This is a genomic window from Bradyrhizobium sp. CCBAU 51765 (assembly GCF_015291725.1).
Lineage (GTDB): Bacteria > Pseudomonadota > Alphaproteobacteria > Rhizobiales > Xanthobacteraceae > Bradyrhizobium > Bradyrhizobium liaoningense.
On sequence record NZ_CP030038.1, the window covers coordinates 7,176,792 to 7,234,462 of the forward strand.

41 protein-coding genes and 3 pseudogenes (1 of these 44 only partly in view) are annotated in these 57,671 nt (G+C 58.1%); 13 read left to right on the forward strand and 31 right to left on the reverse strand.

Annotated elements, in window-relative coordinates:
• Positions 1-1,039 precede the first annotated feature (1,039 nt).
• The 4 genes from XH96_RS33335 to XH96_RS33350 form a co-directional block, all read right to left on the reverse strand.
• Positions 1,040-1,750 (reverse strand): SIR2 family protein, encoded by a 711-nt coding sequence (locus XH96_RS33335; protein ID WP_194389657.1) that lies wholly within the window; start codon positions 1,748-1,750, stop codon positions 1,040-1,042.
• Between the two features lie 226 nt (positions 1,751-1,976).
• Positions 1,977-2,180, reverse strand: a complete 204-nt coding sequence (locus XH96_RS33340) for a hypothetical protein (RefSeq protein ID WP_210337808.1) — start codon at positions 2,178-2,180, stop codon at positions 1,977-1,979.
• Complete coding sequence (locus tag XH96_RS33345; protein ID WP_194389659.1) at positions 2,177-4,645, reverse strand: AAA family ATPase; 2,469 nt, start codon at positions 4,643-4,645, stop codon at positions 2,177-2,179. The genes XH96_RS33340 and XH96_RS33345 overlap by 4 nt, the downstream gene beginning before the upstream one ends.
• Positions 4,632-4,835 carry a hypothetical protein gene (locus XH96_RS33350; RefSeq protein WP_194389660.1) on the reverse strand — a complete coding sequence of 68 codons (204 nt, stop codon included), beginning with the start codon at positions 4,833-4,835 and terminating at the stop codon, positions 4,632-4,634. Before XH96_RS33350 ends, XH96_RS33345 begins: the two co-directional genes overlap by 14 nt.
• 1,018 nt (positions 4,836-5,853) lie before the next feature.
• Between XH96_RS33350 and XH96_RS33355 the strand changes: the two genes are divergently transcribed.
• Positions 5,854-6,405, forward strand: coding sequence for a hypothetical protein (locus tag XH96_RS33355; protein WP_244553972.1), 552 nt, complete (start codon positions 5,854-5,856; stop codon positions 6,403-6,405).
• Between the two features lie 4 nt (positions 6,406-6,409).
• On the opposite strand, the gene XH96_RS33360 is transcribed toward XH96_RS33355, so the two are convergent.
• The 8 genes from XH96_RS33360 to XH96_RS33395 form a co-directional block, all read right to left on the reverse strand.
• Entirely contained in the window at positions 6,410-8,185 is a 1,776-nt protein-coding gene (locus tag XH96_RS33360; RefSeq protein WP_194389661.1) for a phosphoenolpyruvate hydrolase family protein, read from the reverse strand.
• A gap of 36 nt (positions 8,186-8,221) precedes the next feature.
• The gene (locus tag XH96_RS33365; RefSeq protein ID WP_194389662.1) at positions 8,222-9,334 is read right to left on the reverse strand and encodes an ABC transporter ATP-binding protein; all 1,113 of its coding nucleotides are present in this window, start codon (positions 9,332-9,334) and stop codon (positions 8,222-8,224) included.
• Positions 9,334-10,161: an HAD-IIA family hydrolase gene (locus XH96_RS33370; protein WP_092219776.1), complete on the reverse strand. Its 828-nt coding sequence runs from the start codon at positions 10,159-10,161 to the stop codon at positions 9,334-9,336. Before XH96_RS33370 ends, XH96_RS33365 begins: the two co-directional genes overlap by 1 nt.
• Positions 10,154-10,924: an SDR family NAD(P)-dependent oxidoreductase gene (locus XH96_RS33375; protein WP_194389663.1), complete on the reverse strand. Its 771-nt coding sequence runs from the start codon at positions 10,922-10,924 to the stop codon at positions 10,154-10,156. The genes XH96_RS33370 and XH96_RS33375 overlap by 8 nt, the downstream gene beginning before the upstream one ends.
• Complete coding sequence (locus tag XH96_RS33380) at positions 10,921-11,862, reverse strand: ribokinase (protein ID WP_194389664.1); 942 nt, start codon at positions 11,860-11,862, stop codon at positions 10,921-10,923. The genes XH96_RS33375 and XH96_RS33380 overlap by 4 nt, the downstream gene beginning before the upstream one ends.
• On the reverse strand, positions 11,859-12,719 hold the full coding sequence (locus XH96_RS33385; protein ID WP_194389665.1) for a carbohydrate ABC transporter permease: 861 nt from the start codon (positions 12,717-12,719) through the stop codon (positions 11,859-11,861). The genes XH96_RS33380 and XH96_RS33385 overlap by 4 nt, the downstream gene beginning before the upstream one ends.
• Positions 12,720-12,730: 11 nt before the next feature.
• Positions 12,731-13,693 carry a carbohydrate ABC transporter permease gene (locus XH96_RS33390; RefSeq protein ID WP_194389666.1) on the reverse strand — a complete coding sequence of 321 codons (963 nt, stop codon included), beginning with the start codon at positions 13,691-13,693 and terminating at the stop codon, positions 12,731-12,733.
• A 69-nt stretch (positions 13,694-13,762) separates the two neighbouring features.
• Positions 13,763-15,148, reverse strand: coding sequence for an extracellular solute-binding protein (locus XH96_RS33395; protein WP_246789861.1), 1,386 nt, complete (start codon positions 15,146-15,148; stop codon positions 13,763-13,765).
• Positions 15,149-15,574: 426 nt separating this feature from the next.
• Here XH96_RS33395 and XH96_RS33400 point away from each other — a divergent pair, with 426 nt between their 5' ends.
• Complete coding sequence (locus XH96_RS33400) at positions 15,575-15,895, forward strand: hypothetical protein (RefSeq protein ID WP_194389667.1); 321 nt, start codon at positions 15,575-15,577, stop codon at positions 15,893-15,895.
• 99 nt (positions 15,896-15,994) lie between these two features.
• Here the strand turns inward: XH96_RS33400 and XH96_RS33405 are convergent, their stop codons facing one another.
• From XH96_RS33405 to XH96_RS33415, 3 genes are all read right to left on the reverse strand, one after another.
• On the reverse strand, positions 15,995-16,381 hold the full coding sequence (locus XH96_RS33405) for a hypothetical protein (RefSeq protein WP_194389668.1): 387 nt from the start codon (positions 16,379-16,381) through the stop codon (positions 15,995-15,997).
• A gap of 202 nt (positions 16,382-16,583) precedes the next feature.
• Positions 16,584-16,820, reverse strand: coding sequence for a hypothetical protein (locus tag XH96_RS33410; RefSeq protein WP_194389669.1), 237 nt, complete (start codon positions 16,818-16,820; stop codon positions 16,584-16,586).
• Positions 16,821-17,088: 268 nt separating this feature from the next.
• Complete coding sequence (locus XH96_RS33415) at positions 17,089-17,649, reverse strand: hypothetical protein (RefSeq protein WP_194389670.1); 561 nt, start codon at positions 17,647-17,649, stop codon at positions 17,089-17,091.
• A 114-nt stretch (positions 17,650-17,763) separates the two neighbouring features.
• Here XH96_RS33415 and XH96_RS33420 point away from each other — a divergent pair.
• From XH96_RS33420 to XH96_RS33435, 4 genes are all read left to right on the forward strand, one after another.
• A protein-coding gene (locus tag XH96_RS33420) for an IS3 family transposase (RefSeq protein ID WP_194389433.1) occupies positions 17,764-18,866 on the forward strand; the annotation gives its coding sequence in 2 pieces (ribosomal slippage) (positions 17,764-18,025 and positions 18,025-18,866; 1,104 coding nt in all).
• A 294-nt stretch (positions 18,867-19,160) separates the two neighbouring features.
• Positions 19,161-19,604: an SET domain-containing protein gene (locus XH96_RS33425; protein WP_092220985.1), complete on the forward strand. Its 444-nt coding sequence runs from the start codon at positions 19,161-19,163 to the stop codon at positions 19,602-19,604.
• A gap of 403 nt (positions 19,605-20,007) precedes the next feature.
• Positions 20,008-20,559: a MarR family transcriptional regulator gene (locus tag XH96_RS33430; RefSeq protein WP_092220988.1), complete on the forward strand. Its 552-nt coding sequence runs from the start codon at positions 20,008-20,010 to the stop codon at positions 20,557-20,559.
• Positions 20,560-21,335: 776 nt separating this feature from the next.
• Positions 21,336-21,827: a hypothetical protein gene (locus tag XH96_RS33435; RefSeq protein ID WP_194389671.1), complete on the forward strand. Its 492-nt coding sequence runs from the start codon at positions 21,336-21,338 to the stop codon at positions 21,825-21,827.
• 632 nt (positions 21,828-22,459) lie between these two features.
• Here the strand turns inward: XH96_RS33435 and XH96_RS33440 are convergent.
• A complete protein-coding gene (locus XH96_RS33440) occupies positions 22,460-22,726 on the reverse strand; it encodes a DUF3551 domain-containing protein (protein ID WP_084334829.1) in 267 nt (88 codons plus the stop codon).
• Between the two features lie 464 nt (positions 22,727-23,190).
• On the opposite strand from XH96_RS33440, the pseudogene istA reads away from it, so the two are divergent.
• From istA to XH96_RS33455, 3 genes and pseudogenes are all read left to right on the forward strand, one after another.
• Positions 23,191-24,490, forward strand: a pseudogene (istA, locus tag XH96_RS39980) (IS21 family transposase).
• Positions 24,490-25,338: pseudogene (gene istB, locus XH96_RS33450) on the forward strand (IS21-like element helper ATPase IstB). Before istA ends, istB begins: the two co-directional pseudogenes overlap by 1 nt.
• A gap of 546 nt (positions 25,339-25,884) precedes the next feature.
• Positions 25,885-26,562: a helix-turn-helix domain-containing protein gene (locus XH96_RS33455; protein WP_194389672.1), complete on the forward strand. Its 678-nt coding sequence runs from the start codon at positions 25,885-25,887 to the stop codon at positions 26,560-26,562.
• Positions 26,563-26,790: 228 nt separating this feature from the next.
• Here XH96_RS33455 and XH96_RS33460 read toward each other — a convergent pair whose 3' ends face one another.
• The 4 genes from XH96_RS33460 to XH96_RS33475 form a co-directional block, all read right to left on the reverse strand.
• The gene (locus XH96_RS33460) at positions 26,791-27,612 is read right to left on the reverse strand and encodes a HipA N-terminal domain-containing protein (protein ID WP_246789862.1); all 822 of its coding nucleotides are present in this window, start codon (positions 27,610-27,612) and stop codon (positions 26,791-26,793) included.
• Between the two features lie 755 nt (positions 27,613-28,367).
• Positions 28,368-28,640: a zincin-like metallopeptidase domain-containing protein gene (locus tag XH96_RS33465; protein WP_333930796.1), complete on the reverse strand. Its 273-nt coding sequence runs from the start codon at positions 28,638-28,640 to the stop codon at positions 28,368-28,370.
• An 866-nt stretch (positions 28,641-29,506) separates the two neighbouring features.
• Positions 29,507-31,630 carry a prolyl oligopeptidase family protein gene (locus XH96_RS33470; protein ID WP_194389673.1) on the reverse strand — a complete coding sequence of 708 codons (2,124 nt, stop codon included), beginning with the start codon at positions 31,628-31,630 and terminating at the stop codon, positions 29,507-29,509.
• A gap of 424 nt (positions 31,631-32,054) precedes the next feature.
• Entirely contained in the window at positions 32,055-32,249 is a 195-nt protein-coding gene (locus tag XH96_RS33475) for a hypothetical protein (RefSeq protein WP_194389674.1), read from the reverse strand.
• A gap of 419 nt (positions 32,250-32,668) precedes the next feature.
• Here XH96_RS33475 and XH96_RS33480 point away from each other — a divergent pair, with 419 nt between their 5' ends.
• Positions 32,669-34,033, forward strand: a complete 1,365-nt coding sequence (locus XH96_RS33480) for an MFS transporter (RefSeq protein WP_194389675.1) — start codon at positions 32,669-32,671, stop codon at positions 34,031-34,033.
• 1,892 nt (positions 34,034-35,925) lie between these two features.
• Here the strand turns inward: XH96_RS33480 and XH96_RS33485 are convergent.
• The 10 genes and pseudogenes from XH96_RS33485 to XH96_RS33530 all read right to left on the reverse strand — a co-directional run.
• Positions 35,926-37,595 (reverse strand): annotated as a pseudogene (locus tag XH96_RS33485) (hypothetical protein); the annotation flags it as partial.
• A gap of 708 nt (positions 37,596-38,303) precedes the next feature.
• Positions 38,304-38,657, reverse strand: a complete 354-nt coding sequence (locus XH96_RS33490; RefSeq protein ID WP_194389676.1) for a hypothetical protein — start codon at positions 38,655-38,657, stop codon at positions 38,304-38,306.
• Between the two features lie 272 nt (positions 38,658-38,929).
• Positions 38,930-40,171: a cytochrome P450 gene (locus XH96_RS33495; protein WP_194389677.1), complete on the reverse strand. Its 1,242-nt coding sequence runs from the start codon at positions 40,169-40,171 to the stop codon at positions 38,930-38,932.
• Between the two features lie 330 nt (positions 40,172-40,501).
• Complete coding sequence (locus XH96_RS33500; protein ID WP_194389678.1) at positions 40,502-41,383, reverse strand: pantoate--beta-alanine ligase; 882 nt, start codon at positions 41,381-41,383, stop codon at positions 40,502-40,504.
• Positions 41,384-41,574: 191 nt separating this feature from the next.
• Positions 41,575-43,056, reverse strand: a complete 1,482-nt coding sequence (locus XH96_RS33505; protein WP_194389680.1) for a pentapeptide repeat-containing protein — start codon at positions 43,054-43,056, stop codon at positions 41,575-41,577.
• 890 nt (positions 43,057-43,946) lie between these two features.
• A complete protein-coding gene (locus XH96_RS33510; protein WP_194389681.1) occupies positions 43,947-45,671 on the reverse strand; it encodes an ABC transporter ATP-binding protein in 1,725 nt (574 codons plus the stop codon).
• A complete protein-coding gene (locus XH96_RS33515) occupies positions 45,672-46,529 on the reverse strand; it encodes an ABC transporter permease (RefSeq protein ID WP_244553890.1) in 858 nt (285 codons plus the stop codon).
• A 2-nt stretch (positions 46,530-46,531) separates the two neighbouring features.
• Positions 46,532-47,521 (reverse strand): ABC transporter permease, encoded by a 990-nt coding sequence (locus tag XH96_RS33520; RefSeq protein WP_092218263.1) that lies wholly within the window; start codon positions 47,519-47,521, stop codon positions 46,532-46,534.
• Positions 47,493-49,181 carry an ABC transporter substrate-binding protein gene (locus tag XH96_RS33525; RefSeq protein WP_246789863.1) on the reverse strand — a complete coding sequence of 563 codons (1,689 nt, stop codon included), beginning with the start codon at positions 49,179-49,181 and terminating at the stop codon, positions 47,493-47,495. The genes XH96_RS33520 and XH96_RS33525 overlap by 29 nt, the downstream gene beginning before the upstream one ends.
• Before the next feature lie 35 nt (positions 49,182-49,216).
• The gene (locus tag XH96_RS33530; RefSeq protein ID WP_246789864.1) at positions 49,217-50,539 is read right to left on the reverse strand and encodes an NtaA/DmoA family FMN-dependent monooxygenase; all 1,323 of its coding nucleotides are present in this window, start codon (positions 50,537-50,539) and stop codon (positions 49,217-49,219) included.
• A 1,780-nt stretch (positions 50,540-52,319) separates the two neighbouring features.
• Here XH96_RS33530 and XH96_RS33535 point away from each other — a divergent pair.
• Together XH96_RS33535 and XH96_RS33540 are read left to right on the forward strand one after the other, a co-directional pair.
• Positions 52,320-53,231: a hypothetical protein gene (locus XH96_RS33535; protein WP_194389683.1), complete on the forward strand. Its 912-nt coding sequence runs from the start codon at positions 52,320-52,322 to the stop codon at positions 53,229-53,231.
• 299 nt (positions 53,232-53,530) lie between these two features.
• Positions 53,531-55,786 carry a hypothetical protein gene (locus tag XH96_RS33540; RefSeq protein ID WP_194389684.1) on the forward strand — a complete coding sequence of 752 codons (2,256 nt, stop codon included), beginning with the start codon at positions 53,531-53,533 and terminating at the stop codon, positions 55,784-55,786.
• Between the two features lie 554 nt (positions 55,787-56,340).
• Here the strand turns inward: XH96_RS33540 and XH96_RS33545 are convergent.
• Positions 56,341-56,781, reverse strand: coding sequence for a VirK family protein (locus tag XH96_RS33545; protein WP_194389686.1), 441 nt, complete (start codon positions 56,779-56,781; stop codon positions 56,341-56,343).
• Positions 56,782-57,223: 442 nt separating this feature from the next.
• On the opposite strand from XH96_RS33545, the gene XH96_RS33550 reads away from it, so the two are divergent.
• Positions 57,224-57,671 carry the 5' end (the start) of a hypothetical protein gene (locus XH96_RS33550; RefSeq protein ID WP_246789865.1) on the forward strand. The gene runs 596 nt beyond the window's last position, so 448 of the gene's 1,044 nt are visible here — the first part of the coding sequence; the start codon lies at positions 57,224-57,226; its stop codon lies off the right edge, out of view.

A 57,671-nucleotide genomic window follows, 5' to 3' on the forward strand; every position in this document is an offset into this window, starting at 1 on the left:
GCATCGACTGACCATCGACATCGGGCTGACGCGAGTGCGCCGGAAGAGCAGGATTTATCGCATACTGCCTGGTTTCACCGTTCGGCCCAGCCATCCAGGCGCCGTAGTAGAACATGCCCCCAGAAATTTCTGCCTTGCCGAAGGCCGCGCCTTCGCCTGCCGCCAACCATACTGCTGGCGGCACACTCGAACGAAGCTTGCTTATCGCTGGTGGCGGGCTTTGACCGGAATTCGGAAGCTCGGAATGCCGCTCTGAAGGAGATACGTTCTGCGACCTGCCCCTCAAAGTGAGATAGAGGAGCCAAACAACCCCGGCTGCCAGAACACACGATCCTATCGCGGCTGCGTGTTCCACAACGAATCGATAGATGGCCATAATAGCCACCACCAATCCGCCAATCAGGACCAGAAAGATGGTCCCGGCGTCAGATGATTTACCCCGTCGTCGCCCCATGGATGGTAGTCTCTAGCCCGCGCTCTGTAGCCTTCCTTCGGGCGACTCTTGCACGACGCACAACTCGCGGCAACGGCGTGGCTACAGTCAGTCACAATGAGGGAAAAGCACTATACAACAAGGCTCTGTAGCCCCTTATTCGACCACCGACCTGGTTCCGTGCCGCTATAGGAAATCGGCGCGGCCGCATCAGCGCCCGTACACAGTAAGGATTTGCCTTGGTGCGGGCAGCCCACCATGGGATCGCAAAAGCCCTACCGGGCACCTAAGGCGATCTCACATCACCGGGCGAGAATCGGATAGATTGACCGAGCCGTCACCGGCGACTCCTTTGTCACAGTCGACAGGCTGGCTCCAAGGTGCGGGCTTGCGAGTTAGCAAGCCGAGCGGCGGGCTCTATCCCGCCTGACAGCGGAGGCCTTCGCCATGGCAACTCGTGGCAAAGGACCCAAAGACGTGTTTGTGAAGCGATACTCGCGATGGAAGGCGGGCAAGCGCGAGCAGGTGCGCGATGCGCACCGTGCTGCGGCTTACCGTCTAAGCTTGCGAAGATCGAAAGATCAGCTGGTGTTTGGGTTCTACCAATCAGGCCCGGCCTGAGAGGGAGCCGGTGACGGTAGCTTTGGGCGGGACCAGGGGCAGGCGAACGACCTTCTTCGCTCCCGTGATGGCCTCTTCCGCCACGCGCCATCCAATGGACCCGTGCAGCTTCCACAGCCGCGCCCACGTGCGAGGCAATTGACTGAGATTGTCGGAATCATCCGCTGCCGCGTCGGAAAAATCCGGATTCACCGCGCCGAGGTACCCATCGAAATAGGGCACCAACGCTATTTCGAGCCCCCGCTCGATCAGGAGATCATAGTTGGTTGAGAAGATTTCGACTGGTTTTGCCCGCTGGACGGAGCTCAACCAAGCCGCGAACTCAGCATGAAGCTGAAACCCCTTGGTCGGATCAACACTTACTCTCTGATAGATTGCCTTGCAGATCGCTCGGTCCAACTCTGTCGCAGCAACGCCAGTGAAGCCGCCGGCCGCCGCAGTTTTGCTGTCGCCGATCATCTCGCGACAGAGCCTTACGCGGTTTAGTACGTGCTCAATGTGCGCCCCTGCCCCGACTTCGGACAAGACGCGATCATACTCAGGTTGCATCTTGGCGTCGAGTTGACTCCGAACGTTTGAGGTCAGCTGGACTACACCATTCAAACCAACTGCTTGCGATGTGCCCGCACCAAAGAAAACAATTAGCCTCCGGCGGTCAGACGCCAGCTGTTCTCGGAGCTCCTCGCCCTCGCGCATGGATCGAACGTCGTCACGCCGGCGCCTCCACCTATCAATCTTTAACTGTGTTTCGTATCGGGCCAGACTGACACATTGATGCAAGTCAGATACCGAATTTCCCGATCGCGATGGTCCAATCGCCAAGGCGCTCTCGCCGTCGGTCCCGGCTTGGCTCGCCGGTCGGCATGGGAGGTCCGAGAATTTGAGCTAATCATTAGATCAACATCACAATCTGAATAGACATTCAATTGGGGAATTCCCTAGGGCGCGCGCGCCGCGGGTCAAATGAATCGTCACACGCCGACATGCCGCCGCCGATCCAGCGCGTCTGGTACTTCACGGCCATCTCTGCTTCACCATGCTCACCATCCTTGTCATAAACCTTCGAGACCATGACAATGGTCTCATCGTTGCCGTGGCTGGTCACAGGATCACCTACGCGCGTCATTTCTTTTTCGGCACCAGGTTGAGACTGACCGTGCCGCAGCTGCAGCGGAGCACCTCCTTGTCGCCCTTGATAGGTGAAACGCAGAGGAACTCACCGCAATCGGTGTTGGGGCATTGCATCAGTCGAAGCAATTCCTGAAACGAACTCGCGACCGCAACGAATTCCTTCGGTTGCAGATCCGCCCAGGCGTTGTAATGGACGGCCTTGTTGATCATCCATTCTTCCGACTTCGTTGCGGCGACACGTTTCTTGGATTCGACCTGGAGCGTTTCGGCCTCCTGGATATTCTTGCCCCATGAGGCCGCCGAATCGCGCGCCTCCTGGAGGCGGGCTTTCCAGGCGGCCAACACGTTGGGCCAGAGATCACCGAGATCGTATTGTCCGTTACCGTGATATTCGATGCGAGCACGCAGGTTGTCAGCCAGGATCGTCGAGGTGAATTCGAGGTAGCGGCGCAACGTTCCCGCCGCCTGCGGGACATTGCCCTTAGCCAGGTATTCGTCGATCTGCGTCCAGACGTCGCTTTCGGTCCAGACCTGTGGGCCGCCGTCAACCGTCCAGCCGCCAAAGCTGAGCGTGCTCTGGACCAGCTTTTCGCTCTGCATGAACTTGAGCCACACCCCGTCGTGGGTGGTCAGGATAAACTGCGTGTTGGGAAACTTCTGCTTCAGGAGCGCACAGACCTCACGCCGATGGCCGGCATCGACAGACATCAGCACATCGTCCAAGACGGCGAGCGTGAACCCGTCGCCGAGCGTATGCTTCACCAGTGCAAGATAGAGGCACAGACCCATACCATCTTGATGGCCCTCGCTATGGTAGGCGCCAGGCGGAAACTTGCCCCGGCCGTAGAAGTCAACATCGAAAGCGAGCCTGCCGAACGACGGCGAGAGCTTACCCTCGAACTTGTCTTCATCGTCACGGTTGATGAAGCTGTAATATTCGGTGAAATCCTTTTGCACCTTGTCGTAGATGCCCTCCAGGATGGCGGTGCTGACCGCGCCGTAGTGGCTCAGCACGGCCGACGCTGTCTCGGCCTGCTGCGCCGACACGCTCAGCGCGCGCCGGGTCACGCGGCATTGATCGTATTTTTCCTGCGCCACGATCAAGAATTCCTTCGCCACTTCCTCCGTTGAAGGATCTGGCAACGTGTCGATATGAGCCGCAAGACCGTCTGTGGCTTGAAGCAGCTCGGCCGCGATGGGCGAGCCCAATCGGCCGAGTGCTTGCAGGGCTTCAGCAATGACCGCCGGGTCGCCAACGACCTTATCGAGGATGACGCGGTCGCCGTCGAGCGCCTTGGCCTGAGCGCCGAGCGCCGAAGCATCTATCGGAGGGTTGGCCTTCTCGCACCATTGGGCCACCTTGCCGGCGTCCCGGACCACCGCCTGCAGGTGCGCCGTAAGAGGAGCAATTGCCGCTGCAAGCTGCTCCAGAACAGCAGACGCGGCATCGGCTTTTGCAATCTTCTCCTGAAGATGGGCAGCCAGCGCTGCCATTTCCCAGGCGTTGTCACAGAGCGGGCAAGCATCTTCCTCAAGAAGGTCGAGCCCCCGCTCGAGCAGCGCGCGTTGCTTGACCACCTTCAACAATGCCGGGTCATCGGTGAGCTTGGTGAGCGCGGCAACAGCCGCAGCCCTATCACCGGTTATTCCCGCCTGCTGCGAGGCAGCGAGACGATCCAGATAGGCTGCAAGGTCGCTCTTGGCACCAAGCTTGGAAAAGGGTTGCAGCGTCTTCTCTTTGACCTCTGTATTGACGCCTTCCTTCAGGGCATTTGCCGGCGCGAGGTCCGTGACCGGGTCGAGCTTCAGAACGGCACGCCGGGCATTTACCGCAGTAAGCAGCTCATTCTTTTTGGGAGCCGCGATGCCGAGGTGCCGGAAGAAATCGGATTTGGTACGCTGATCTTCCGCCTGAGCCCGGGTGTGGTCGCGCTTTGCCTCATTGGCAACGCGCTGGAACGAGGTCCGCAGCTTTTCGAGTTGATCGAGGCGCAGAAGCTCCTGGACGTATTGCGACCGCTTCCCCGCCGGGACGAGGATGTATTTGATGATCTCGCGACGAGACAGTGCAAACTCAGGATGGGTTTCGAGCTGTGCGAGAATGGACTTGGCCTCGGTGTCGTTCGGCTCCAGCGTCGCGGTCGTTGCGTTCTTGACGCTCCGTTCGATCGTGAAGCTTTTCTTCAGGGCAGGCGCATAAACCTTGAGGCGAACCAGCGCGTTCTGGGGCTTCTTGCTCGAATCTACGTGCGGGGCGTGCGCCTTGACGCTCAGTTCAGCCGTACCCGTGCCACCGAGCCGGGTGATGTTTCCGGTGAGGGCGAACTCGATGGCATCCACGATGCCGCTCTTGCCGGTACCGTTCGGTCCCGCGACGCCGAGGCTCCTGCGCCCGAGCGAACGCTTCAGATGACGGATGCCGCGGAATTCGACGATCTCGATTTCCTCAATCTGGATCATCGTTCTGCTCCGCAGGGGTGAAGATCGCCTCCCGCAGGCTGTCTGCGTCAAGCTTGTGTTCCGTGAGCGCCTGTCGCAACGCGGTGAGCGATGCCGACGGCAAAGTCTTATGGTCCTCAAGCCTTTTCATGAAAGCGTCGATCACGGACGAGACCGTCGACGAAAAGGGCGGGTCACTCTGAGCAGCCATCTATGTCCTTCCCGTCCGCCGTACCGTCGCGGCCGCTGCCGCGCGTCGCTCGCTGATTCGTGCTATCTAAGGGTGCGCCACGGAAAATCGAGCGCGGAGCTTGTAGCAGATTAGTATATGTGCCGTATAAATGATTGCGCTTGCGCAAGCTAGATGCGATGCGACGAATCCTATGGCGATGGTTTTTTGTCGGGTGCGCAAGGATTCGATTGCACGGCGAAGGTCGGTTAACCCATTGAACTAACACACATGGAAGGCTCATTGGGGGATATTAGCGTCCGAGGTCCTTAGCCAGCCAAGAGCGTGCCGGGGCCTGCCGCATCATCGAAAGGATCCCTCGCGATGGAGCGACCTGACGGGCCCCTCTGCGTTTCGATGAAGGCGCCCGATGAGGTACAGCAGTTCCGAAACGAGGTGATTGAGCGCCACCGTGTGGATTGGAAGCCGCCTCCCATGAACCGACCGGGGCAAGCGTAACTGGCGGATCTTTGATGGATTAAGCCGCCCGCATGATCGCAAGGACGTCCAATTCCGCGACACCAGTTCCCGAGCGCGCGGCGAGGCGCGCTCCGAGTCAAAAAGATGCCGCTGCCGGAGTTTCCAGCAGCGGCGCCAGTCAGGGAGGAAGCAGACGAGCCGGTCTGCTAGCGGATCCGTAGGGCGCAGATAGTTCGCCCGAAATTTCTTTACCCGAGACGCGCTTTACGGGCCCTCTTTCACCGCGAGCGGAGCTCGCTCAGTACCCTGCAGCAAATCGCATCCGGCACTCAGGACGGGCGCGGAGAGCCCCGTCATGCAGCCAGGAGGAAACGGCGCCGACGACCACCCCTTCCCAGCCGAACCTGGCTCCTACGCCAAAGAAGGACAGGACGTTGCTCCGGTAACGATCGACGTCGTGGTCTAGACCTGGATGAAGCGGCGTGTAAGATCGGCGGAAGCATCAATTGGGTAGGGTTGGGTAGAAACCGTGAGAGTAGGTCGCCTTGCCGCAAGTCTCTCCTCGTCTCGCGGTGATCAGATGACGATCTATGCGCCATCACTGCGGACCCTTCCACAGAACGCCATGCTGGTCATGGCCACGCTTCCCGTCATCGACTGGAACGACTGTCTCCTGCGGAACTTGCAAGCGGGGCCCAAGGTGCCCCCTTCCTGCTATGCGGCGATCGTCATGATCGACCCGTTTGCATGCTGGGAAGATCTTGGTGATTTGTTGGAAGGTGCAAGGATGACCGGAGTGACGAACTTTCCGCCTGCCTTCATGATTGAACGGACACCGGCAGGAGTGCCGCTCGATCGCGGTCAGGAGCTCGAGCTTCGCCGTATGGAGTGGTTTGCAAGCCGAGGGTTCAAAGTCCTGTTTGTCGCGGCGGACGAGGCAAAGATAACAGCCGCGGAGCAACGGCTAGGTTCGCAACTGGATGGGTCCGTCTATCTGCGACCCGAGGCGCTTGCGCTGCCGATTGGATCGGACATCAGGCTCATAAGCCTTGGCTCTCATGGATCGTCGTCGGTACCGAAGTTCTCTCTGGAGCAGGCCTCCACGGCCAAGCAGCCGCTTCGACGGGCATGAGGCCTTATTCGAGGATCCGTAGTTTCTTGATTTTGTTGTAGAGGGTTTTGCGCGAAAGCCCGAGAGAGCGAGCAGTCTTGCCGCGGTGAAGCCGGTTTCTCTTCAGGCCCTCGATAATCCAGTCCCGCTCGGACAGCGAGGCCGCGGGCCGTGCGCCTGAAGGGGGCTGCAACAACGGCTTTAGCACCTCACCGGTGATGTGACTTGATGGCAGGGTCACGAGCTGGTTCACGATCTGCCGCAACTCGCGCAAATTGCCTGGCCAGTCGTGCCCGGCGAGCGCAAGGAATGCAGAGTTTTCGATCGTGAGCGTCTGGGCGCTGGAATCTCCTTTGGCTTCGACGGTGAAGTGTTGAACGAGTTGCGGCAGATCTTCAAGCCTGTCGGGTAGCGAAGGTAACTGGACATCCAACCCGGTAAAAAGGTCGAGAAGCCGCGCGCACAGAACCGTTTCAAGGCCAGCGCCTCGGGCCACCGTCGCGGTCGCAATGATCCGGGCGTGGGAGCGCATGACAGTTACCCCGTTCAGAGGGGTAAACCCGCCTGTCTCCAGGTAATCGGCAAGGCGCTCCTGGCCTTCGCGCGAAAGCTGGTCAACATGCAGCAGCAAGACGGCGCCGTCGCTCGATGCCTCCAGCAGCGACAATTGGCGTCTGCCACTCTCAAGCCGCTCGGCGCCGAAAAACGGGCCGAGTGTATCCATCGCCGGACCGGGTCGGCAATGAAACAGCGTCGCCTTGGCGTGCCTGCGCTCGCTGAATGCGTGAACCAGGCTTGCTATTCTACGCTTGCCGGAGCCGGTCTCGCCCCAGATGAGGACTGGGCTGGGGGTTGCCGCAACGCGTTTGGCCATCTCGAGGACGCGCTTCATTGCCGAGGACTGCGCGATGACGCCGTGCCTAAAGCCACTCAACTGCAGCTTCCTTTCGAGCAGATCCACCTTCTCGCGCAACAGGTGGATGGTCTTGAAGCCCGACGTCACCTCGAGGACCGACATCTCCAGAGGCACGCGGTCCAGCGAAGAGCCTCCGATGAACCCTTGGATTCCGGTTTCGCGGCAGATGTCCAGGAGCTCGTCCGGCTTTGTGATCGGGCCGCCCCCAAGCAAGCAGATAGTGCTCTTATTGACGGATTGAGCAACGCGCGCAACGGCATTCGTACGCGCTGCAAGTTCAGACAGGCTGATCGATGGATCGGACCCGCTTTCGACCGCGCGGTTTAGATTGAAGTTGATGCAAATGGCCTCGGCGCCGGCTTCGACCATTCGACGCGCTTCAGATTGAGTGCGAGTATAGGCAATCGTCATCAGGCCGCGTTTTGCAGCCTTCACAAGGAGCTCGATCTCCCGGGAATAGCCAAGGCCGGACTTCTCGAGCAACGACCTGCGGTCATCATCGATGTGTATGACCGAAGGGAAGTTGGTCACGCCAGCAAATCCCCATTTGATGATCCGGTCGAGCCATCGATCCAGATCAAGCTCGGGGTCGAATGTACAGGTGCCGAAGAAGACCGGCAGTTTCGTATTTGGCAGGATCTCGGTCCGTCCGAACCCCGCTACGAACTCGTTACTATTGCGAATTGGAAGAATCGAGGCGGGCGAGGCCCCGCCCATGGCACGAAAACGGCCAGCATTGAGTGCGAGCACGAAATCGGCGCCCGCCCGCTCCGCGGCCCTGGCCGTCATGCCCGATCCGATCCCCGCACCAAGGACAAACGAACGGGAATTCCGGAAGAACTGCCTGATGCCGGCTGCCTTCACCTCAGTGGTCCGCGTGTCCATCCGGAGCCGGCATCATCGCACGGCTCGACGTCGAGACTAGCTCCAAGTCGCAGGCGCTTGCAACCGCCGAACCGCCTTTCCATTGCTCATGAACAAGTGGCAATCGGCTGGAGCGGCGGTGAGGGTAAGCTTTCCGGCGCCTTTGCGCGAGCCGGATTTTGGTGCCCTGGCGACGACCGTTTCGTCTCCAACGTTACCGTAGATGTACGTGACACTTCCGAGATGCTCAACGAAATCGACCTCAAGTCCAATGGAGATCTCCTGCTGCTCGGGTGCCGGCGAGCAGAAGTCATCCGGGCGGATTCCGACAGTGACCGGCTTGCCAACTAGCATTTGGTCCGGCTGGACCGGAACGGAGATTGTAGAACCAGCCTCCAGTCGGACGTGCAGGCCTTGCTCGTGAGCTGCCACGACCTTGCCGCCCAGGAAGTTCATCTTCGGCGAGCCGATGAATCCTGCCACAAAGCGAGAGGCCGGATTGTGATATAGATCGTGGGGGCTGCCAACCTGTTCGATGTTGCCGTCCTTGAGGACGACGATCTTGTCGGCCATGGTCATCGCCTCGACCTGGTCATGTGTCACATAGATCATGGTATTTCCGAGCTGCTTGTGGAGCTTGGCAATCTGAACCCGCATTTGCACGCGCAACTCGGTGTCGAGGTTGGACAGGGGCTCATCGAACAGGAACACTTTTGGTTCTCGCATGATGGCGCGCCCGATTGCGACGCGCTGGCGTTGCCCGCCTGAAAGCTGTCGAGGCTTGCGATCCAATAGATGGTCGATCTGCAATAGCGACGCTATTTTGGCTAACTTGGCCGCGATCTCGGCTTTCGAGGCTTTGGCCATGCGCAGGGGAAAGGCCAGGTTCTCTCTCACCGTCATATGCGGATAGAGAGCGTAACTCTGAAAGACCATGCCGAGGTTGCGATCGGCCGCATCGATGTCGTTGACGAGCTCATGGTCGATGAAGAGCCGCCCGCCGCTGATGGGCTCGAGTCCGCCAATCATGCGCAGAAGCGTGGATTTGCCTGACCCGGACGGACCAACGAAGACGACAAATTCGCCGTGATCGATGGTCAGATCGATATTACGCAGGATCTCGATGGTCCCATAGGCCTTCTTGATGCTCTCCAGGCGAACGTTGGCCATTATGCCATCCTCTGTCGCGCCTCGGCCGCGTGAGCAGCACTTACCTCAATTTCGCGCAAGCTCGATACGATGAAGTCCGGGGCCATCAAGGAGGGATCCTGAGGCATCGGCACGCCGGTTCTGACAAGCACCGTGGCAAGACCCGCCCTCTTCCCGGCTTGAATATCCGTAGATACTTGGTCTCCGATCATAATGGTCGAACCGCGGTTCGTACCAAGGCGTGAGAGCGCTGTCTCGATCATCGGCACTTGCGGCTTCCCAACGATCGAGGGCTGCACTTGCGTAGCCGCTGCCACAGCTGCAATGGTCGCACCAGCCCCAGGCTCGAACCCGCTGGCCGTCGGCAGCAGAAGATCGGGATTGGTTCCGATGAAGACGGCGCCATTCAGGATCGCTTCAACGGCAATTCGCATCTTCTCGTGCGTGATATCCCGGTCAAGTCCCATCACAACGGCTTCAGGCGTTCGGTCAGTGACCTCCAGTCCAACATCGCGCATGGCTGTGACAAGCGAGGGAGCGCCGATGACATAGATTCGCGTCAACTGCGGATAGTTCGTTCGAATGAGTTCTGCGGCGGTGATAGCACTTGTCACGACCTCTGACGCTGCGATCGGAAGACCAAATCCTCTCAGCTTGCGGACGACGTCCTCAGGGGTATGCGTGGAATTGTTCGTCACAAAACAGAACGGCACGCCGGCTTCCTGCCATCGCGTAAATGCTTCTATCGCATCCACGATTGCGGTGCTGCCACGATAGACAACGCCATCCAGGTCCGAGATGATCCCTTCTATTGGCGGCCAGTTCACGTTTGAGCCGGTGCTATCCATGCATCAGCATCCCGCCATTCACATGGACGACCTGCCCGGTCATGTAGGAGGCAGCGGGGCTGGCCAGGAACACCGCGAGGCCTGCGATATCTTCCGGCAATCCGACCCGGCCCAGCGGAATTCGGCCACTGTGGCGCGCTTCGGTCTCCTCCCGCGGACGCCCGTGCATGGGTGTATCGATGATCCCGGGTGCAATCGCGTTGACGTTGATCTTGAGCGGAGCACATTCATAGGCGAGCAGCTTTGTCACGTCGTGTACGATTGCCTTTGACAAGCAATAATCAGCGCCGCCTGCCTGGTAGTTGAAAACCGCGCCTTGAGATGACAATGAGGACCCGACATTGACGATGCGGCCGCCCTTGCTCTTCATGAAGCGCTCGATCGCTTGCTTGGCACAGCGAAGCACCGCGACGGAGTTGATCTGTATGGTCTTTTCGATTCGATCGGCATTGCCGGTCAGAAGCGGCTGAGCCGATTTTATTCCAGCGTTGTTGATCAGGACATCGAGCCTGCCGAAGCGCTTGGCGATCTCATCAAGCACCCTGCCGACATCATCTTCTCGAGACACGTCCATGCTCATGGGCAGAATGCCATTGCCGTGCGGCAAGCGCGTCAGAATATTCCGGAGAATTTCCACATTTACGTCGGTTGCCAGGACGTTCGCACCGCCCTGACGGAAAGCATTGGCAATGGCTGAGCCAATGCCCCCGCCCGCACCGGTCACGAGCACGGTCCTGTCTGCAACTGAGAACTGTTCAGTCATTCCAACTCCAACATCGTTTGAGAATTCAGAAACTCGTCGACGGCCCCACTGCTGGGCATCGAGCTCTGGGCCCCGCGTCGCGTCACGCATAAGGCGGCAACCGCGAGCGCCTTTTTGATCGCTTCTCGTATCGGCAACCGGTGGGCAAGAGAGGCTGCGAAGGCTCCATTAAAGGCATCGCCCGCCGCGGTTGTATCAACGACCTTCACAGGAAATGCCCTCAGCGCAAAAGACGCGCTGGCATCGGCGTAGTAGGCCCCCTGCCCACCAAGCGTGATCAGGGCAGCTCTTGGCCCGAGATCGAGAAGCTTTCCGGCCGCATGAGCTGCGCTGTCGAGGTCGTGCACCTCGACACCGGTGAGCTCGAAAGCTTCCGTCTGGTTTGGAGTGACGAAATCGACACTCCTCCATGCCGCCGCCGACAGGCCCGCCCTCACGGGCGCCGGATTGAAAATGAGATCGAATCCTTTGCTGCTCTTCATTGCAAACAGGTGATTGAGCGCGGGGACGGGCATGCCCATCTCGGCAACGACGATTGCGTCCCGCTCAATGAATGCGGCCGCCTTTTCGACCATGCTTGGTGTGACATTTGCATTGGCTCCCGGGTCTATGACAATGATGTTGGAGGCGTCGTCACCGACAAGGACGAGAGCAGAACCCGATATCTCCCCTGGGCACACCGCTATGGCATCGAGACGGACACCTGCCTCACGCAGCGCTTGCAGCAAGGATCGACCGGCGTCGTCATCGCCAAGCCGGGTGTAGAAGCTCGGCCGAAGGCCCAATCGAGCTGCGGCGACCGCCTGATTGGCGCCCTTGCCTCCCGCATTCCGCTTTAAGCTTCCCATCAGGCTTTCACCCGGCGTTGGAAGCCGCTCGACGTTGAAGCAGAGGTCGAGATTGGTCGTTCCGAAGAACATCAATGGTCTGGGGCTCATTTCACGGCTCCGAAGGTAAGACCACGTTCGAGATGACGCTGGCCAAGGATGATCAGGACGACCGGCACAATCATGGTCACCACCAGACCCGCAGCCATCACCGGATAGAACTGAACGCCGGGATTGAGCAGCTTGAGCAGGGCGACCGTGACTGGTGCTTTCGTCGAACTGAGGATCAGGCCGAGCGCGAAGTTGTGCCACGCGAGCAAGAAGATAAGCAAAGAGGCGCCTATCAAGCCGGGCTTTAGAAGCGGAAGAACGATGTGCCAGACAACCCGGAATGGCTTTGCGCCATCCATGGCGGCCGCCTCCTCAACGTCCTTTGGGATGTCCTCGATATATGAACGGCTCAGCCAAATGATCATTGGCAGCGTGACGACTTGATAGACCCAGATCATACCGAAATAGGTGTCATAAAGGCCGATTGTCTGAAATACGCTGAACAGCGGTATGACGACAAGGAGAGCCGGCGCGAAGCGGAAGCCCAGAATGAAGAATGCGATGTCCTCCTTCATAGGGATATCACGCCTCGCCAGGACGTAGCCTGCCGGTACCCCGGCAACGAGCGATACGAGCACCGCACAAAGCGAGATGACGACGCTATTCGTGATCGGGGTCAAGAAATCAACCTTGATAGTGCCATAGCTTGTCGCCCCGGCGTGGGCGGCATCGAACAAAACGCGGAAGTTTTCAAATGTTGGAGTGAAGATAAAGCGCGGCGGCCAGGTCATGACCTCGGCCTGCTGCTTCACCGACATCATCACGATCCAGACCAGCGGAAATGTCAGGATCAGCGTACAAGCAACAATCAGCAGATTAAGGAACAAGCTTGCAGGCGTTGAGCGATTAAAACGCATGTCAGCCCCCTCTAGCTTACGCGCTGACGGACCAACCGCCACAATCTCACCATGGCAAAGGTTCCGAGAAGCACGATCATCCAATTGACAACCATGAGCGCGGCACCACGCCCGAAGGCGAGATTTTGAAAGGCCGTGATGTAGGCGCGAACCGAGAGCACGGAAGTACTGTCACCCGGCCCGCCCTGGGTTGTTCCGAAGATGATGTCAAACTGGTTGAGCGATTCGATCAGCCGAAATACCGCGGCGATCAGGATGTACGGCGCGATGAGCGGAAGCTCGATATGGAGGAACGTTGCCCAACCCCGCGCGCCATTGACCCGCGCGGCTTCTCTGACCTCATCGTTGATGCCCTGCAACCCGGCGAAGATGATGAGCGCAAAGAATGGTGTGTAAGTCCATATGTCGATGAGTAACAGTGAGAACATCGCCGTGCTGGCATCCGAAATCCATGCGAACCGTCCGATCCCAACGAGCGAAAGCAAATAGTTCAGGATCCCAATCTGCGGATCCATCATTGTGGTCCACATCAAGGCGACGCTCATTGGCGGCAGAACCAGGGGAAGGAGAATGACCGGCCGCATCAGCCGGGCAAGGAACACCCCACTTGCGAACAATTTGGCGAGCGCAAGCCCAAAGAACGCTTCGGCGAGCACGGCGGAGCAGGCATACGCCATAGTCGCCCGCACGCTGTTCCAGAAATCTTGGGTCTTGATTGCCACTTCATAGTTGGTGAATCCAATGAAGCGAACCACGGGACGGCCAAGCTTGAGATCGGTGAGTGATTGAAAGACCCCATAGAAAAACAGAAAAAGAAATCCAAGCAGGATGATGATTGCGGGGGCAATCGCAGCAAGGCTCCACCAGTCAAGAGCATTCTGCTCGGCCTTTTGCACCTGCTCGTTTTTGGACGAGGACAGCTGGTCGACCGATGATTGTAGCGTCACGATTGCGTCGATGCCTTGAAGGTCCATCGCTCACTTCTCAAAGGATACTCGGGCCTGGTGGGGGCGGCAAACCCCTTATGCCGCCCCTCAACCGCCTTACATGGAGGAGCGGATCTCGGAGGCGAGGTCGGTCAAAGTCGCCTTCACGTCCGCGCCGTTGACCATTTTCTGCATGGCGACTGCCCAGGCGTTCATTGCCTCGGCAAATCCTGCGCGCGGCGTAAAGGCCAATGCAGCCCTGTCCTGCACGATTTTGAAGGTATCCACGAAGTTCGTGAATTCCGGTTTAGTCGCGTAGTCGAGCCAAACCTTGTCGCTCCAGGTCGAGGCGCGCGGAGAGTTGACGAGCTTCCCTGCGACGGCACCCTTGAGCTCGACCTGCTTTGACGTCGCCCACTGGATGAACAGCCAGGCTGCTCCCTTTTTTTGAGAGGCCGCATTCATGGCCAGGGACCAGATCCAGATGTTCGATTCAAAATTCTTGCCGTTCGGAGCTCGCAGAGGGGGAGCGAATGCTATCTTGCCCGAAGCGGGCTTGCCGGCGACATCGTTCCAGAACCCGAACATGTTGGAATCGATCGCCATCGCTGTCCGACCCGAATTGATGCCATCGACCACCTGATACCAGTTGTCATTGGCAAAGGATTGAGCAGCGCACTTCTTGATCATCTCCACATAGTCCTGGTGGAAGGCGACGGACTCGGGCGAATCGAGACCAGTTTCTAATTTGCCGTCCTTGACGACGAAGTCGTGCACACCGTAAGACTTGGCAATCGAGATGGCGGCCGTGTGGATGCTGCTCCAAAAGCGGACCCCCCGCACGCCCAGAGGTGTGATCGCCGGATCCGCAGATTTCAGCTTCTCGCAAGCCGCGGACATTTCCGGCGGGGTTGTCGGAATCTTGATACCGTGCTTGTCCAGAATGTCCTTACGATAGAATAATTGGATGTTTTCGAACCCGTGCGGGATAGCCCACACCTGACCCCCGCCCGCTTCGATTTGCCCGCCATTGACTTGCCACGTCAGCGCGTCACGCAATGCGGGGAAGAAGTCCTTGTAGTCATAGCTTGCCGAGGTGAGCTTTGGGTTGTTCAGATAGCGGTCGAGGGGCTCGAGTAGTTGACCGGGCGCGAGATCCCAAGCCGGCTGAATCCCCGTGCCGACGACGTCCCACGAGGCCGACTTCGTGCTCAGCTGGATTGTCAGCTTATTCCAGTAGGCGTCGTCCGGATAAAGCTCGGGTGTCACCTTGATGCCTGTCAAATTCTCGAACTCAGGCAGCTGTGCTGCAACGGCGTCAGCATACGGATGGATGTCGTAAGCCCACACGATCGAAGAGCCCTCGAACTGGCGCCAGTTGATTTCCTGCGCTTCGGTCTGGTCGAAAGATGTGGCCGCACCGGCCAAGAGAGTTGAGCAAATCAGAGCGGTTTTGACAAAATGAGCCGAATGGCCGCCCAAAGCGGCTAGCGTCCTTGTCATTAGTCCCTCCTCTGGCTCTTTGGCCTGCAAATTCACGTGCCCTGCTCTTCCAAGGCCGCGAGTGTTGGAAACGCTAACCGTCATTTTCCGCCCATATGCACCCATTCAGATCGAAGTTGGGTAACATTGGGTAACTCAAGAAAGCAGCATCACATGATCAATGCAGGCGCATGTTCAGACCCCGCGAAGCCACCCCGCAAAGAAGGGCCGATCCCCGCCACTGCTCGCGCTTTTTCATCAGTAGCTGGTCCAAATGCTCTACTGATTCCACCGCTCGACAGACGCGGCGAACTTGTTCTCGACAGACGACAACTCGCTGCAAATAACGACCCATTGTCGCAACCTTTCGCAATCTCCCACACCGACGATCTGTCTCGCGACTGACCGAACGGCGGTGCGATAGGCGTCCCTCCCGCAGCGTGGGAAGTGTCTGACTTACTTTCCTCGAAGCAACTGCTGATGCAGGACGATGGGGTTGCCCAATCAGCGACAGCACCTTCCCTCGAATTTCTAAAGAATGGTGATGCGGCTGCTCGTCTCGATATTGCACGCGTGGTCGATGTGCTAAGTGGTCGCGTTTCGCTTCTCGATCTCCGCATGCGCCTCGGGGACGAGGTCTTCCACTTTGTGCACGGCGCAGACGGCTGCGACGATTTGCATCCGTTGCATCATCTGGTTTGGTCAAGGATCGCATTCACTATTGGATTTGTTCATCCGACCAACACGGGCGCCGATGCTGCAAGCTAGCTTGCGCTGCAGAAGGCGTCCTTCGACCGGTGTGGATATGCCGCTGGAAGAGACCATGCGTATGATCCGAGGAAAGTCGCCGCCTGATCGCCCTTGATTTTACCGTTTCTGGATTGAACGAGGGCGGAAAGCAAAACGCGGATTAATTGAAAAGCTTCGCCCAAGCCTGGAGACCAAGCTTAAGGGCACCGTTGAGCTTGGCGCCGATATTGGCATGAACGTGATGGGCGATGTCGTCGTCAGCCAGAGCGAGAGCCCGGACGCGTTCAAACATTCTGGAACGATTGGGTAAATCTGCTTTTCATCGTGTTCGAGAAGCGTCCGCAAATCCGGCAACAGCTTCGCGCGCTGCACATTCATACTAGGTTGCATGCGGCGCTGCGATGGAAAGCGCGGCGTTTTACCAGCGAAGACTTGCATGATATTGAGCACGCGTCGGCTGCGCTGGCTTATTGCCTGGCTTTCTTCACTGAAGATGGACTGCACTCCACTCTCGTGGCAATCAACTGTTAGTGCCGGCGTGCCTCTGACACTGCGGGTGCTATCGAGTTTCTAAAGCAGACCGAGACTGAACTTCAGGCTAGTGCGCGAGCATAGCAGCGGCTATTTGCTCTTCCTCTTTGGCGCCGCGGTTCTCGCTTCCTTCCTCGGCTTCGGCTTTGCCTGCGCTTTGGAAAAGCTCTCTTTTTCACCGTTTCGAGGGCTCCCGCTCGGACGCGGCATCGGACTCCTTGGGTTCGCGCAGCATGCGTGGCGCATTCTTCTTCGGCTGCTTCAGCATGAAGTCGGCGACCTCCGGGATGGAGTTTTGGAGGATCTGCGCCGGAAGGGTCTGAGCTTGGTCTTCAGCCCAGTCGTCCGCCCTAAGGGCTTGCTCTAGCAAGCCCTTAAAACTCTTCTGGAAAACGTCCCGATCGTCAGCCATTGGATGCCGGGGGTGATGCCTTGACGAGCCCGCTCAGCTTTCCAACGCCGCGGTCATCGCCGCCATCAGCGCCGCGCATATCGTCATTAGCCCTGCGACTTGCTCAATCGCGAGCCGGTCTGTCACGAGCTTCAGTTTTGCAGTACCCGATGCCGCCAGTACCTGCGGCTGTTTGCTCCTATATCCCTAGCGGAGGGCTCCTCTTCCGAATGAGGACACAAGCGCTTCAATCTTGATGATCGGCAGAGCTCGAAGCGTTACACCGCGCTCAAAGCTTTTGGCTAAGAGATTTATAGTAGCGGTGTTGACCCGAGCCTGCTGGATGCTCGAATTGAAAGCAACCCGCGAAATTCTCGATCGCCTGCATTACCCCTTTAAGTGATGGCGCCGTGAAGGCGTGGGCCTGCCCCGTAGACCAATGCGAGAGGTAGTTGCTCACGATCGTCGCCACCGAAGTGGGGAGGCCGGCGAGCTGGGCGGGCTCCAGGACCAGGCGTCCGGCCGCGTCATGGAGGTCGACGGCTGCCTTGATGGCGTCTATAAGGTTTTTTGCCATTTGCTTGTCGTCATTGAAGGCAATGCCGATGGGCACGGGAATGCCGACCCTCGAGATGACCTCCTCGAGTTTGAACTCGAAGTACTGCCTGATCCGAGGCGCGGCATCGTCGGTGTTTCCGGTATCGAGAAAGGCGTGAGTCGCGTCGCGAATCTTGTGGATTACGCCGGACTGCGGAAGCACCGATGTTCGCGTGGTGCCCTGAATGCACTGATGCCACCAACCGCCCTCGTTCGCACTCGTGTTGAAAAAGCTTCTCCAGGACTGTGTCATGGCTACGCAGGATGACCTGAGGACCACCTGGGACTGATCTGAGGCCGGCAAACTGGACCATTTTTGGCTAGAGTTCTCGCTGCCGAACCCTTCGGCTGGGAGGAGCGATGGACCATGAAGGCCTCGAAGTTTTCAGACGCCCAGAAGGCGTTCATCCTGAAACAGGGCAACGACGGGGTCGCGGTGGCGGAGATCTGCCGTAAGGCCGGGATCAGCCAGGCGACCTACTTCAATTGGAAGAAGAAGTATGACGGGCTGTTGCCGACCGAGATGCGTCGGCTGAAGCAGCTCGAGGAGGAGAACGGCAAGCTGAAGAAGCTGGTCGCGGACCTGTCGCTCGACAAGGAGATGCTGCAGGACGTGATCCGCCGAAAGCTATGAAGCCTGGTCGGAAGCGCATGCTGGTCGACGCGGTCCGCAGCGAATGGCAGGTCTCGATCCGCCGGGCCTGTGACGCTCTCGAATTTGACCGCTCGACCTACCACTACAAGTCCCGTCGCCCTGGCCAGGCTGCCCTCGAACAGAAGATCAAGGAGATCTGCCATGTTCGTATTCGCTACGGTTATCGTCGTGTTCACGTCCTGCTGCGTCGTGAAGGCTGGCGCCATGGCCAGAACAAGACGCGGCGCATCTATCGCGAATTGGGCCTGCAATTACGCAGCAAAACGCCCAAGCGCCGGGTCAAGGCCAAGCTGCGCGATGATCGCAGGCCGGCGACGCGATCGAACGAGACCTGGGCGATGGACTTCGTCCATGACCAGTTGGCGACCGGACACAAGCTGCGCGTGCTCACGATTGTCGATACCTTCTCCCGCTTCTCGCCAGCGCTGGCGCCACGGTTCACCTTCCGCGGCACCGATGTTGTGGAGGTGCTGGAAAGGGCCTGCAAGGAAGTGGGATTCCCGGCAACGATCCGCGTCGATCAAGGCAGCGAGTTCGTGTCCCGCGATCTTGACCTCTGGGCCTACCAGCGCGGTGTCACCCTGGACTTCTCGCGGCCCGGTAAGCCAACCGACAACGCGTTCATTGAGGCCTTCAACGGCCGCTTCAGGGCCGAATGCCTCAACGCCCACTGGTTCCTGTCCCTTGCGGACGCCCAGCAAAAGGTGGAGACTTGGCGCAGATACTACAATGAAGAGCGGCCCCATGGCGCGATCGGCAATCGACCGCCGATTTTGCTGCAAAACCACGTCGGCGCATCCAGCTCGCCAACGTGATCACGGCGAAAAACTCTAGTTCTGAATGGTCCAAAGTTCGGCCTCGCTGCACACGGCGAAAAACTCTAGTTCTGAATGGTCCAAAGTTCGGCCTCGCTGCATCACGGCGAAAAACTCTAGTTCTGAATGGTCCAAAGTTCGGCCTCGCTGCATCACGGCGAAAAACTCTAGTTCTGAATGGTCCAAAGTTCGGCCTCGCTGCAGCGGAGAGACGACCCTACCGATTCGTGGAGGAGATTTCGCGGCTCACGTCAGTTAGCTTGCTGGCTGTTAGTGACTTTGGAGATTTCCTCGATGTTGATTGTTGAAACTATTTTGAAGCCGGACCAGTTTGGCGGGATTGGACTTTTCTCCGCGACTCGTTTGCCTAAAGGCTCATTACTTTGGATTCACAACCCGATCGTTGACATTGCGGTGACGCGCGAACAATACGAAGCTCTAGCTCCAACATTTCAAGCTCTACTTGATAAGCATGCCTATCCGAGAGACCACAAGGTTAATGACGGTGTCATAGAGTATAATGCTGACAACGCTCGCTTCATGAATCACAGCAGTCATCCAAACACATATCAAGACGATCATTGCAGAATTCTCACAGCCCGCGACGTACAACCCGGTGAAGAACTGACTTGCGATTACTTGTCCTTCGACCCAGGCTGTGACTTATCGTGGAACAAGGAGTTATTGCCGATCTCCAGCTCCTGCTTTCAAAGCTTGGAGCCGGCTCCGACAGGTTGATCATGCGGCGTACGCGTTGTTCTAGTGATTCGGTGAGCAGCTCTCGACAACTTAAAAATGCTCGCCGTCCAATCGCGCGGCCGAGCAGCGTCGCTTTTGGGCCGGACTCGCGACGTTCAGGGCGTTACACGCTGTAATCGCGTGAAAAAGCAGTTAATGACGCCGCAACTCTGCATGTGAAACTTGTTTTTTAAGTGATTTCACCGGGGCGAGTGTGTGAAGCTGCTTTGCACCTGTCAGCTACGGCACCGGACGTGTCTGCAAAAAAGGTTGGCACGGAAGCGAGTTGATGTGATTGCTTATTGACCCGAGATTCGACGCTTCGAAGTAGGCGCATAGTAGTCCCCCCAACTGCGCTCTGCTCGCCCCGAATAGTTTTAGGATCGAGGCTCTCTGAAATCTGATGCCGTCCAAGCTGACAGGATTGAAAAGACGGCTGGGGAAGAGCCTTGCCGCGAGTCAGGATGTGCTCAGGCGATTCACGTGGGAGATCAGAGCCATTAATGTGTGTTTGGATGACCTTCGGTCTTTCCAGGCGCATGCGCTGGGCATTGCTGCACCACAAATGATGATCTTGATGGCATTGATCGACTTGGAACACGGCGACGGTGTTCCGGTCAACGTGGTTGCAAAGTTAATGAAGGTTGAGTCGGCCTTCATTACGAAGCATTCGAAACAGCTTGAGGATAAGCGATTCGTGCGACGCGAGCGCTGCGCGAACGATGCACGAATCGTCCACCTGTCGCTAACAGACAGTGCTCGCAGAGGACTTGCGAGCATCGCGGCTCAGCAGGAGGAACTCGATGAGTTTGTTTCTGGTTATCTCGATATTGCGGAATTTGCCAAGCTGGCTAGTTGCCTTAGCGGAGTCAGGCAACGACTGGAAAAGGCGCGCCTGCACGCCGCGTTAAAGATGCAAGAACCTTCAAGAGAGCAGCAGCTGCGGGACGCTTAACGGGTCAACAACTTGAGACTGTGAGCCTACTCCCTGCGAGCGCACCCAAATTCTGGATCGGGAGCTTGGATTTACGCTGCTGCTCTGCAACAGCTCGAGCCGGCGCCGAATGATCAAATTCCTCCAAGCTACGGCGACAGCATGCTGAAGGAGCAATACGCCCTCAGAAGCTCCGGCTGTTGCTACTTCGGATCAGGTCGCACCCGAGCGATGCACACTGCGCCGTCGGAGCCTTCGGACCTAACGCTCTGCGACGTAGCGATTTGCCTCGACTCTAGCAATCGTCTCTGCATCTTGCTCGGTGCGCCGACGATAAGCGATAACTCTGCTGCATTTGGCCAATGCTTTGCTTGGAGGCGCGGTGTTCTACGAGGGGTGTTCTACGAGGGGTGTTCTACGAGGGCGCCCCAGAGCGCTATCCGCTATTCTCGACAGCTCGTCGCCTCGTTCTCGGCCGCAACTTGGACTAATCGGAATATGACTTCGCCGTCGAATGTGAGGACAACTGATCGAGATGCCTTCATTTTGGAGGTGGCAGCACCGTACATGGTTGCTCGATGCGTCTCTTCCGATAAGAACGCTTTGTTTTGCAGCCGACCGCGACGTGGGATCGAATTGCGGCAGTATCATCCTCGATCTCTTACAGCAGAGAAGCAGGGATTTTTAGATAACTAGGCCTCTACGGATAGTCGGGCGTATTTGAGAGCCATGGCACTACGTTAACAAGCGCGCCGGATCGAGCGCATCCTGTTCTTGCATTTTTATAGCAATTTCACATGACCCCTATTGAAGCAATCAAACGTTGGTACGTGTCCCTGGACGACGAACTTCAAACAGACATCGCGTATATGTTCGTATCTCTCACGCTGGGGGATTGCCAATTTTCGCCTGCTGCAGCCGTTCGAAGACTGCTGCAATGGTTCGACCTTCGCAGCGCGGGCTCGGAACATGAGGGCGCGTTAGCGGCGGTCGTGTTTCGCGCCTCGTTCGAATACATGTTTGCCGACCGCTTCACGGGCGCGGGGTGGACCTTTCCCGAGCAATTGTTCAAAGAAGTGATCCGCGAGGCTGCTGAAGGGAAAGAGGCAAGCAAGATCGCAACGACGGCATTTCGATTGCTCCGGAACATTCCGGACCGAAAAATGAAATGGAGGCAGGCTGGTGAGAATTGGAATGCCTTGGTCAACTCGGTACTCAACGACGATGCGCTGAAGCAATGGACGCACGACCAATTCCTGGCGAGCGACTTCGGGCCGACGCAAGACTGAAAATAGCAGGAAATACCGCGTCGAGCGCCGATCCGGAATGAAATTAAGTGAGACCAGGCAGCGCGAGGATTGGAACGGCAACTTCTAAAGAGAGTAGAACGGCCACCGAGAGGCTCCCCAAAAGGGCACCGCCGCGACAGCAAAATACAGTGATCCAACCAATGGCCGATCACCTTAGTGGCATGTGGCGATATAGCAGCGCAACAAGCAGGATAGCGGCCATTGCAAAGGCTCAAGCGCCGGATTTCTGCAGGGAATTGGCGCCTAGCGGCCGAGAGCATCCATACTCGGGCAGCCAATCAGAGCAGTGGGCCGCGCTCAGCGCACAGCGACCGTTGCCGATCTGCTTACGGCGGCCCGCCCAAATCGAGAGCCGCAGCCGGCCCACTGATGTTAAGACATATCGCCTGACTTTTCGGCGTCTTGGAGGGCTGTCTTGATGAATCTCCGCTCAGCCACCGCTTCGAACGGATGTTATACTCCTCATTGTCTGTGGCGGAGAAGCACAGGGCTTTGGGGATCCGCGGGGCTTGGCCGGCAGCCGAGAAAAGGCGTTCCAGCCCAGAATAGGTGAACGAACGGCAACAGGAGCCAAACCCGCCGCTTGCCGTACCAGCAAATCTGGTTCACATTCAGCGCGATTGTCTTCCTTGCCGCTCGAAAGCGTAAGTCGGATTGATGCCGCAATAGGCGTATGTACCTGATGCGGTAGCCATGCACTGGCCATAGGTCGAGAACTGGCAATTGCCCGGATATCCCCAACTGCGTCCCTGCAGACAATAAACATCCTGGCGTACCGGTGGCGTGTACGAATGAGCCCGCGAACCAGCGATCGAACGCGATCCTGAGCCGACGAGGATGGGAAGTGCGAGCACTGCGACAAGGATAAGGTAGCGCATGAGACCTCTTGCCTCCGTTAAGTTCACCAGAGGATAAAGGATCTGAATTGCGTCCTTTGATCTTAGTCAAGATTGCCGGGTCACTCCGCGGGCTAGCTCCGGAAGTGGATTCAGTGTGATCGGTGCCTGGGGCGCGAGCGAAGTTTAGCGGCACCATGGGCTCCGCTAAAGCGCAAGCAATAAGACGGCCAACCGTACGGCCCCGCGGGTTAGAAGATTCTCGAACGTCGGTCAGGCCTTGGCGCAGATTTCCTGCTACTTGCCTGGGCAGAAAGATTATTATGGGCGCGCTTCGGCATGTTTATGCTGGCTCGCGTAGCAGGCAAAATGTACCAGCCTTACATTCGTCCTTGCCGATGCTCTTTAAACGATGTGCGCGCTCTAGAGTGTCGCGCGCCATGGAAAACTGCCCCCTCAGCGTCACGAGGAATTGCCCCCTCCTCGGATAGCTGAGGAGAGAGTGAATGAAGCGGGAACGAATCACTGAAGGCTCGCTGTGGAGTGATCCACGGGGGCAAGTGATGAAGACGCCGGATGACGTGGCGGAGATGTTGCGCCTGAGGGCGTGCGGATGGGGCCTGAAGCGGATTGCGCGGCAACCGGGCTGCAGCCATCACACGGTGAAGGACTACGTGGCGGCGGGCGGGGTGAAGCCGTTCAAGTCGCCCGAGCGGCCGAAGCGTCTCGACGGCCTTGAGGGTTGGCTGCGCGAGAGGCTCAATCGGCATCGCGGCAATGCCGACGCGGTGCGCCAGGACCTGTTGGCCGAGAAAGGCGTGACAGTCAGCCGGCGTACGCTGCAACGTGCCGTGCAGCCCTATCGCCAGGCGCTGAAGGCGGAGGCGCTGGCGACGACGCGGTTTGAGACGCCGCCGGGCCGACAGCTGCAGATCAACTTCGGGGAGCGCCTGGTCGAGATCGGAGGGGCGAAAGTCAAGGCATTCGTGTTCGTGGCAACGCTCGGACACTCGCGACGGCTCCATGTGCGTGCGTTCCGGGCCGAGAGGCAGGAACATTGGTTCGCCGGGCTCGAGAGCACATTCACGACCTTCGGCGGTGTGCCGGAGGAAGTGCTGATGGACAATCCTCGGGCGCTCGTGGTTCGCCACGACGCGGTGAGCCGATCGGTTCAGTTCAACGACAAGCTTATCGCGTTTGCAAAACATTGGGCTTCCGTCCTCGCGCCTGCGCGCCCTATCGGGCGCACGAAGGGCAAGACAGCGGCGTTGGCTACGTGAAGAAGAATGCGATTGGGGTCATTCCTTCCAGAGCTGGGAGGCTTTCGAGGCGCATCTCGACAGGTGGGAGCGTGAGGTTGCGAACGTTCGTATCCACGGCACGACCGGCGAGGCGTCGATGGCTCGCTTCGCACGAGACGAGGCACACCGGTTGAAACCGCTCGGCGGCCAGCCGTCGTTCGGATCGTTGCGCGAACTGACCCGCGTTGTCGGCCACGATTGCGCCGTCGAGATCGACACCAACAGTTACTCGGTGCCCTGGCGGCTGATCGGCGAGCGCTTGGTGGTGACGGTCGCAGCCGGCGAGGTTCGGATCCGCCATGGATTGCATCAGGTTGCGGTCCACAAGCAAGCGGAAGGTCGCCGACTGCGGATCATCGATTCCTCCCATCTCGATGCTGTTGCTGGGCGCAATGGTGCGGTCCGCCGGGCGGAGATCGCGGCGGCGGTGCCGGGATCGTCTCCACCGCCCTCGTTGTTGCGTCCTCTTGCCGAATACGAAGCCGTGATCGGGGGGAGCTTCTGATGGCGCGGGCAAAGAAGATAATTGAAGCAACGACGGATCCGCTCGACGCCATGCTGGCGAGATTGCAGCTCTCCGGCATCCGCGATCAGCTCGACAACTCGCTCGACGAGGCGGCGCGCGCGAACCTGTCGGCGCGTGAGACGCGGATCCTACTGTGCGAGCGCGAGATCGCGCGCAAGGATCATCGCCGCATCGAGATGGCGCTAAAGCTCGCACACTTCCCGGCCGTAAAGGAGCTGGCGGGCTTCGACTTCGAGGCGCAGCCGTCGATCGACCCAAAGCAGATTCGCGATCTTGCCGCGTCACGTTGGATCGCCAACTGAGAGAACGTGCTGCTGCTCGGTCCGCCAGGCGTCGGCAAGACGCACCTGTCGATTGCACTCGGGCAAGAGGCGATCCTGGCCGGGTACACGGTGCAGTTCACCACGGCAACGACGCTGGTCGCGGGCCTTGCCAAGGCGCACGGCGAGCGGCGTCTGGACGAGAAACTGCTCGCGCTGTCAAAGCCAAAACGACTGATCGTCGACGAACTCGGCTACCTGCCCCTGGAACCCGACGCTGCGCATCTGTTCTTCCAGCTGGTCAGCCGCCGCTACGAAACCGGCGCCATGCTAATCACGTCGAACCGCAGCGTTGCCGAATGGGGCACCGTGTTTGCCGATCCCGTGGTCGCCACCGCGATTCTCGATCGGCTCCTGCACCACAGCCACGTGCTGACGATCCGCGGCGACAGCTACCGGCTCCGCGCCAAACGGAAGAGTAGCCTCATCAAGCCGCCAACCGCCGGTGACGGCCCTCCGGTCGGATCCGCCTCCCTCCTTCCCGTCACCGGCGGAAGCAACCATTAAACGACATCATGAACCCGATGGTGGGGGCAGTTCTTCATGACGCAGGGGGGCAGTTCCGGGTGGCGTTTGACATCTAGAGAGACCCAATTTTCACCGGCGCATGAATGCAGATCTGCCCTTCTAGCCATGTCACTTGAAGGCTCCTGGGCCGCCACCTGCTCCTCTACATTCTTGTGCGCGTATTTATCCTAAAAATGCATTCTCGCGCAGCTATAGAGCGTCGTCTGGCTATTGGCCGCCGATTCTCTACCGCAGGCTTGATGACGAAAGCTGAACGAAGGCTCACACCGCTTCTGTTGCAGCGCACCGCCTGCTCACGCAGGTCAGTCACGGCGAGCTGATTCAAGTCAAAACCAGTCATCGTATATAACGTATGCTTGGGCAAACGGCTGCACTTATGGCGCCACGCTCGTGCGCGGCACTGCCTCACCACGATACGACTTCTTTCGTACAAGCTCGAGTCGCGGCCCGCCTAGCTTGCGCCCGACATTGAACAACGATCGATTCTGTCACTATAATCTTTCAGTGGCTCAGGAGTGCAGGATCATGTTTGTAAGTATCACCACAAACCAAAGATCTTGCCGTAATGCGCTCAATGAGCTCGGCATATCGAGCCTGTCAAATCCGATTGTCAGCTTGAGTGAATTCACTTACAAGAAGGGTAGGACGATCTACATCGAGGGCGACCCCGCCGAGTACGTCTATCAGATCATGAAAGGGGCGGTACGGACCTACAAACTGCTGTCCGATGGGCGACGCCAGATTGGCGCATTTCATTTACCAGGTGACATTTTTGCATTCGAGAACGGTGGGGTACACCGATTTACCGCGGAAGCCGTTACGCAGAGCACTGTTCGCCTGATCAAGAGGCACACTCTTGATGCGATCGCCCAGACTGACGCAGTCGTCTGGCGCACCTTGCTCAGCATGACTACGATGAAATTGCAGCACGCGGAGAACCATATGCTGCTGCTTGGACGTAAGACTGCTCTCGAGCGCGTTGCCGCCTTCTTGCATGAGATGGATGTGCGGCTCATGGCTGTTGATGTTATGTCACTGCCAATGTCTCGGCGAGACATCGCGGACTACCTGGGCTTGAGCCTCGAGACCGTCTCACGCTCAGTGTCACAATTGCATAGCGATGGCGTTCTTGGTTTCATCGGCAATACTCAACGCGAGATCATAATTCTAGACCGGCAGCGGCTCGCTAGCTTCGAGTTGTAAGGTTGAGAGCCAGCCGAGTGCGTGCAAACCGTAACTCGGACGAGCATGAGGCGGCGCAGCAACGGCCTATCCGGCAGCCATTCGGTGAGCGCGCCGATATCGGAATGGAATGAGCTCGTGGTTCCGCTCGACTCCGTTCAACTGATGGATCATCCGTATCCTAGATACCCTCTCAGAGCATTCGCACTACTTGGCTCGCGTACCCTCAAGGCCAGCCTCGCGGTCTGTCTAGTAAGTACGCAAGAGCTCGACAATATCGACAGGGGGTGGTCCTCCCTCGTTCTGGTAGTTCTTAGGCAGGATGCCCATGGCCTGGCAAATATCCTCCTGGTGAACCCGAATGAAGTCGTTCCCACTGACTTGCCGGTCGTAGCGCTCAACGGCGATTGCGATTTCCTTTTCGAAGCGCATCACCTTGGTTTCAGCGGCCGGAGCCCGGCTCGCGCGAGCTGCAGGCAGATATGCTCGTTCTCGGCGTGACCATCGAAGTGGCCTGTCGGCGGTTTCTGTGTGGGTGGTCGGTATGCGGCCGGACGGAATGCCCCATTTGCCGTCTTTGAGGACAAGAGCCGTTTTCGGCTGGGCGCCCGCAAAGCTGAATTGACCCGTATCGCCGGGCAGACGCCAGGCAGCATGATCCTCGCGTAAGGCTTGAAGCCGGTTTGCTATTTCCGGCTCGTCAAGCCATTCGATCTTGTCATCTCGGCCCGTTTTCAGGGCCTCCAGTCGATCGGGCGTGACAAACTGAACGGCGCCTGCGCAATCCTGACCGACGTTCGAGATGAGAGCAAACACGTTGCGCGCTGATACCTGAAATTTCTTGGCCCAATGCTCGAGCACCTGCTCATTGTCGGGAAGCAGCCCCCACAGGAAGGCCTGAATGGCGGCTGGACCATGCTCCTCAGCGGCAAGCGGCATCGAAAGCGAGAGAGGATAGGCTCCCTCAGCGTTGCGCCATGCATTGTCATAGACAAAGGTCAGCCGGCCGCGTGCATCACTTCGGACACGGCCGACTTCGTTGCCGTCCAAGAGTGCAATGAGCTCGGCCATTAAGGCTTGCCTTTTTTGGCTTTCGCCACGATGGCGTCCAGATCGACGGCGGTTTTCGGGACGCCGCGGCCCGCGGAGGGATTGCTGTCTGCATCGAGCTTAATGCCGAGAGCATCGAGGACGCGGAGGATTAGCCCGAGTTCTGCGCGGGGATGACCGTGCTCAACCTCATACCTAATTGACGACTAACGCCGATCCGCTTGGCCAGTGTCGCCTGGTCAAGCTTGAGATACGTTCGCGTCTGTCGCGAATGACGGCGCGGACGGCGACCGGTGTGAGGATAAGCAAATGTCAGCCATCGCTCACATTGGTCTAAGTCGCCGTCTCTGACAACAGAATGTCGCCTTTTGCCGACGTTTCAAAATGTCATCGATTGTCGACAAAAGAAGATAACCTCGCATTAACCAGCCCCCGCTCCCGGTTGCAGCAAGTTCCAGCCTGTTCGGTGCCTCCGTGGAATGGCGGCTCCTCTCGCGTCGTGAGGCGCCCGCGCTCATGTGCGTCGGATCAATCGGCATGAACAGCCCTTTGGCCGCTCGATAACTTGCGCGGCTTCTTCACCGCTTTTGCGGGTCTGAGAAGATGATGACGTTGCGCGTTCGATGCGTGGCAGCAACCATGCTTCGGTCATTCACCTCTCCGGCCAAGCAGAACCCACAACCCTGGCCCGTGGATAAGGCGCACAACTACTTCGATATTCAAAGTCGCCCCTTACTCGCGATGCCGGTCTCAGGGAGAAAAAGGCGCGCCGTGGCTCAGGCCGCGGCGGAATTTTTGGCCTGAAACCGATAAAGAAAGTCCGCGCCCGTTGGGCATTGGACGCGGTCTTGACGATCGTGCGTTTTTCGTTCTTCAGCACCTTGATCCAAGAGGTGATATAGGAGGCGTGATCCTCTCACCTCCGGTTTCAGGCCGTGATCGGCGGACAGGAAGGCCGCGCCAAGCTCTGCGACCAACTCTTCCATGGCATAGGCTTCATCGCGGCCGAACTCGCGATTCAGGCGGCTCTCGTCGCGGTATGTGTCCAACGCCACTCATTGCGCGCGTCGCGGCAGAAATGGATTACGTGGCCCTCACCTTTTCAGGTGGTGTACCGACTTTCGCCAGAGTACCTGCGAAGCTTGTCTAGATGGCCACCGCGATCGGTTGGAGCGAGATGTAAAACAGTGCGGGCGCGGCTCGGCCCTAACCGACCCGGGGGCTGAAACCAGGCCAACTAGCCCCTACCACATCCGCACTGCCGTTGAGACTAGCGGAAAGTTGACTCGGCGCTGATCGATCTGGAGCAATAGCGCTGTCCCTGCCACATTCCGTTAACCCCAAAAGGCTTTGTATCTGTGATAGCTTACCGCAAGCTGACAGGCCTTTGCGCAGTCGGTCAATCGTACGTCTGGGCTATCAATACTGGCTCAATCTGCCACAGAAATTCTTGCAACCACTCAGACATGCTCTCGGTCCTCAGCCGTCACGACCTCAGGATTATCCGGACGGTTCAGGCTGCTGATCCGTAAGATATTGTCGGTTGCGGACCATACCATCCTAGATACTCCGCCCCCGCTAGAGGGTGGGTCTCCCGTGCGTCAAATTGCGAATTCGGTGCTTTGCGCGCGCCCATACCTCGGCCTGCATATTGTACTGCCATGTTCGTCGCAGTCTGTGTATCGGTCGACTGTCGCAGTGCGTTTGTGGAATTCCAGCAAGCCTCAATCTGGGAGACTGCGGATAACGAAAGGCGAGACAGATAGGCGAGACTGAGGCGTAGCTGATCGCTCGAATTCATCCCCAGGCAGATACCACAGTCTGCGGAGAATGAGCAAAGACGGGCTTGCCGACGCCCCGGCCGATAACGTCGTCCGCCGAGCGTCATCATTGAAGGAGTTCTTAGTCCTCAACATCACTCATCGACAAGCCGCCGGGATGCATAGGTATATTCTAAAGCGATCCGGCGTGCCTGTTCAATGAGGTTGGCGGCGGCGCTATGCCCCCCATCGGTATTCTCATAATAGAGGTACGGTTGGTCCAACGCAGCGAGCCTCGCCGCTGCCTTGCGGGCATGCGCTGGATGCACGCGGTCGTCCTTGGTGGACGTGAGAATGAAGGGGGCCGGGTAGATCTTTCCTGGCACCAACCTGTGATAGGGCGAGTAGGCCTCGAGCCACTTGCGCTGTTCGGGAATGGTGGGATCGCCATACTCGCCGATCCAGGAGGCTCCGGCGCCCAGCTTGGTGAACCGAACCATGTCGAACAGCGGAACCTGTAAGATGGCCGCATTGAAGAGCTCGGGTCGTTGGGTGATTGCGGTCCCTACCAGGAGGCCTCCTTGGCTACCGCCGACGACGCCCAGCCGGCGGGGAGAAGTGATCTTGCGACGGATCAAGTCCTCCGCGACGGCGATAAAATCATCCCATGTGCGCTGCTTCGTTGCGCCTTGAGCAGTCTGGTGCCATTGGGGCCCGAACTCACCGCCACCGCGCAGGTTCGCGACAACATACGCGTTTCCCTGCTCGAGCCAAAGTCGTCCCGTGAGGCCCGCGTAAGAGGGGCAGTGCGGAATCTGAAACCCACCATAGCCATAGAGAAGCGTTGGAGTTGATCCGTCAAACCTTGCGCTCTTGGGTCGTAGCAGAAAGTAAGGAATGCGGGTGCCATCGCGCGAGATTGCCTCGAACTGTTCGACGACAAGTCTCGAGGCGTCGAACCTAGGAGGTGTCGCCTTCAGTGTCTCAAGGCGCTCGGTTGCAGCATCGAAGTACCAGAGCATCGTCGGGCTAAGAAAGCTGGAGACGGTGAACATCGCCTCGTCCGTTTCATGCGATGCCGCAGCCAGACCGACAGTCGCATTCTCTGGAAGCGGGATAGGCGTGACCTGCCAGGCGCCCTGATGGTACTTGTAGACAAACGCCCTACTCTGAACATTGTCGAGAATCGTTAGGATTAACAAGTTTCTTGTGGCCGTGAATCCGCTGAGCGCTTGTCGAGGCCCAGGCTTGAAAACGAGCGTGGGTCTGGCGTGCAGCGGATCCTGCTTCCATTCGGTCAGGTCATACGAGATGATCGAGCCGGCTGAGAAGGGGGTGTCTCCGGACGGTGGCATCCAGTCTTCGTTTAGCGTCACCAGCAGGCGACCACTCGCGATGCCCCCGATGGTCGCCTTCTTTGGCAGATTGAGCTTAGTCGGCTTGGACCCAAAGAGAACATACTCATGCTCGAACGCACTGATGCTGCGGATGGCGCCGGTCGCATGGATCGTGCCTTCACTGTCGCGCAGCACGAATGGTGTGGCCTCGACATCGGTCGGCTCCCCACGGAAGACCTCGTGCGCTTTCACGAGCGACTGAGCGCGCTTGAGCTCCTTCACAACGAAAGGGTAACCAGCTTGCGTCATGGTCCCTTCGCCCCAATCTCGTGCAATTAGGACCGTGTCACGGTTTACCCAAGTGACCTCCTGTTTTCCCTCGGGAAATTCAAATCCGTTCGTGACGAAGGTTTTGGCGACTGCGTCGAACTCCTGGACGAACACAGCGTCTTTTCCGCCCTCGGACAGGTTGAGCAAGCATAGGCGCTCTTCAGGCGGAAGGCAGCTCACCCCTTTAAGAACCCAGTTCTTCTTGTCCGCGCCAGCGAGAGCATCGACGTCGAGGATGGTCTCCCATCGAGGGCTCTGGGTGCGATAGCTTTCAAGCGTCGTACGCCGCAAGACGCCGCGCACCTGGTTCTCGTCCTGCCAGAAATTATCGAGACCGCGCCGTCCCAATGAGACGTACGGAATCCGGTCCTTGGCCTGAAGAACGTAGAGGGCTTCGCCGTAGAAGCGCTGGTAACGTAGATCGGATTGGAGCGCATTGAGTGTCTTGGCGTTCTCGGTGTGAGCCCAAGCCAGTGCGCGCGGCCCTTCGATCTCCTCAAGCCAAAGAAAAGGATCCTCGGTGCCGGTCGCAGGCGCTAGCGTCTGGGACAATCCCGCGGCCATCAAACAGCTCATGGATAGCGACGCTGCGAGAAAAAGCGAACTTTTCATGGGAGTTGTCCTGAAGTTAGCCAGCCGGACTTAAGTGTCTTGCTAGGTGAGGGGAAGAATTCGGAAGATGCATACTCGGCGTCAAAGCGCGGGCATGCGGGAATTGCGTCCGCTGGCTGTCGATGGAGCAAGCAGCGTGCCGCTTGAATATTGGAGATTCTCCAGGCGTTTCCGCCCCATGTAAGTGTCGACTTTTGGACGTCCGTCTCAAACCTGACAGTCGGCTCTTAGTAAGGGCGGCATGTTGCGCAGCGGCCGCCTTGCTCATCGTCGCAGTGCGTAGATCCTCGAGGATCGCTTGCGCCGTCCGTTCGGCCACTCACAACTCTGCTAGGCGTGAATTGCCTTGAGCATGTGGCTCACCTCGCAAACGTTGGAAGGGGTATCGCTGAAAGCATTCGGTAAAATTAAACCATGTAGCGTTTTAGACGCGCATCGAGCAGGAATCGGCGAAGCTCTCGACAAGGCCTCTGTAGCCGTCCGAAATGACTGTTCCGGTTCCGGCAAAGATCGCGGTCGATTTTCTTGAGAGATAGCGCTCCATGCGCAGCTGTTCGTTCTCCTGGCGCAGGCGGGCGATCTCCGAAGCCTGGTTCGCCGACATTAGCGGCGCATGCATGGGGCGCCACGCCGCCAATTTCGGCTCCTGCCGGAGCTTATCCACGCAGCGTCCAAGCACCGAGCGGACGCAACCTGGCCCGAGGCGGAATGGCTCGAGTCGTCAGTGGTGTGCGACGCCCGTCGATTTTGTCGCACACTCGCCACAGAGCGCAAAAGTCTGCAGCCACCTGACGAATGCAGCAGGTTCGCATATTTGTCTTTGCCGTCCAGGCCAGCGATCAGATCAAGGGCTAAATGGTGGCGGAGAGGCCGGCATTTTTATTGCAGACGTTACGGTGAGCTTCGTCGTGACACGCTTCAGCCTACATATTGCCTGGCGAAATGGCCGTGAGGGACGGGAGCGGGCAGCGCAATGCAACGGTGCGTCCTGTCTGGCCAAAATCTTGGGTCGGAATCGCGCTTCAGATTAGGTCGAGGATGTCGAGGCAATCTACTCGAGAGAGACTGGAGCCGGTCCTCGATCCCGCAGAGGAACGCTTGACGAGCCGCGCCGTGTTGGGCGCAACCATCGGCAATATTCTCGAATTCTACGACTTCGGGACCTACAGCTTTTTCGCGATACAGATCGGCCAAGCATTCTTCCCGACAACCGACTCTTTCGCTAGCCTCATGCTTTCACTCGCAACCTTCGGCGCAGGTTTTGTAACCAGACCGATCGGGGCCATCGTCCTCGGCTCGTATTCGGATCGGGCCGGCCGACGGCCCGCGATGACCGCCAGCTTTACCATGATGAGTGCCGCGGTCCTATTGTTAGCTATCACTCCATCGTATGAGACAATAGGACTTGCCGCTCCGTCACTGGTCGTCTTCGCACGCTTGCTGCAAGGCTTTGCTCTCGGAGGTGAAGTGGGTCCGACGACCGCCTACTTGATGGAAGCGGCCCCCGCTGAGGCGCGCGGTCTTGCTGTCTCCTTTCAGCCCGCGAGCCAACAGATAGCTGCGACGGCCGGAGCGTTGGTTGGAGAAATACTCTCGCTCACCATGACAAGCGAAGCGCTCAATGCGTACGGATGGCGGATCGCGCTGTCGCTCGGCGCCGCTACGTTGCCGTTTGGACTTTGGCTGCGGAGCGGCTTACCCGAAACGTTGCATCGGCCCGAGGCGCACGTTCTGGTCACCCAGCCTGGAGGCCAATCGCGTGCCGATCGCCGCATCATAAGCTTGGGATTTGTCATCTTGGCCAGCTGCACGATCACGACTTATGTGACGGGATATATGACCACCTACGCGATGAACACCCTCCACGTTTCCGCGCCGCTTGCCTTTGCTATCACGCTCATCAGCAATGCGGGCGGAATTGCTGCAGCACTGCTGGGCGGCCTGCTCGCCGACCGCGCAGGCCGTCGTCGCATCATGATATGGCCGCAGGTCACCGCATTGCTGATGACCTATCCGGTATTCTTGTGGATTGCAGAGAGCCGCAGTGCCTTCGCCCTTCTAGGAGGTCTCGGCGCCCTCACCCTGATCGGAACGATTCCGTATAGCGCCTTCTACGTGAGCATGGCCGAAGGTTTGCCCAGGAACATTCGTGGCGGCGCCTTCGCGACGATTTACGCTTTTGCGATCGCGATTTTCGGAGGCACAGCTCAACCGATCGTCACCTGGCTGATCCACCTCACCGGGAGCCCACTCGTGCCCGCATGGTACATGCTTTTCGCTGCCGCGGCCGGGCTCTTTGCCATGCTCATGATGCCGGAGACGGCGCCACTCAATTTGACGCCCGACCATAAACGAACCTTCCTAATGCCACGACGGCTACCTCGGCATAGCCGGGAAGAATAGACATCCATGACGTCCGAAATGCGAACCATCGAACCGAAGGGCGCTACGGGCGTGACATGGAATAGCTATAGAAATTCGACTAGTTTTAGATCGAGCTGCGGCTCGCATCGGAACACAGCATCGGGATCTAAAACGACTTTTCCCGTTTACCCAACCTACGCCGATGCGGCGGCTGCGCGATTGGCGGTGGTCAACGATTGGCTGAAAGTGAGCAATCGCTTTGATCAACTTAAGAGAATTAAGATGGCGCCACTTGCACCATCTGCCAGCGTAACCGTGCGGCACGAGGACGCGGCCGCAGTCGGAGCAAGCGGCCGCACGAGGCTCGATCCTCGTTCTCTGCTTGATTTGTTTTCCGTCCTCAGTGTCGCACGCACGAGGGATCGGTCAAACAAAAGAACAGGTCGCAGATACCTTCCAACGGGTCGTCCGCGCACTGAGGATATGATGTATCGGCTACCCCCACCCTGCCGGCAACCGGTTGCGCGGCAACTTTTGCAGCAAAAGGAGGCACCGCCGCCGTTGCAAGCGCGAGGGCGCTCGCCGTCACTAACACAGACTTTTTCATTCGAGAAATCGCTTCCCTAGGTTAGCCCCAACCGTCCTCGAGGGTCTATATGACGACCCTGTAAGCGGTAAAATTGATTTTCTTGATCAGATCTATCTACGGAATGGATAAGCTCGGACATCACCGTATGGCTCAGTCTTAACCCGCTCGTAACCTGCAAATCTGCTTCGTGATGGAACGCTCGACGAGGGAGCCGTCGATGTATGTCTCGTGGTGCTCGAGCAGAGCGTCTTCTTGGATCTTTCTTTTCAACGTCCGAGCGAGACCATAGCCGTTTTTCATGGTCGCGAACATGCGCTGCCCCAAACTCACTTGCGTCACAGTTAGAGACGCACGATTGCTCCTCAGCGCTGGGAGGAGTGCGAAGATCGTTGAGGCGACGGGCGACGAGTTTCACACGCGGCTTAACCAACGGCTCGCCGAAGCAGGCCTACGGGCGATATCGATGCCGTGCGAACGTTAGGACCTCAAGTCGTTAGCGAGATCGCCCGCGAGATCAAAGGCGCGGTGATGCACCGGGTGCTTAGGGCGCATGGCATCGAGCTGTAAAAGACGGTCAGACCTATGTCGCTGTCGTGAGCTCGGGCCCTGACTCAATGGACAGTCTCCGCCAAGCTGATCGGGCGGTGGAGGCCCTCTTCGGGCGATGCCGCCGGTCGGTCGCTCGTGACGGCGACTGAACAAGCAGCGACATGACTGACCATGCGTTCATGTATTGGGATTGTCGGCGCGGCTCGGCGCGCCATAGCAGTTGAAACAAAGCACCTTTGACGTCACTCGGCTCGGGAAGCTCAAGGAAGAACGACGAGCCCCAGCATCTTTTGGGGGCCAAGGAGGCGTGATGCTGGGGCCGTCGTAGCCTTTTGCAAGAGTAGCAAACAGGCAGCGTTGTTGTGCACCGCCCCATTTGATTCGTCAAAGCTGCCCTGATGGTCAGCTCCCCTGCACCCGGACCATCCGCGATCTGTTGAAGCTCTGCCGATGGTTTGCGCGCCAGTTTGCCGCGGGCAGGCAGGTGAAAGCACTGTTACATCCGGGCGGGCCGCCGGCATCAGGTACATGTTCTCCATCTGCAATACTCGGCGGCCTAACTTCTCGCATCGGCGCCGATGTTCGCCACTGCCCGGAATGGCGGCTTGCTTCCGGAACAACCGACAATCCTCCGGGCCGGCTGGTAACCGTGCAGTGAGGTGTGCTCTCTCCCAGGCTCCGTTCTTCTGTAAGATGGAGCTGAAGGACCAAGGCGCTGCTCAGGCAATGCGCCGAGCCGATTCTAAGGCATGAACGCTGCCACCGAACGGCTCACCGCCGCAAGACAACCAGCTCACTCGATCCGCAGTTGAGCCAGCTGCGCTGAAACGTGCTGCGGATCGGGAAGCGGCTGCCACGGCTGGCCAGCGGCGGTGCTCAACAAGGACCTACAGAACGCAGGAGTGAGCTTGCCGCGGTGGATCACGACATTCTCGTGACCCTCGGCGGCTCGCGCGTTCTGCCAATGCTGATTGTATCCGCGCTGTTCGTCGGACTTCACGTGGCAGGCGGCGAATTCGCGATCGCTAAGCGTTGCCAATTGCCAGGCATGAACCGGCCGCTCGGTATGGATGTGCCCCCACATCGGCCTTGGCATCGCGCCGCTGCGCAGCGCCCTGGGCTGCAGCTTGATCTCGAATAGCTTCCCTGGCTCTCCCTTCAAGGCGCGCGGCGGATCCACTGACTCCAGTTCCCCCGCCGCGCGCAGCTGGTCGAGGTACTCTTGCGATGGAAACGGGTAGGTCTTCATGCAATCACTCGTGATCACTGCCCTCTGCGCTTTCAATGATCTTGCCTGTCCCTGCAGCTCGGACAACATCCCATTGAGCCGGACTATTTTGTCGTGCACTTCGGGAACTTGCGAAGGCGTGAGCAGGCCACGTCGGCGAGGCTCCTGCAGCGCGGTAACACAGGCCCCACTTTCGTCGGCCTGCGTCTGCAAGCGCGTAATAACCCGACCCAAGACGTGTTCGGCATCCTCGGGCTTCATCTGGCGCACCTGCGAGACCGCGCTCTGCTGAGCCGGCAGATCGAACTGCAGCAGCTTGTCCAATCGCTCAGGTAATCCCGCCAGGCTTCCTTGGACGGCGGCGCCTGCCACATCTGGAGGTGCTCGGTTGCAGCGGATGAGGCGCGTGCTTCCTCCATGGTGGCGAGCTTCTTGGTACCGAGATCTGAGCGCACGATAACCTTGCGCGTCGGAGCCGTAGCGGTATCGGGCCTAGCGAGTTGCGGCTCGGATGAGCTGGCCGTTGAACTCCCCTCGCCTGCAGCCGCCGCGCGCCTTCCTTTTGCTTTTGCTTTTCCTTTTCCTTTTCTGCCTGAATTGCCTTGGCTCACCCCGGCAGTATTTTCCGGCAGCGCAGCCCAAGCCGGCCGTTCAATCGTGGCTGGCGTAGTTGGCTGCAATGCAAGCAGCCGCATGACCTCGTTCGCGGTCACCCACGCCCCTTCCTCGATCTCGTCCAGCAACTGCAGGGGAACTTCAGCTCCCGTTCCGACCTGCCTCAGGCTGGCAACCATGCCGCTCAGCCCAGATGCAAATTCCGAAAGCCGCTCCATGACTCCTTCCAGAACGGCGCGATGCTCCGCGTCGAGCACTGCTCCATCGCGGTGCAGTACGGCGTCGCACGTGGAGACGAATGCCGGAAAAACATCCCCGACGAAGGTCTCGAGCAGACGCACCCGCCCGCTCTCGTCCATCAGGGCATCGCGCACGTCTGGGTCGAGCGTGCTCGCTCGCGAGTCAATCAAGAGCTTCGCGAGAGCAATCCGCGTTTGCAGATACACGCACCTCGTATTGAGAGCCCAGCCAGTATGCAGTCTCAGTGCAGCCTCTTCAGCCTTGCGCATCTCGGGCGTGCTGCTTGGCAAGTGGGCAGTAGCCGCACAGACAGACTGTATCCGATCAAGGCGCAACACCTTCTTTCCCCACCATTCCATGTGGGCTGCATAGTGGTTCGAAAAGATTGACTGCGTGCTCCCGGGAAGAGGCTGGGCTCCATGCTCGAACCGCTCACGTCTTCGGTGTTGCCGGCTCCTACGGCCCCAACTTCCGATGCGCCGGGTCGGCCAATGCCTGTCATGCTTCGTCTTCAATAAAAGTCGCGAATGTGCAGCCCGTCTGGATAGACCGTGTGACTGACGACTAGCTGACCAAAAGCGCTCTTGCGGATGCAAAAGAAAGCCGAGTCACCTGAAGTTCCATTTCCGCCGGAGCTCTGATGTTGCTGAACAGAGCGATGCGGGTAACCGCGTCCGTGTAAGCACCCGCGACGTGACCGCGGCTGAGGTGCTCTGGCCTTGACGCGATCCGGTACGAGTCTTGCCCCTCTGGTGGTGGCTCTGTCGACGCCGACTGAGTCAAGCCGTCCGCCAAACGTTAGTGGTAGCCGGGAGAACAGTCGGCGCCCAATCGGCGAATTATGGTCAAGCAGAAATGGCCAGCTTATAATTGGCAGACCTACGCTCGCCACACGCGTCCTACTAACGGTAAGGGGACTTCGACATAAGAGCTTAACAATCTAGCGGCCGTACACCGATGACGAGATACTGAGGGACGATCAGCATCGATATTTTTCGTCGTTCCAACCAGCTGAAATGACCTTCCACAGATCCTCGGGCTGCATTTCGCAAAAGTGCGGCGCCCATCCGGGTCCGGTGAGATCACCTTCATAGAAACATTGCAGCGAGCACACCAAACGCACCGAGAACCAGCCCAATCAGCGAACCGGCGGTCGGCACGTCTCTGAAGAGCAGAACCGTGAGTATCGGTTCCACGACCAGGATCGCTCCCACGGATATCGCGACAATGATCCAAATATTCTTCAGATGCATGTAGCCCAGCGCGTATCCGAGAACGAGCAGGATGCCACCCAAGCATACCAGGAGAAACATCGGCCAAAGCATCGCCAGATCGCCACCGGCCTTTCCGAATTGCCTTGAGGCAATTAACTCCGCGAATATCGAAAGAGCTTCTCCAAGGAAAATTGCTGCCACAGCTACAATTTTCAATATCAAGGTCATTGCCCTCTATGGTTTCGGCTATTCGAGGGTGGCCCGGAGACCTGCATCGGAGTAGCCGTTGAGGTTCACTTTTCGGCATGCCAAGCGCTTGCGGAGACGCGCGCCTCACCTATCGCTTCTCGCAGGCCTTTCCAAGCGTTTGCCGGGCCGGTTATTGGCTTCCGACATGCAGCATTGTTTCCATCGATCACCGCAGCTGCGCTTCTTGCAGAAACCAAACATGGTTCAGGGCAAGCCCGCTCCGCCGCCTGCGTGAGCAGAACAACTTTTGCTTAGGCTGCAATCTGCACGGGAAGAGCGGAATAGCCGTGCACGAAGTTAGACGCAATCCGCTCGGGTTCGCCGACAACCTCGAACCCCAATTGCGCAGACAAAATCTCTTCCCAGAGGACTCTCAACTGCAGTTCCGCAAGATGTCGACCAAGACAGCGATGGATGCCGAATCCGAACGAGAGGTGCTGCCTCACATTTTTGCGGTCGATCATAAAATTGTCGGCGTCCTCAATGATCTCTTCGTCCCTGTTACCGGAGATGTACCACATGACGACCTTGTCGCCTTTCCTGATCTGTTTTCCGCCTATGATGCTGTCGATCGCTGCGGTACGGCGCATATGTGCGATTGGCGTCTGGTACCGAATAATCTCGGACACGGCGCTTGAGATTAGCTTGGGATTGTCAATTAGCTTTCGCAGCTCGGAGGGATATTGACTCATGAACAGGAGGCCTCCGGTAATTGAGTTGCGCGTGGTGTCGTTTCCCCCAACGATCAGCAGAATCAAATTTCCGAGAAACTCGCTCGGCTCCATCTGGCGTGTGACGGGCGAATGCGCCATCAGGGAAATCAAATCGAGGCGCGGCTCGGCATTGATGCGCTCGTTCCAAAGCCGGGTGAAATACTCCAGGCACTCGGACAAGATGGTGCTTCGCCTGTCCCAGCTGTCGATTGCATGGCCTGCTTTCGGAGCTGTAACAGCAACGTCTGACCAATAGGTCAGCAGTCGCCGATCCTCAAATGGAAAGTCGAACAGCGTGGCGAGCATTTGCGTCGTCAACTCTATGGACACCATGTCCACCCAGTTAAAGGCCTCATTGCGCGGCAAGCCCGCGAGAATCGCCCTGACCCGAGACCGGATCAAGCTTTCGAGCTTCGTCAAGCTTTCCGGTCCGACGATCGGGCTCACGGTATTGCGCTGCTCGGCGTGCTTGGGAGGCCCCATCTTGATGAAGCTCGGGGTCCAGTGCTCGCCAGGCATGTCGACAATAGTGACACCTTGTTCGGACGAGAACTCTTTGTGGTTTGTGTCGACGGCTACGATATCCCGGTATTTCGTCACGGACCAATATGGACCATGAGCACTGTCTTGACAGTAGTGAACGGGATCTTCCTTTCGCAGCCGCTCAAAGCAAGCCCACATGCTGTCGTCTTGAAAGCGCTTGCCGTCGCTTACATCCAGCTTACTGAGCGGGATAACACACGAATCCTCAGCCCTATAATCTTCCGATCGCCTTGTCATGATCATCTCTGCAGATTCTGCTCTCGAGAGTTTACGGCGTGGTGCGATTCGTCGCCTTCGAGCTGCCGCAGCGCTTGGCTGCGACGGGCCGCTCGACCAGGCTACCTCACAGTGCAACTAGCCTCGCCCTACCATGTCGGGCAGTAAGGATCGCATTGACTTTCCAAGTCGATGTACTCAATGGATCAATGAGTGCTCTCAGCGCTGGTTAGAGATGGCTATGCGCTGGAGGCAACATCAAGCCGAGTACACCTTCATAAGGTGACGCTCGCTTTGGGATACGGCCCGAACGGATAGCTTTCTCAAGGTCATGGATGAATAATCGTCTGGCTAGGACTGTTCAGGCAGATCGATCCAGATATCCGAAGGACCCTTCACGAGAGTATCTTGATCTGGAACGTAGATATTATCGAAGATCCTGAGACCATGAGCCGTTGCCGCTCCAAAAATGATGAAAGGGAGCTCGACTTGCTCCAGGTCTTCGAAGTTGTCGGCGCCGACGATTCGAACAAAATCGAGATTAAAGTGCCGGAACTTGATCTGAGATGTGGCCGACGCGACCAAATCCTTCACACTAGATACCCCTCGGGCGATCTCTTTCCTCGAATGGTTGAGTGCCGTGAAAAGGCACGACAGTTCATCAAGCTCGGAACGGCTAAATCGCCTCAAACGCGACGAAATGGGCACTCCGTTCTTGTATCTCACGGTCGGCACAAACCTTATCTCGCAATCCAGAAGGAGGTCTGCGACGGCGCGCTTCACCAGGATCGCCTGACCGATATCTTTCAGGCCGAAGTAGCTGCGAGTTGGCCTCGCATAGCAGATCCAGCGGACTGCCCCGGTAACGGCTTCCTTCAAATAGGCGTCAGGCCCCCCTAGACGCAAATGACAGTCGCCTTGCGATACAAAGGTTCGATAGCCAGGCGGGAACATTTCGGTGTCGTTCGAGGAAATTACGGCAGTTGCTCCCGAGCGCAATGCAAGTCCAATATCCTCGTCCAAATTGAAGTCGTAGCTCCCACCCGGTCTAAGCTGGATCTTGTTCGGGTAGACTGTGACGATCGCGACGTCATTTTCCGATGCCGCCCTTTTGATCAGTTCTGCATGCCCAAGATGCAGGGCTCCGAGAGTATGTACCGTCCCGATAGTCTGCCCTGTTCTCGCCACCTCCCGGATTAACGCTTTACCTGCGGAAAGACATGCCAGATGCATTTTCTACTCCAGTCTCTTTGAATGCCAAAAGAGCGTCGGTCGGATCGCAAAGGTCTGCCCTGCCTCTCGTATCCGACGATGCCAGGGAGCCCCATAGCGCTTAAGCGCTCGCTCACAGCACGAACGACCGCCCAGACCTGTCCTAAGCTCGCCGACACTGCATTGCCTTCTATTTGCAGTCCCCGAATCCGTCAGGTAGACCCTTCTCGACCCCGTCTGATCAAGGATGAGAATTCAGTCAGATAGCTTGATGACGCGCGTGGCTGATCCCCCTTCAGAGCGGCCTGTAGGCCCGGACATCGGTCTGCAAAGAACGGTGGCTCGAATGTGGTTATCTTAGCGCCCGAAAAGTCCACCTTTACGAAGCTGGCCTGGAACGGCGACATCCCACTCAGGTTCGCCTCGCGCAAGGACGATTGGTTCATGCGAACGTACGCGGCCCGCGTTGCCTCCAGATTGGTTCTCGTCATTCCTGCGGCGAGATATGCCTGAACGAGATTCGATCCTTCGAGATTTGCCTCATCCAGTGCCATTGATTGCGGGGGATCACCGGTGATCATCGACCTGTAAAGGTAAGCATTGGATAGGTCTGCACGTTCGAGATCGCAGTCGCGCACAAAGCTAGAGCGGCCACGAAAGCCAGATAATTTGGCGGCTCGCATTGTGCTCTCTGTTATAGAAATGCATTCGCCTGATGCCAGAGACAGGTCCGCTCCGTCGAGCTCGCAGGAATGAATGGATGCACCGTTAAGCACGGCACCGACGAGGTTTGCGTTGGACAAGCTTACGGACAGAAGCCGCGCCTCGGTCAGGTCCGTCTGCTCAAGCTCCGCATTTGGAAGATTTGACAAGTGAATATCAGCAAATGGTGCGCACATGCCTCTCGCTGCGATGCGGCCGCTTACCTTTGAGAGTCTCAGATACGGAAGATGAGCGCCTTCCAGGACAAGACCATCGACCGAGGTGGGACGCACAATCGATAAACAGCTCCCCTTTGACTGGAAGAACGAGCAAGACGCCAGATGTGATTTCGTGATCGTGAGTTGGCTCAGCTTGGCAAAGCGGAAGGAAGCGGAAGGAAGGAAACATTCATTAATGGTCGAACCCTGTAGCTCCGCGCCATCGAATACAGCATCACTCGCGTCGCATTGGTAAGCGAGAAGCCCGCTGAGCATGGCGTTATCGAAGCGTGTCCTTTTCATGCTGCAACCGTGAAACAGGCTGCCTGTTGCATCAATTACATTGCGCAGACTGGCATCGTCGAAGTTGCACACCTGCGCTGCAATCGCATGCATATACGCATAATCGAGCTTGGCCCCACGGAAACTTGCCCTCTCTAGCCCCGGACAGATAAGATTCGCCCCAGAAAGGTCTGCCCGATCCAACATTGCTCCGTAGAGCTGCGCACGATTGAGGGTACAGCGTCGCAACGGGAAGTCTGACAGGTCGTGACCGTTAAAGTTCTCGGACGATAGCTGCAAGCCAATCCCGGTCCTTCCGATCGCCTCTTCGGTTCGCCTCCCAACCGCAGCCACCGCGCGCAGCCGATCGGCAGCTCGGCTCCAGTACCGAACAAAGTCGCCATCTGATGATAGGTTGTGCTTCGGATCTGACCAGTGCTCTGCCCCTTCATTCGCGGTGCACTCACTATCAGGGCCGATCGTTTGCGACATGACGATTCCGTATTGCCCGGATTACGGGGGGCCTGTTATCGACCTCTCTTGCTCCGCCTTGAAGGTAAGCTATGCGACCTGTGGCGAACTCGTCCGCGAAATGACGGCACGATGCCTCGATGAGGCGCCTCTCGATGAGGCGCCTATTGTGTCGGTGACCTCCGCAGCCGGCACGCTTGAGCACGTCATCCGAATTCTAGTCATGCGCCCCCGCTGCCGCGCGCTGACTTTGTTCACTGAGTCCCGCAACGTTGACAACGCAACCGTCTTTTGACATTGCCGTCCAGTCGTTGCGATTTGTCTCGTCGGCTCTTCTAGGCAAATCCAATTCGCTCTCCATCAAACCGAATGCGAAAACTTCAGGGCCTTGCTTGTTTTTCAGAATGGACCCACGGCTTCCGGGGGACAAGTGATCGTTCACAGGGCTGAAGTGGGCCCCTACTCGGCCTTACCTCATTTCTGATAGCAATGACCGTGCCAGCCGCATCAGTCGCAATTAACGGCTGAATAGGCGTCTTGAAATCATTATTGACGCCGAATGTTTTGGACCTGACAAACACACTCTCGTTGTCAGGGACCGCACCATGATGGCAAGGCTATTGTGAAAGCGAAGATTGCGAGCTCGTTTGCAGGGGCACAAGTGCCGCCTGTCCTTTGCGAGCACGCAATCGATGACTTGCAATCCGACATTTGCGGATCGCCGAGCTCAGGGTTAGAACTCGGCTCGCCCCGCTCCGCGCGCCGACCGGTCCATCTAGTGGGAACCCGTGCCATGGACTGTCCTGTTCGAGCGGTGAATGAGCGCGTAATCGTGACCAACTCGGCGCGCAAAGGCGAATGCCCCGCGATCGGAGATAGACAATATGATAAAGAATCGGATTCGAAGGCGTTCATGCGATGCCTTCTTCGAGGATCGTAGCTGAACGACCTATCTGGTGGTCGCGCACAAGACGCGGCACGGCGGCGATAAGGCTCTTGGTATATTCAGACTCTGGATTGCGAAATATCTCTTCAGTGGCGCCACTATCGACGATTCTCCCCCGGCGCATAACTATGACGCGATCGCTGATGTGACGAACAACACTGAGATCATGCGAGATGAAGAGATAACTTAAGCCGACGCGGTCCTTCAGATAGCCGAGCAGGTCCAAGACCTGGGCCTGGATCGAGACGTCGAGCGCCGAGACCGGCTCATCGCAGACGATGACGGCAGGATTTGGCGCGATCGCGCGGGCGATCGCAACGCGCTGGCGCTGACCGCCCGAGAGCTCGAGCGGTCGTCGGTCCAGCAAGGCCTGGGATAGCCCGACCAGATCGAGCAGCTCGATAACGCGCTCCTGCCGCTTGCGCCGCGTCTCAACGTCGCTCGAAAGGCTGTCGGATATGATGCGTCCGACCGTCCAACGTGGATCAAACGAGCCAAGAGGATCCTGGTAAATGGTCGATAGTGACCGCCGCCGAGCCCGCCGTTCGCGCTCGGCGAGCGCGGTCCAAGGCCGGCCTGCAAACTGAACGGCTCCCTCGTCAGGCTCCTCGAGCGCCAGGACCATGCGCGCCATCGTTGACTTTCCTGATCCGGACTCACCTACGATGCCCAAAGTCTCGCCGGATCGCAGTTCGAAGGAGACGCCGTCCACAGCCGTCCGTAAAGTGCCATCCGGGCCCTTGAAGCGCTTCACCAGACTTGTCGCTTCGAGCAGGATGGGACGAGATTTCGGTGGGGATTGCACTTCTGGCTGCGTTTGCCGGGCAGGCACACGCACAATAGCGGATGGTGAGAGGCGTGAGCCGCGCGGCCGGCCTGATGGCACGGCGTCCAGCAGCTGCTTAGTATAGGGGTGCTCCGGATCTTTGAATATTTGGCCGGCGTTACCGCGTTCGACGACCTCGCCTTCTCGCATGACGAGGATCTCATCCGCCACGCGGGAGACCACTGCCAGATCGTGACTGATCAGAATCAGAGCCTTGCCCCTCGTTTTGGTCTCCTCAAGGAGCGACAGCACATGAGCTTGCGCCGTCACATCGAGAGCGGTCGTCGGCTCGTCGGCGATCAGGATGCGGGGATCGAGCGCAAGTGCCGAAGCGATGAGAGCCCGTTGACGCTGGCCGCCGGATAACTGATGCGGCAGCTGCTTGGCCTTGGTCTCGGGGTCGGGGACACCGACGAGCTTAAGAAGAGCAATGACGCGCTGCGCGAGTTCCTTGCGCGATGATACCGCGCCGTGGAGGAGCAAGCCTTCACCGATCTCTTTGCCGATCCGGCGAAGCGGATCAAGTGAGACGAGTGCATCTTGTAATACAAAGCCAATCTCGTTGCCGCGGATGCGCCGCCAGGCACGATCGCTAAGACCCATCAGGCTCGTTCCGTCGAAGCTTAGCTGGCGTGCATGAACATTGGCGTAGCGACCAGCGAGGCCTATGAGAGCCCGCGCAGTCACGCTCTTGCCCGAGCCGGATTCACCGACAATCGCAAGACACCGTCCCGGTCGGAGGGAGAAGGATATGCTGCGCACAACCGCTTTCTCGTCGGTGGCGCGACCGAAGGAAACACGCAGCGAATCGACCGTGAGGAGGTCTGGCTGCTGCGGGACAGGCTGTAGCCGACCCTGTGACATTCACGTTTTTCCTTCCAGACGGTCCTGTAGATGGCGCCCGATGATGGTGAGGCTGAGGGCAAACGCCGTAACTGCCAAACCGGGTATGATCTCCAGCCACCAGGCGTAGATTACATAATTGCGCCCGGCATTGAGCAGCGCGCCCCATTCAGGCGCCGGGGGAGCGACGCCGAGTCCAAGAAAAGCAAGACCGGAGGCCCATATAATCGCCTGACCTACGCCGATCGTCATCATTGCCGTCAGCGGGTTCATGGCGTTGGGAAGTATATGCCTCCAGACAATACGGGGAAATGGATGGCCCAGCACCTTGGCGGCCTCCACATACCCTGTCCCCTTGATGGCAAGCACCTGGCCCCTGATCATGCGCGCATAGCCTGGCGCTGTGCTGATTCCGACAGCTATGACCTCAGTCAATACCGACGGCCCAAAAACGGTCACGAACACAAGGGCGAGCAGGAGCGTGGGAATTGCGAAGAGCATATCGACAATCCGGCTCAGGATGCTGTCGCATACGCCACCAGAAATTGCGGCGGCGACGCCGAAAACGATCGCAATGGACATGCTCAGCGCCGTCGCGCCTAGTCCAATAGCCAGCGATTGGCCTGCCCCCTCGACTACTCGAGAGTAAAGATCTCGACCCAATTGATCAGTTCCCAACCAATGGGCGATCGACGGAGACTGTAGTGACGATCTCAAATCAATAGCGAGCGGATCGTGCGTCTGCAGCACCTTTGGCGCCACAGCCGCGAGGGCAAAGAGGCCAATGATGATAAGACAGGCGGCAACTCGGAACGGAACATGGCCGACGATTGCCAGGACCTCTTTGAGCGAACGAGACACGGTGGCTTCGGCGAACATGCTTATGTCAACCTGATCCTCGGATCGACCACCCGGTAAGTCAGATCGACAATCAAACTAACAAGAACGAACAGGCCCGCAGAGACCAGAACAGCTCCCGAGACAATCGGAACGTCTCGCGAGGACGTTGCAGCAACAAGGACTCCACCTAGGCCTTGACGGGCGAAAACCACCTCGATCAAAATCGCGCCCGAAAGCAGTTTGCCGAGCGCCCAACCTGATAAACTAATGCCAGGCAATGCGGCATGGCGGAGGACGTGGCGAAGCCTGACGCCGAAATCACTCATGCCTCGGGCCCGCGCGGACGTAACGAACGGCTGCTCGAGCACGCGCGTGAACTCGTTCTGAACGACTTGTCCGAAAAAGCCCGATAGTTCAAGAGCCAACGCAAGTGTCGGCAGAATGAGCCCGGCCGGAGAACTTCCACCGATGACCGGAAAAATGCGCAGCTTTACCGCAAAAACAACCAGCAGAATTGTGGCCAGCCAATAGGGCGGCGCGGTCGCAAAAAAGACCTGCGTGTCATTGAGCAACTTCGCCCACATGTTGTCTCTGCCGGCGATGAACAAGGTCGTCAGCACTGCGATAATCCATGCGAACAGCAGCGCGGTGACCGCCAGAATAATGGTAGGGCCAATCTGTTCCGCGATGATCCCTGCGACAGGCCGATGCTGCTGGTACGACTCGCCAAAGTCTCCATGCAGGATTCGCAGTATGTATTTTCCGTATTGAACCGCGAGCGGTTGATCAAATCCGTATTTCGCATTGATCGCCGCAAGTTCCGCCGAGGACGCGACTCCGACGTTGCCGCTTGTCGCATTGATGATGATCTGGGCGCGGTCCCCAGGGAGCACACATTGGATCAAAAACGCGAAGGTTGCGGCAGCCCACACCACGACCACACCGGAGAATATCCGGCGCGCGAACCAAACAATGGGATGATGGGCTGCTATTTTCACGGCGTCACTTCCCATCATCGAAATGAGCGTCATAGAAAACGGGTTCGCCGACCGAGCCGCGGTCCAGCCAAACGTCTTTGAGGTTTGGCTTGGTCGCCAACGTTACGTCCAGCACCGTGAGGCCAATCACAGGAGCCTCATCCACGATCTTCCGTTCCGCCTGCTGATAGAGGGCGACACGTTGCGCCCCATTGAGTTCCTGCTCCGCCCTTTGAATGATGTCCCAAAGCGTCAGATCTTGATAGCGTGAGGGATTAAAGCGATTAGTCTCGCCCTTCTGATCGGGCTTCCACGAGATCCGGAATATCTCCGCGCCGGGGGCAACCCAATAGAGGAGAACAATCTCATAATCATCGGGTCCGAGGTTTTTTCCTGCGAAGAAATCAGCTGGATTGGTAGGCTGAAGACGTACGTCAAAACCGGCCGCTCTTGCCTGCTGCTGGATAACTTGCAAGGCTTGCTCGCCATCTGGCTTCAGAAAAGCGTTCGAATAGGACACGCGCACGATGAGCGGGTTGCCATTCTTAACACGAACGCCGCTAGGATTACGCTCGGTCCAACCCGCCTGGTCAAGCAATTGATTGGCCTTCCGAATATCGTACGTATACGACTGCCCGAGCTCAGGCAGGTATTCCGGCGAGCTCTGACTCAGCGCACCGTTGCCTTCAAATGGCAAAGAGCCAAGGAATGATGTGTCGACTGCGGCCTTCCGGTCAGTAGAATAGGCAAACGCCTTGCGGACGAGCACATCGTCAAATGGGGGCCGTGCCGTATACAACGCCAGGCGCAGAGGGGTACCGCCAGTAATGTGCCGCAATAATGGAAAACGGGAATTGGCCTCCTTCCATGCGATAGCTGGGATATCGTATATGGCATCGGTCTCGCCCGCGATGAACGAGCCATACCGCACGGTCTGATCTGGCAGGAACTTCCAGCTGATTCCGTCAATGTAAGCCGGCCCTTGATGTTTGGCGGTGGCCGGCGCCGAGTTGTAGTCGGGATTGCGGCGGAAGGTGACCTCCCGTCCATGACGCCATTTGTCGACAATGAATGGACCTGAGCCGACTGGGTTCTCGCAGTTTACCGCAAGTCCGCGTTTGAGCGCGGAAGGTGAGAGAATGCCTTGCGAGGATTGAGCAAACACGTTCAGCAAGGGTTGAAACGGCACCTTCAAGGTTACCTGTAACTTCAGAGGAGCGATTGCTGTTGCCGATTCGAAGCTATCGCTAAGATACGGAGCAGCAGTCGGATTACGCAGATCAGGGGCGCTGCTGAGCCATCCGTTGATGTTGTCCGCAATGGCTTGCGCATCCAGAGAAGTGCCATCCGTGAACTTCACATTCGGCTTTATCTCGAATGTGTATATCTTCTTGTCATCGGAAATTGTCCATGACTCGGCCAGCCATGGCACAATCTTGCCATCCTCGCTGCGGGCGACCAGATTATCGCTGTACTGGCGTTGCAGATACCATTGCTGCACCCATCCTCCGAAGAGGCACGCCGGCTCCTGAAAGTGCCCGTAACGAATAACGCCTCCTCGCTTCACGCTCCCGGCTACCCCTTCTTGAGCATGAATACTTGACGGCAGTTGCGACAGGCCCAAGAGCACGAGGAGGGCCACCTTCACGGTTCTTGCTGGATAGTCCGACTTTCCAGTGAATTGCCTCGTTGACCGCGCATTCGACAAATGCATATCCAGTCTCCAAATCATTTGATGTTGAGGAAGCGTCATAGCGGTGGGCTAGCTGTGGCTCGTGCCGCCCCGAACGGAATGGAAAGCCCGAAATGCTCTCGCAGCGTCTGCCCACGATATTCTTTGCGAAAGAGCCCGCGCTTCTGCAGGATGGGCACCACATTGTCGACAAACGCTGAAGTGCCATCTTGCAGCACGTCCGGAATGATGTTGAAACCATCAACCGCGCCAGTGCGAAACCATGCCTCAATCGAGTTTGCGATCTGCTCGGGCGCACCCACGAGCACGCGGTGCCCAAACGCTTGAACGCTGCTAATGATTTCGCGAACCGTCCGACCTTGACGCGCCAGAGTCTCAATCGTGCGATGGTGACCGACAGAAAACGGAACATCATCTGCAGCAGGCAAGATCTCCTCCGGGATTGGCCTTTCGAGGCTGAGCTTCTCGACTGCCACGCCCATGCTTCGTGCAAGAGCAGCGATGGCGCGCTCCATATCGAGGAGTCCGTCAAGGTTTTTCTTGCGACGAACCGCTTCTTCCTCGGTACCCCCGATACAGGTGACAAGTCCTGGCAGGATGAGCGGGGCCGAAGGGCGGCCGAATTGCCGAGAAAGCGCGCGCAGGCGCTCTGCCTCCTGCATCGCCGTTGACAAGTCCCCGGCTGCCGCAAACACGACATCTGCACTGCGGGCGCCAAGCCGTAATCCGGGATCCGAACCGCCAGCCTGAACGATGACTGGGTGGCCTTGAGGCGAAGCGGGATGCGTAAGTGGGCCCCGGATGCCGAAACTATTGGTAGCGGGATCGAGCAGGCGAAATTGGCTCTGATCTGCGTAAACGCCCGCAGCCTGATCGGCGATGACTATCTCGCCGCTCCAGCTCAGCCAGAGAGCACGGACCGTTTCAACGAAGTCCTCCGCACGTCTGTAGCGATCCGCTCGCCCAACCTCTCGGCCGCCAAAGTTCGCAACCGTCGCCGGACTCGACGTCGTGACCGCATTCCACGCAACGCGCCCGCGGCTGATGACATCGAGCGATTGGAAGCGCCGGGCAAGATTGTATGGTTCGTTGTAGGTAGTCGACGCCGTCGCAATCAGACCAATCCGATCCGTTTCACGTGCAATCACAGCGAGAACCAGCGTCGGTTCGAGCCCATTAAGCGGCGGCTGGTGCGTGATGTCGGAACTTATCGCGGGGGTGTCGGCGAGGAATACAGCATCCATCAGACCATGCTCCGCAATCTTCGCAGCGCGAACGTAGTGCTCGATGTCGAAAAAGGCGCTTGGATTCGTGCCCGGCCAGCGCCATGCGGCGGAATGACCACCGGCACCATGAAGATTTAAGCCAAGATGAAGCATGGAGTTACCCGAAGACATAACCGTCACTCATGCGGCGGCATCTGAGCTGCTTGGCGGGCCTTGTTGACAGCCAGCCTGCGCTTTCGCGCAAGCGCACCTTGCATGTGCTCCGGGCAGCCAATTTGAGGGATAGACAACAAACAGCTGGCTGATGTGAGAAGAATGTCACCAAAGAAGCTTTTGGTAGGTCTTGCGATCTTCTCCGAGCGGGCGCGGCCAAGAAGAGCTTCGACCACGCTGGTTGCCGATTGACACCGACCTGACAGCTTGTCTCCAGCGGCGGGCTGCTTCCACACGAGTACATTCACATCGGCTCTCCAGAATTCATCAAGAAGCCAGCTCCTTTTCAGGAAGATGTTTGGATGGGATTCGCATCGTTTTGGACTCCCGACCGAGCGAGCTAATGATCATGCTAGAGGATCTTTAGGGGTCCAGACCATGCAAACGCAATAGTTGAGTATTTCAATCTACTATCGTCCCTTGGCATCCTCTTCTATTGCCGTTTCTAACCTTCCCTCGCGTAATCCCAAGCGTTCTCTGATCAGGCTCACCGAACACGCGCTGCGCAATTGCAGCAGCTGCAATTGGGAGCGCCGGCGCGCCGCGAAAGAGATAACCGCGATGCGATCGAGAACACACGGCAATTTTGGCGCGACATGATTGGTCGACCGCTTGCTGCCGCGCTGCAAAGTGACATCCGATCAATAAGGCGTCGCCAAGCCCAGCATCTAATAATGCGATGAACCATTCGAGATTATAGATGCCGCGTTACGGCAACGCTTCGAAGCTGCGCTGGATTCGAGGATGCTGGAGCGTCGTTAATTCTCGCGCGCGCGGCGCATGTCCTCGCGTACTCTACGGGTGTGATGACGCACCGCCAATTTGCCAAAAAGGCCCGTCTTCACGGCCCCACGAGCGGAGCCGATATGTGCACGGGACTCAGCTACCTTGGACACAGCCGCCTTTGAGCATCAAGAATCGCGGCGCATCAACGTCGACGAAATCACCCAGCTGGATATCGGACCGCCTCACTTACCGGCACATGGGAGTGGGACGCCATCTCGGGATGGATCGTTCGTGGTCATGTCACGTCTGGTTGGCAATCCAACGTCTCGCGGCGGATGTCTGGATTGAATTGCATCGAGCGGGTCGTGTTTTGCGACCAGCCTTCGCCGCGCCCGCGCAACTCCTCGCCCCAAACAGCAGTCCCAACAAAGCACAATGAGCTTCACGCCAGACCGGCGCAATCACGAGCCCGATGGCTGCGGCATCGGCTACTCGGATCAGAGCTAGCCCCTGGACGAGCCTTTCAACGACATCGACTTGCGCACAATGCAAGCTGACGCAGATAAACTTATCCACCCCGCGCAAGCTCACCGATTGCAGCTCTTTCGCGCACCGCTTCTCCCAGACCATTCACACCGCGCTGCCGTGGAGCTGGACAGGGGCGAAGGGTCCATCTCGCCAAACTCAACTCTGCAATGAACAACAGGCCCGCCAGCACAGCTGGCAAGGGCCCGGACTTTACTTCAACCAATGGCCTGGTCAGCTATTCGACAGCTAAGCCCTTTAGCATAGTAACATCTCTATCGGACTAGCAGGCCCACTTGATGGCTCAAGACCTGGAGGAGAAGGACCTGGATCCTGGCTCAGCCCGTTCCGCACGCCCTCAACATACCGTCCGCTGCAATTTTATCGAGAGTTGCGCCCGGCTCAGCCTCTGATCCTCATCGGGCCAACTTTGCTCGATGATATTGACAAGGCAACCAGTGAGAATGGAATGGACCCATTTGACAAGGTGAACCCGTCCGCGGCTCGCATCAGTTGCGTCGAGCCGCAACAGGAAGAGACCGCGCCGCAAGCAGACTTTGAGCTGCGGCTTAGAGAGCATCGGCCAGTCCTCCCAGCACCAGCTTCAGCCGGCGCTGGATCGACCCGAACTGCAACGGATGGCAATAGGAGAGCGGACCTTATCCCGAAGAACGAACGGTGCACAGCCGCATCCTTTGTAAAAGCGCGCGCTCAACTCGCCGTAACGCTGACCTGCGCGAGCCTTGCGGAACTCAGAAGGGAAATCGAACTCGCCGCGCAGACGTCAACGCCATGGTCAGGAGCGACTGGACCGTCGACCGGCGGCGTGGATAGTAGCCGCGTTCACGACGACGTGGTGGCATCCTCATACTTGGAGCTGCAGCGCTTCCAAAACCACGCTAGCCATTGCAAGCCGCGCGGGTTCGCCAATCAGAGTGCAATGGCCCATTTGCGTTCCATGGCGGCTTCGCGTTTCGACGCCGCCCCCTGGAATATCTGGGGAGGCCAACGACTTGATCTGGCTCGCGCAGCGGCAGAGCACATGAGGGGCGACACCACTTCTTCGCCCTTTGTGTCGCTGTCCGAGGAGGCCTCCCAATTGCTCCTCTCGCCAGACGACGACAACGAGTATGGCGCCAAAGTGATCGCGGAAAATGCGAATGAGTTGCACACGTACACGGTGCCAAGGATCACCGCTTGGACGGCCGACGAGATCGTCAGTATTCTTGAGGACGGGACTGAGGATGATGAACCCAATCTGGCCTGGGTGAGTGATACCCCAACTGAGGAGCGCGAGGTACTGTTTTTGGGCGGGAATCTGGATGACTATCGGACCGCGAGCGCATCGAATCCCTACAGAAAGTCAGGGAAAGAAGATTAAGAGTGGAGGCTTAGCACAACTTGGCTGTTTTCGATGTTCGGAAATCGAAAGCAGCCTTCGCTCCGTCTATACTGCTCCCGCCGAGCTGGCCATCAGGGGAGGTGGCCCGCGTACCGCACCTGGAAAATCAGAATTTCAGCCGAAGCCTGTACCGTCGTTACGTTCGCCGCCTCGTCGTCGGGTTCGAAAAGGCAGTTGCCGACCAATATTCACTCTTACTTTCCGCCCGGCCAGATCAGGTTTTGGAAAGCTAACGTGGGTAGCGAAAGAACGAGGAAACGAAGCGAGCGGACTGCAGCATGGATCGAAACAACGCGATCAACCCAGCGTATAAAGATTCCGCTTCGTCAGATACCACGGTTGAACAACCCAAAGAACCGCAAGCGGTGTTCGAGCAACACGTGCGAGAGGTGCGACAGCTTGGCCCGGTATATTCCCATAGCGGGCTTTATGACATCACCGAACAAGACGATCGCCTCATCCAAGCAGCGTCTGGTGCTGCCCTTCACCGAGGCCCACCGCCAAATGCGATTTCCATTGAAATCTATGACCGTCGGCTTCGCAAATTGGCAGAGCTGCTGAAGCAGTCTGGTCACTCAATTGCTGAGCTCGATGACGACACGTTGCTCGATCGCTCCAAGACGCTACTGCCAAAAGACAAGGTGATCTTCTCTGCATTGTCAATGGTGAGTAGGTACCGGGAGCCCAGCGATACCGCTCCGCCGCTCAGAACACATTATCGTCCGTCCAAGGAAGATACCAATCTCATCAGAGAGGCGACCGAGGCGGGCTTTGGTCGAGCAATGGACGCAAAAACCGCTGGAAAATACGCTAGCAGTCTCCGCAAGCTAGCGGCAGCACTGCGCCCCTTGTCGATTGCCAAGCTCAGCCACAAAGCGCTGCTCGGCTATGCCGATGCTTTGTTTCCGAACGACAAGAAGCTCATCTACGCGTTGAACAGGCTGAACGACTACCGCCGAACCGCGGGGCGGGACAACTCGCCGAGTTACGTGGGCGATTCGCGCCGGTCAATGCAGCCGGCCGCCGATTTGCCCATTCAGCTTTTCGAACGTGAGCAGCCTTTAGGGAACGCGGACGGCTCATTGCCGGCGGGCGGCTTCAATGCTCAGCAGTTTTGGGAGGGAACGGGTTTAACCGCTCGTTCTCCCGCGCAACGTGTCGCCCAGAATATGCTTTTCGACGCTGTGCGCCAAAACAATGTGCCTCCACCTTCCAGCGTCGATGCGCCGGCACTTTGGCAGCGAATGCGTGCCGCCCCCTCGCCCCTGCAGAGTTTCGCTCAGGAAGCGCTTTTCGATGCGGCCGATCGCGAGGGCCTGCCGCCAGTCAATGCACCGGTGCTTTGGCCGAACATGAGTTCGGTCGCCTACTCACCCGTGCAAGATGTCGCCCTGGAACAGCTTTTAGGTGCAGCTGATCGCGGGGGCTTGCCGACGACGTTCTACGATGCGCCGGTGCGCTGGCCAACTGCCGGTTCAGTCACCCATTCGCACGTGCAAAGTGTCATCCAGCAAGAGCTTTTCGATGCCGCGGATCGAGACCAGTTTGCGCCTGCTTTCGATCTTCAGGCATCGAAGTTATGGGGGGCAACGGAGGCGACAACCCATAGCGCCTGCGGGGCGGACCCTTTCGGTGCCGTGATTTGGCAGCCCAGCTCACGGCCGCAGGGTCCAGCTTCTGAAAAAGACTTTGGACGGATGATGAATCAAGATGGGGAGAGAGCCGGCGAGAGCTTTGACGCCTCCATGGCCGTTACCGAAGGTTTTTTCCATGGCAACCAGCCCGCGACGGACATGATGCGTTCCCGGCTCAGCCGCTGGGGTCAGATGCCGGATGCAGCACAGCGGGTTAAGACCTACAACATTCACGGTGAACGCTATACGGGCGTGTTAGGACCGCGTGGGGGTAGCGATCTTCAGCTCATCCATCTGCGCTCTCCTGCTGTTGGCGATACATTTGACGTTTCATTCGCAGTGCCCAACGATTTTTCCCATCGCACCCAGCTCGCTCCCGACATGATGCTTTCCAAGCTGGGCAAGTGGGACTTCTTGCCTAATGCGCAATATCCGCTCATGAACTATGAGATTGGTGGGGAACGCTATACGGCCGTGCTGGGGCCGAGAGGATCCAATGACGTTCAACTCATCCATCACCCAAGGTTCGCTTCGGGGAGTGAAGCTGTGTCGGTGACTCCGATGGCTTCCCCGCGTACCTACGACGGCCTCGCATCTGGGCTTGATCGGCCCTCCGGGTTCGAATTGCAGGCGGCGAACCTCCAACCGCCGTCCGCCGCGCCCCCCTCGGGCCACCACCCGCTCCCGCAAGTTCCTGAACTCGGAGAGTGGTTCGGCCTAAACTGGAGGCACGGCCCGCGAGAAGCTTCGACTCTCGTGATTGACATGCTCCAAAACCTGGGCCTTCTGCCGAGCCAGGGCGTCCCCATGACCCGCTTTTTGATCCATGGCGAGCCCTACTCGGCTGAAAGCCTACCCGGTGGCCGCGTTCTTCTCTTCCATCGGCCGCAATTTGGCTGAACGATATGCTGTCGGCGCCTCGCGCGGCCCCACAAACTCCCGAATCCACTCGGATCGCCTATTTTCGGAAATCAGAACCGCGTCCGAACGACAATTGAGACGGCGAGTAAACCCCGTAGCCGCCATTCACAGCATGATCTTAAGCGGGGTGATTCAATCACCCCTGCGGCTGCATTCGGCAGCACGGAAGGTTCAAGTGAAAGAACCCCAAAAGACGCGGCATGAAAGATACCAGCTCATCCTGGGCGGGCCGAGGGTCGAGTGAAATCATCGCGAGCCCGCCGCTTGATCGGCTTGTAAATACACTCCCAACAGGACCGCGGAGGGCGTGGGGACGTACCTTGTCCCGCTCATCTGGAGCGTTCGACTGAGAAGCCGGGGCTCCAACCCACATGATGACATCCCGAACCGCCGGTCCTCCAATCGCTGAGACGAATGGAGATCGACGGCCCTCACGCCCAACGTTCGTCAAACAGCAGCAACTTGGCGCAACTCGGATCCTTCACGATTCGGATCAACTCTTCGGAGCGCCCCTTTTCTCTCTGTGCTCTTCGTTACCAGATGAACTTTGCGCCATCCGGCAGTTCGCAGATGAATTCGCCTTGGTTCACAAGCTCGGTGGTTCCGACAACAAGCTTCGAGGCTCGCACCGTCAGCTTGCCTTCGCGGCTAAGGCTATGGCGGATGTACTCGGTCACAGCATGTCCAGAGCTGTCGACCGTTTGGTGAGCATTGGAGAAGCTGATTCCATTCTGGACCGTCACCCTGAATGCATTGATAACCAGACCGGCCTGCGTCGCCGATGCAGGTTTGCCGCCCTCCGCGGGGCTACAGTGGCTCATGTCCAGTATGAGCTTCACATTCTTCCCCGCCTGCAGGGCATTGAGCACCTCGGTGTATTTCGGCGAGGGCTCATCGGCTCTCGCCGGAGCGCTAGCGCTTGCGACCGAAAGCAAGGACAACAGGATCGTCAGTCCTTTGCCGGTAATCTTCATATGCTCTTCTCCCTCGATAAGTACTACAGCTTACGTTTTTCAAGATGTCGTGCTCGCGCGTTGTTTGGCTTTCATTCAGCAAGCGCGCTCGCGCCTGTACAAAAACAGCCTGCCGCAATCAGGCGCAAGTAGTTGCGACGGCTATTCCAACATCACAACCTCGTAGGTCAGGTTCTGGGGGCATTCGCCTTGCGGGCGTTGACAACGATTTGTTCGGTGGTCGGCCGCTTGGAAACCACAAACGACGAGCGGTCGCGCTGGTCCACTCGGGCGTAATGAGCGAGGACATGCAGCCGTCACATCTGCAGGAGCAGACGATCTACGAAGGAAGCACTCGATCAGCCGCATGCGCTTGCGTGTCCTCTTAGTCTGCAAAGGACTGTCTGCCCTAGGCGATAGGTGAAGCGAACGCAGCGCGGCGGTCGAGGAACCCGGTCTCAGCTTGATCGATGTCAGCTTCTCGAAAGCTGCACCTGCAACAATCCGCGCCGATAGGCGGCACTTCGAAGGGAGTAGAGAGATGAATGTTGATCCACGGAATGCCGCGGACAATTCGTTTGAGGTTCAGCGGCCGCACCACGTCGGTCGACAGCAGGACGAGCTTAGCGCCCAAACCATCGCAGCGAGAAGTTCAGAAGACCAAGCAAACTTTGAGCAGCAGCTGAATGACTTGGCTCTAGATGACTTGGATTCGGTCTACCCCACCGCGGCGCCAGTCTCCTTAGCGGCAGATTCCGCGAGCGCCGCGCCCTCATCTGCGCCAAACGAGGCGATCTCGGAACCCAGTCGCTATCCAGCCTCATCATACGTCAGTGGGCGCGCTCAGCTTGCCGCAACACTGACGGGTGCCACTCTTGAAGCACTTCGGAACGAGATCGAACTTGCCGCGC

What these genes read in the sequence shown, in the direction of transcription:
- XH96_RS33335 (WP_194389657.1), bottom strand. Translation starts at nt 1,750, where the DNA reads ATGCGCGAGGGCGAGGAGCTCCGAGAACAGCTGGCGTCTGACCGCCGG.
- XH96_RS33340 (WP_210337808.1), bottom strand. Translation starts at nt 2,180, where the DNA reads ATGACGCGCGTAGGTGATCCTGTGACCAGCCACGGCAACGATGAGACC.
- XH96_RS33345 (WP_194389659.1), bottom strand. Translation starts at nt 4,645, where the DNA reads ATGATCCAGATTGAGGAAATCGAGATCGTCGAATTCCGCGGCATCCGT.
- XH96_RS33350 (WP_194389660.1), bottom strand. Translation starts at nt 4,835, where the DNA reads ATGGCTGCTCAGAGTGACCCGCCCTTTTCGTCGACGGTCTCGTCCGTG.
- XH96_RS33355 (WP_244553972.1), top strand. Translation starts at nt 5,854, where the DNA reads ATGACGATCTATGCGCCATCACTGCGGACCCTTCCACAGAACGCCATG.
- XH96_RS33360 (WP_194389661.1), bottom strand. Translation starts at nt 8,185, where the DNA reads ATGGACACGCGGACCACTGAGGTGAAGGCAGCCGGCATCAGGCAGTTC.
- XH96_RS33365 (WP_194389662.1), bottom strand. Translation starts at nt 9,334, where the DNA reads ATGGCCAACGTTCGCCTGGAGAGCATCAAGAAGGCCTATGGGACCATC.
- XH96_RS33370 (WP_092219776.1), bottom strand. Translation starts at nt 10,161, where the DNA reads ATGGATAGCACCGGCTCAAACGTGAACTGGCCGCCAATAGAAGGGATC.
- XH96_RS33375 (WP_194389663.1), bottom strand. Translation starts at nt 10,924, where the DNA reads ATGACTGAACAGTTCTCAGTTGCAGACAGGACCGTGCTCGTGACCGGT.
- XH96_RS33380 (WP_194389664.1), bottom strand. Translation starts at nt 11,862, where the DNA reads ATGAGCCCCAGACCATTGATGTTCTTCGGAACGACCAATCTCGACCTC.
- XH96_RS33385 (WP_194389665.1), bottom strand. Translation starts at nt 12,719, where the DNA reads ATGCGTTTTAATCGCTCAACGCCTGCAAGCTTGTTCCTTAATCTGCTG.
- XH96_RS33390 (WP_194389666.1), bottom strand. Translation starts at nt 13,693, where the DNA reads ATGGACCTTCAAGGCATCGACGCAATCGTGACGCTACAATCATCGGTC.
- XH96_RS33395 (WP_246789861.1), bottom strand. Translation starts at nt 15,148, where the DNA reads ATGACAAGGACGCTAGCCGCTTTGGGCGGCCATTCGGCTCATTTTGTC.
- XH96_RS33410 (WP_194389669.1), bottom strand. Translation starts at nt 16,820, where the DNA reads ATGGCTGACGATCGGGACGTTTTCCAGAAGAGTTTTAAGGGCTTGCTA.
- XH96_RS33415 (WP_194389670.1), bottom strand. Translation starts at nt 17,649, where the DNA reads ATGACACAGTCCTGGAGAAGCTTTTTCAACACGAGTGCGAACGAGGGC.
- XH96_RS33425 (WP_092220985.1), top strand. Translation starts at nt 19,161, where the DNA reads ATGTTGATTGTTGAAACTATTTTGAAGCCGGACCAGTTTGGCGGGATT.
- XH96_RS33430 (WP_092220988.1), top strand. Translation starts at nt 20,008, where the DNA reads ATGCCGTCCAAGCTGACAGGATTGAAAAGACGGCTGGGGAAGAGCCTT.
- XH96_RS33435 (WP_194389671.1), top strand. Translation starts at nt 21,336, where the DNA reads ATGACCCCTATTGAAGCAATCAAACGTTGGTACGTGTCCCTGGACGAC.
- XH96_RS33440 (WP_084334829.1), bottom strand. Translation starts at nt 22,726, where the DNA reads ATGCGCTACCTTATCCTTGTCGCAGTGCTCGCACTTCCCATCCTCGTC.
- XH96_RS33455 (WP_194389672.1), top strand. Translation starts at nt 25,885, where the DNA reads ATGTTTGTAAGTATCACCACAAACCAAAGATCTTGCCGTAATGCGCTC.
- XH96_RS33460 (WP_246789862.1), bottom strand. Translation starts at nt 27,612, where the DNA reads ATGGCCGAGCTCATTGCACTCTTGGACGGCAACGAAGTCGGCCGTGTC.
- XH96_RS33470 (WP_194389673.1), bottom strand. Translation starts at nt 31,630, where the DNA reads ATGAAAAGTTCGCTTTTTCTCGCAGCGTCGCTATCCATGAGCTGTTTG.
- XH96_RS33475 (WP_194389674.1), bottom strand. Translation starts at nt 32,249, where the DNA reads ATGCATGCGCCGCTAATGTCGGCGAACCAGGCTTCGGAGATCGCCCGC.
- XH96_RS33480 (WP_194389675.1), top strand. Translation starts at nt 32,669, where the DNA reads ATGTCGAGGCAATCTACTCGAGAGAGACTGGAGCCGGTCCTCGATCCC.
- XH96_RS33490 (WP_194389676.1), bottom strand. Translation starts at nt 38,657, where the DNA reads ATGACCTTGATATTGAAAATTGTAGCTGTGGCAGCAATTTTCCTTGGA.
- XH96_RS33495 (WP_194389677.1), bottom strand. Translation starts at nt 40,171, where the DNA reads ATGACAAGGCGATCGGAAGATTATAGGGCTGAGGATTCGTGTGTTATC.
- XH96_RS33500 (WP_194389678.1), bottom strand. Translation starts at nt 41,383, where the DNA reads ATGCATCTGGCATGTCTTTCCGCAGGTAAAGCGTTAATCCGGGAGGTG.
- XH96_RS33505 (WP_194389680.1), bottom strand. Translation starts at nt 43,056, where the DNA reads ATGTCGCAAACGATCGGCCCTGATAGTGAGTGCACCGCGAATGAAGGG.
- XH96_RS33510 (WP_194389681.1), bottom strand. Translation starts at nt 45,671, where the DNA reads ATGTCACAGGGTCGGCTACAGCCTGTCCCGCAGCAGCCAGACCTCCTC.
- XH96_RS33515 (WP_244553890.1), bottom strand. Translation starts at nt 46,529, where the DNA reads ATGTTCGCCGAAGCCACCGTGTCTCGTTCGCTCAAAGAGGTCCTGGCA.
- XH96_RS33520 (WP_092218263.1), bottom strand. Translation starts at nt 47,521, where the DNA reads ATGACGCTCATTTCGATGATGGGAAGTGACGCCGTGAAAATAGCAGCC.
- XH96_RS33525 (WP_246789863.1), bottom strand. Translation starts at nt 49,181, where the DNA reads ATGCATTTGTCGAATGCGCGGTCAACGAGGCAATTCACTGGAAAGTCG.
- XH96_RS33530 (WP_246789864.1), bottom strand. Translation starts at nt 50,539, where the DNA reads ATGCTTCATCTTGGCTTAAATCTTCATGGTGCCGGTGGTCATTCCGCC.
- XH96_RS33535 (WP_194389683.1), top strand. Translation starts at nt 52,320, where the DNA reads ATGGACCCATTTGACAAGGTGAACCCGTCCGCGGCTCGCATCAGTTGC.
- XH96_RS33540 (WP_194389684.1), top strand. Translation starts at nt 53,531, where the DNA reads ATGGATCGAAACAACGCGATCAACCCAGCGTATAAAGATTCCGCTTCG.
- XH96_RS33545 (WP_194389686.1), bottom strand. Translation starts at nt 56,781, where the DNA reads ATGAAGATTACCGGCAAAGGACTGACGATCCTGTTGTCCTTGCTTTCG.